Here is a 48,473-nt window from a genome sequence, read left to right as displayed (position 1 = left end):
TCGGCACGCCCGAAGGGGAAAGAGCGCCGCAATAAGAAAAGAAAAAATCGCGGCGCTTTTTCCGAGCCGATCCGGGGCCGGGACGGCTCGCGGGCCGAGGTTGCCGTAGCGATAAGGAGCGGACTGCGCAGGCGTAGTTCAGCTACGTCAAGCAGGCCGAGACGAAATCGATGCGGTAAGATCGGCACGCCCGAAGGGGAAAGAGCGCCGCAATAAGAAAAGAAAAAATCGCGGCGCTTTTTCCGAGCCGATCCGGGGGGGTTAGTATTTGACGGTGCACCCGTAGGGCTGCGTCACCCCCGTCTCAACGGGCCGCCCGGCTTCCATGTCGGCCAGCGCCTTTCGGATGTAGCATGTCGCCTTAGCGATATCGTCGACGTTGGCCGAACGAATGGAGTCGATCGCGCCGTTGTAGACGAGAATGCCGTCGGGATCGATGATGAACATATGGGGCGTCGTCTTGGAGTCGTAGAGCCGGCCGATCGTTCCTTCGGGATCCAGGATGACGGCGGCGGGCGCCGCATTTTTCTCCGCGGTCAGCGCATCGGCTTCCTCACCGGTGACATGGCCCTGCTTGCCGGGCGCCGAGGAAATCACGGACAGCCAGACAATGTCTTTCTCGGCGGCCATTTTCTGCAGTTCCTGCATGTTGCCGCTCTTGTAATGCTTGACGACGAACGGACAATCGTGGTTCAGCCATTCCAGAATGACGATTTTCCCCTGGAATCCGGAAAGGGTGTGGGCGATTCCCTTGGAATCCGTGCCCGTGAATTCGGGAGCTTTCTCTCCCACAGTGACCTCGGCGGCCGCGGGAACGAAAAACACAAACAGGCCGAACAGCAGTCCGGCGGCGGCGATACGATGTCGTGTCATGTCTTGACCTCCATATATAAAAATTGATTGACCAAACCGTTCAGTTTACCGGCTTCTCTTCGCCGGATCCGAACCCGGTTCGGAAATCGGAAGCTCTTTCCGGGTGAGCGGCACATCGACAAGGACGGCCGAACCTTGTTCCTCAAGCCTCCAGCCGTTTGAAGACGCGAGAACTCCCCGAAGCCGGGCAGGCGGAGCGGCGGCAAAAGGCGAAGGGCTCATGACAAGAACATAGCCGTCGTCCTCTTCCCGGAAAATCTGCGGGGCGCCGTGATCGATGACACCCTCGTTTTCAGGGAAAAAGACGACCTGTTCTGGCGCAGCCTGCGGCTTCGTCGGAAGACCGATGGAGAGAACGATCCGGTCCGGTTCCGCGGCGGCGGACACTTGCCAGTTCCGGGCAATCCGGGGCATGTCTCCGCGCACCCTGTTGAAATAAGCCTCATGACGGGAATCGCGCAGGGACTCATGGTCCGTGACGGGGATCACAAGGTCCACCTCGGAACTTCCGGGAATGCAGCCATCGCGGCAGGCCAGCCATTCCACGCGAGCCCCGATGTTCAGAAACGGTTCGGCAGGGAAACCGCAAAACACCTCGACTTCGACAAGAAGATCCACCGAACTTTCATAACCGAAAGTCACGGCCGCATCTTCGTCGAACTTGCGGGGCGCGGGCCAGGACATCCCGGAGGCGCCCACGCCGTCGGGAAGAATCCATTCGACGCGGGTCGGCAGGCCCGAATCACCCGGGTTTTTCCAATAGATATGCCAGCCCTCGGCGACTTCCAGCCGGAGCGCGATAGTGACAACGGAACCGGGACGGACAGAAAGAGCTTCCGAAATGAGCTCCGCGCGGACAAGCCCGTTTTCCGCGGCACCCGCGGCGAATCCGGCGCTGAAATGCAAAACACAGACGGCCATTGCGATTTTTCCCGCTGTTTTCATACTTTATATATATCATAGGATTAATATAGTATCAAGAGGATTGACAGAACACCCCATTCCGTGAAAAATGGCCGCATGACAAGTCCTGACAAGCTCTTCGGAATGAACCCCCGCTCCGGCCGCTGGGTCTTCATCGCCCTCGGCCTCGGCGTCAGTATCTGCCTCGGCGCGGTGTACGCCTACAGCGTGTTCAAGACGCCGCTCGAGGATCTTTTCGGTGCGAGCGCGACCCAAAGCAACCTTCCCTTTATGGTTTTTCTGGCCGTGTTCGCCCTGTTCACGTTTATCGCCGGCCGGTTTGTCGAGGTTTTCGGGCCGCGCCGCGTCATGGCCGTCGGCGGCCTTGTCGTCGGATCCGGATGGATCCTGACCATGTTCGCCCCGTCCATGACTTCGGTCGTCCTGACTTACGGCATCATCGGCGGCGCCGGAGTCGGTATTGTCTACGGCTGCCCGATCGCCGTCGCCACCCGCTGGTTTCCGGACCGCAAGGGTTTCGCCGTCGGCTTGACCATTCTCGGTTTCGGGATATCAGCGGTCGTCACGGCCCCTCTGGCCCGGGCACTCATCGCCTCACTCGGTCCCCTCAAAACCTTCGGCATCATGGGCGCGGGCATCATTCTCGTCATCGTTCTCCTTTCCCAACCCATGCGGTTTCCCACGCCCGGATGGAAGCCCGAAGGATGGATTCCACCCGAATCCCCGACGAAGAGCCCCACCCCGGCCGTAACTCCTTCACAAATGATCCGGACCCCGGCTTTTAAAGGCCTCTACCTCTGTTTCACCATCGGGACGACGGCCGGCCTCATGGCCATCGGCATCTCGGCCTCGGTCGGACGGGAAGTCATCGGACTCGGCGACGGAGCGGCGGCGGGGTTCGTTTCGTTTTTCGCCCTCTTCAACGGCGGCGGGCGTCCGCTTTTCGGTTGGCTGACGGACAGAATCGGTCCGAGGAAAACCGCCGTCCTGTCATTCGCCCTGATTTTCCTGGCTTCCCTGGGGATGCTCGCATCCGGCCCGGGAAAGACCGTGCTTTACGCCGCATGCTTCGCCTGTTTCTGGCTCTGTCTCGGCGGCTGGCTGGCGCTTTCTCCGGCGGCCACGGCGGCTTATTTCGGGGTCATGAACCACGCCAAAAATTACGGCCTGATGTTCAGCGCCTACGGAGTCGGAGCCATCCTCGGCGGCCTCATCTCCGGAAACGCCCGGGACGTTTTCGGAAGCTACCGCATGGCCTTCGGTCCGACGGCCGCCCTGGCCGTCGTAGGCATCATCCTGGCCCTGACTCTCCTCAAGCCCCCGAGCCAACGCAACCGATAAGGTCTCAAGGGGGCTGCTGGGATTTGAAAATCGGCCCGCCCTGTGCTATTTTTGAGCAACCTTCGGACACAGGCATATTGAAAATGAAACACACCGAATCGCGACGCAGATACGACTTCAAGGCCATCGAGGAGAAATGGCAGGAGCGATGGGAGACCTTCGGGCTCTTCCAGGCTCCGGATGTCCCGCGCCCCGACGCCAAGTTCTATATGCTGGTCATGTTCGCCTATCCCTCGGGCGACATCCACATGGGCCATTTCCGGAATTACATCATCGGCGACGCCGTGGCCCGGCAACAAATGATGCTCGGCAAGGACGTCCTCCACCCCTTCGGCTGGGATGCCTTCGGTCTTCCGGCCGAACGGGCGGCCATCCAGCGCGGCATCCATCCCCGGGAGTGGACTCAGGGAAACATCGAAGTCTCCCGCAAAACCCTGAAACGGGCCGGCATCTCCTTCGACTGGTCGCGCGAGGTCAACTCCTGTCTTCCCGACTACTACAAGTGGACGCAGTGGATGTTTCTCCGCCTGTTCGAGAAAGGTCTGGCCTTCCGGAAGCGCGGCTTCGTCAACTGGTGCCCCGAGGACAAAACCGTGCTGGCCAACGAGCAGGTCAAGGAGGGCCGCTGCGAACGCTGCGAAACGGTCATTGAGAAACGCGATCAGGTCCAGTGGTACTTCCGGATCACCGATTACGCCGACCGCCTCCTGGAAGGGCTCGACCGGCTGCCCGGCTGGCCCGATAACCTCAAGACCATGCAACGGGAGTGGATCGGCCGTTCCCAGGGCGTCGAGGTCGATTTCATCGTCGAGGAGACGGGAGAAAAGCTGCCGATCTTCACCACACGGCCGGACACGATCTACGGCGTCACCTTCATGGCTCTTTCTCCCGAAGCCGAGATCGTCGACCGCCTGAACCTCGAATCGCCTTACCGGGAGCAGGTCTCCGAATACCGGAAAAAAGCCTTTGCCCGAAGCGAGATCGAACGGACGGCGGGCGGAGACAAGGACGGCGTCTTCACCGGGAAATATGCCGTCAACCCGTTCAACAACGAACGGATCCCGCTCTGGGTCGCCGATTACGTTCTCGGCGGCTACGGCACCGGGGCGGTCATGGCCGTGCCCGGACACGACAGCCGTGACTTCGCCTTCGCCCGGAAATACGGTCTCCCGATCCGCATCGTCATCCATCCGGACGCGGCCACGGCACTCGATCCGGACGACATGGACGACGCCTTCACCGCTCTCGGCGTCATGGTCCGATCGGGGCCCTTCGACGGAAAGATCGGCGAGGACGGAATCGAAGCCGTTTGCTCCTGGGCCGAAGAGAAGGGCCTCGGCCGCCGCCGGGTCAACTACAAGCTCAAGGACTGGCTGATTTCCCGTCAGCGCTATTGGGGCGCGCCCATCCCCATCATCCACTGCCCGAAGTGCGGGCCGGTCGCCGTTCCGGATGCGGATCTGCCCGTTCTCCTGCCCGATGTCGAAAACTTCATGCCCGCAGGCCGATCGCCCCTGGAGGATGTCCCCGAATTCATGGACGTTTCCTGCCCCGCCTGCGGTGTGGCTGCCAGGCGCGACGCCGACACCATGGACACGTTCGTCTGCTCGTCATGGTACTTTCTCCGTTATTGCGACGCCCACAACATGGACGCGCCTTATGACACGGCCAAGGCCGACGCCTGGATGCCCATCGACCTCTATATCGGTGGGATCACCCACGCCACAGGCCACCTGCTCTATTTCCGTTTCTTTACGAAATTTCTCCACGACATCGATCGGCTGGCCTGCGACGAGCCCGACCTCCGGATGTTCAACCACGGCATGGTCCTCGACGCCAAGGGAGAGGTCATGTCCAAGTCCAAGGGGAATGTGGTCTCGCCGACCGATCTCATGGACGAGAGGGGCGTCGACGTCGCCCGCCTGGCCATGTTCTTCACGGCGCCGTCGGAAAAAGAGGTTCTCTGGTCGGAAGAGGGCACGACGGGCGTCGAAAAATTCGTCATGAACAAGTTCCTGCCGCTCATCCGTTCGCTTCGGGGGGCACGGCCCGACCTGACACGGACATTCGTCCCCGAAGACCTGACGCCTGAAGAACGGGCCGCCTATGTTCGGCTCAATCAGACGGTGAAAAAGGCCGGGGAATCCTTCGCCGCCCTTCATTTCAATACGGCGATCGCCGCCGTCATGGAGCTTGTCCGTGACTACGAACCGTCAAAGATCGAAAACGACGTCCTCAACGATCAGATCATTCTTAAAACCGTCCAGCTCTTGGCTCCTCTCGCACCCCACCTGGCCGAGGAGATGTGGGAACAAGCCGGATTCACGGAATCCGTCTTCAAATCGGCCTGGCCGGTTCACGACACCCGGGCCGTCGTCGGAGACAGGATTGCCGTCCCGATCCAGGTGAACGGAAAACTCCGAGACACCGTCGAGGTCGCCTCCAGCGCCTCGCAGGTTGAAATCGAAGAGGCGGCCCTGGCCAGCCCCCGGGTGCGCCAGCATACCGACAACCGGGAAATCGTGAAGAAAATCTATATTCCCGGACGGCTCCTCAATATTGTCGTCAAAGGATAAAACTCATGCGGAAGACAGCAAATCCTTTTTTCGCCGTCGCTCTCGGCGCTCTGGCGGTTGCCGGCTTCTTTTCCTGTTCCCACAGTGAAAAGATCGGCTCACGGGCCGAAGAACCGGTTTCAGCGTCCGGCGTCGAAATCGGACTCTCGACCCAGGCCACCACCATCAGGAATCTCACGCAGGATCCCATCGAATACGGAATCCGTCACGATGGGACGGACGGCGTCTGGGAAACGCGCGTCACCCAGCCCGGCTCGATCGACCGTATCGAGGCCGAATCGAATTTGGAAATCAGTTATACCAGCGGCGACGATCCGGTCTTCAACTCCTTGGAGACCGGCGTGCCTTATACGTTCCGCTATGTCAACGGCGACCGGGTGCAGATCTACTTGGGCTCCCACGGTCTCGAAGACGCCGAGGATCTTGCGCCCTTTGTCCCGACACCGATGCCCGTCGTCCGGCGGATGCTGGAAATGGCCGGGGTCGGGGCGGAGGACATCGTCTATGACATCGGTTGCGGCGACGGCCGCATCGTCATCGAGGCGGCCAAGACGTTCGGGGCCCGCGGCGTGGGCATCGACATCGATCCTGAAATGGTCGCAAAATCCAAGGCCAATGTCGAAGAGGCCGGCCTGAATGATCGGGTCGAAATCCTTCACATGGACGCCACGCGGGCGGATATTTCCGCAGCGACGGTCGTCACGCTCTACCTTCTTCCCGAATCGAACGAACTCCTGAGGCCGATCTTCGAGGCCCAGCTCAAGCCCGGAACGGCGGTTGTTTCCCATAATTATTCAATCGCCGGATGGGAAGACCGCAAAATCGACTTCGACACGGTCCTCGACGAGCACGGTGGAGAGCACTACATTTACCTCTACAGGCGGTGATTCCGGAATGCCCGCCGTACCGATCCCCATCGTCATCGGCGCCGCGGCCGGTGCGGTCATCGGATATTTTTTCCACAAATTCATCGGCTGCCGGACGGGCGGCTGCGTCATCGCCGGAAACCGGTATCTGTCCATCCTTTACTGGGCGATCATCGGCGCCCTGGCCGCCAATATCCTGGCGAAATTATTGAGCTGACCAGAACTTTCGACCCCACGTCGATCGAATCGTCGCCGCCGTGGCCCTCGTCTTTTCCGCCCGCATCCTTTCAGAATCGGGAAAATCATGGGATTCCGGGAACCGCTCACCGGCAAAACCTGATTCCAGTTTCTGCGTATGAAATAAAGATTGCGTGATAGCTCTATTGGAAGATCGAAGGAGTCGCCCATGAGCACGGTTCTTCGCGTCGAAGGTTTGAAGAAAACCTACGGCAAGCTGGAAGCCCTGAAGGGTATCGATTTCGAGGTTCGGGCAGGCGAGGTCTTCGCTCTGATCGGGCCTAACGGGGCGGGTAAAACGACCGCCCTGAGGATCTGCGCCACGCTCCTGACGGTGACGGACGGCCGGGTCACTTTCCTGGACTTTGACCTTCGTAAACAGCCGGACATGGTCAGGGAAAAGATCTCCTACCTGCCCGAGGAGGCCGGCGCCTACAAGAATATGAAAGGGCTGGATTATCTCAGGTTCATGGCCGGTTTTTATGCCGCCGGCGCGGGTGAGGAGAAGGAGATCGTGGACCGCGCCGTCAGGATCACGGACTTGGGTCCGCGGCTTCAGGACAAGGTCGGGACCTACAGCAAAGGCATGACCCGGAAAATCCTCCTGGCCCGGGCCCTGATGACAAAACCCGTCCTGGCCATCCTCGACGAGCCCACCTCGGGTCTTGACGTCCTGAACGCCCTCGAGGTGCGTGAGATGATCCGCCGCTACGTGAAGGAGGGCACGTCGGTTCTTCTGTCCTCGCATAACATGCTGGAAATCGAGTTTCTCTCCGACCGCGTCTCGCTGATCGATAAGGGGCGTATCCTCGACTCGGGTACGCCTGCGGAATTGAAGAACAAACATCGGGCCGAAAACCTGGAAGAGGTCTTCAGGAGCACCGTCCAATGAAAAAGTTCGCCAACCTGCTGAAAAAAGAAATGCGCGAGCTGGTGACCGCACAGCTCATCATCTCCCTTGCCGCCATGGTGTTTCTCTTCAACTTCATCGGCCGGGTCAGCCGCAAGGAGGTCGAGAAAGCCATGGGCGTCCAGACGATCGCCGTCCTGGATCTCGACCGAAGCCCGTCCTCCCGGGGGATTCTTACGGGGCTCGAAACCGCCCGCTTCAAAATCGAGTCTATGGAAGGCAAAACCCATGACGAGGCCGTCGAAGCCGCGGGACAAAGCGAGGCCAAGCTCCTCCTGGTCATCCCCGAGGGATTCGGAGATTCGCTGCAGAGCCTCGTGCCCCGGGAAGTCGAGACCTACTCCTTCATGAGAAGTTTTTCCCTGATCGGGGCCCGCGGCCAAGTCATCGTCCGGGCGGTCATCTCCGCCCTCAACGACGCCGCCTCCGACAGCTTTCTCAGGGAAAAGCTCCCGGACCACGATCCGGACGGTCTCAAGAATCCGATCCGCACCCGGGACTTCGTCATCGTCAAGGATCGAATGGCCGAGGGCTCGGCCAACGAGGTCGCCGGCCTGGTCACCTCCCAGTCGCTCCTGATTCCGGTCATCCTGATGATGATCGTCATTTACTCGTCGCAGATGGTCATTTCCGCCGTGGCCATGGAAAAACAGAACAAGACTCTGGAAACCCTGCTCACCGTGCCCATCCGACGGACCTCGATCATTACGGCCAAGATGCTGTCGGCCGGGCTGGTGGGATTGATCTCGGCTTTCGTCTACATGATCGGTTTCCGGAGCTTCATGGGGGGAATGGGAACGGACGATATCCGGGCCGCCGCCGGGGCCGCGGGCGAAGGAATCATGCGGCAGCTCGGCCTCTACTTCGATGCGGGAGGCTACGTGGTCCTCGGAGCGTCCCTGTTTCTGGCCATCCTGGTCGCCCTGGCCATGGCCATGATCCTGGGCGTCCTGGCCGAGGATTTCCGAAGCGCCCAGACCATGATCATGCCTCTCATGTTCATGGTCCTCATCCCCTATTTCATCTCCCTTTTCGCGGATATCATGACCGTCTCCCTGCCCGTTAAAATCCTGATTTGGGCCATCCCCTTCTCTCACCCGTTTCTTGTGTCCCAACACCTCTATCTCGGCAACTCGGGCATGATCGTCGGCGGTCTCGCCTACATGCTGGTCTGGTTCGTGTTCCTGGTCGGATTCGCAGCCAAAATCTTTTCGACCGACCGCATCCTGACCATGAAACTGCGTTTCGGGAAAAAGAAGGCGCAGACGGTCTGACACTCGGGCTTCCCCACGAAGCGAACCCATCGATGCGGGAGCGGGATTCGGATCAGCGCATGAATATCGCGAGGCAGCCATAAGGGCCATGAACCCGATCAACCGGGAAAGCAACCGGGACGGAGATAGCCGACGCCGGTGATTCCTAGACAATTGTCTCCAGGTTCAGTAAAATCGGGACGATTCCCGCCATGACAAAGTGGATACTTTTTCTTTGTGTCGCCGCCCTGGCCGCGGCCGCATGCTCGTCGGTCGATGCACCCGAACCCGCGCCGTTCGGGGCCGTGCCCACCGAACGCCAGATGATCTGGCACGGCATGGAGATGCACGCCTTCATCCATTTCGGGCCGAATACGTTCTCGGGCGTTGAATGGGGTGACGGGCGGGAGTCACCCGATCTTTTCCATCCGACGGAGCTCGACTGTCGCCAATGGGTCAAAGTTCTGAAGGACGCCGGGATGGAGGGCGTCGTCATCACCGCCAAGCACCACGACGGATTCTGCCTCTGGCCTTCGCAATACTCAACCCACACCGTTCGGGAGAGTTCCTGGCGAAACGGACAGGGCGACGTGCTTCGGGAACTCTCCGAGGCCTGCCGGGAATTCGGCCTCAAGTTCGGCGTCTACGTGTCACCTTGGGATCGTAACCACCCGGCGTATTTCACGGACGAATACAACACCGTCTTCAAGAACATGCTGGAAGAGGTCATGACCGGGTACGGCGACGTCTATTACCTGTTTCTCGACGGGGCCTTCAGCGTTGGCCCTGACGGGCGGAGGCAGGAGTACGACTGGGACGGCTTCGTCGAGGTCGTCCGGCGGCTGCAGCCCGACTGCGTCATCTTCAGCGACGCCGGTCCCGACGTCCGTTGGGTCGGAAACGAAGACGGGCATGCGGCCGAGACGAACTGGTCGACTGTCCATTCGGGCGTCTTCTATCCGGGCATTCCCGGCGTGTCCGACCAGTTGCTGACCGGCCACGAGGACGGCGACCTGTGGATCCCGACCGAGGTCGATGTCTCGATCCGGCCGGGCTGGTTCTACCGCGAAAGCGAGGATGCGGCCGTCAAATCCGTCGGGCATCTGATCGACATCTGGTACCGCTCGGTCGGGATGAACGGGAATCTCCTTCTGAACGTCCCGCCGGACCGGCGCGGCATCATTCACGAAAACGACATCCGGGCGCTCATGGGTTTGAGGGCACATCTCGACGCGGCTTTCGCCGAAAATTTGGCTCTCGGCGGCAAGGCGGAAGCGACGAATGTTCGTTCCAATTCCCGGAAATACGACGCTTCTCAGGCCGTCGACGGCGATCCCGAAACCTACTGGGCGACGGACGACGGCGTCACATCCGCATCTCTGGAAATCGATTTGGCCGAACCCGCCACCGTCGGGACGGTTCTTCTCCGGGAATATATCCGCCTGGGTCAGCGCGTCCGCGCCTTTGCGGTCGAGGCGCATGTCGACGGAGACTATCTCGAGGTTGCCCGGGGAACGACGATCGGCAACCGCCGGATCCTGCGGATCCCGCCCTTGGAAACCCGCAAGCTCCGGATCCACTTTGACGCCAAGGCCGCCCCCCTCATCTCGACCGTCGCGGTTTACCGCTGAGCGTCAAGCCAGCTTGGCCAGAACTTTGAAGCGCTTGTCCTCCCAAACGGGTTCGAAATCCCTGTCATTCTGAGCCAGAACGGCCAGGAATTTGTCTTTCTGGATCGCCTTTTTCAAGTGCTCGAGGCAATCGTCATCGTTCCCCGTCAGGCAGGAGACCTGGGCCAGGAGGTAGTGAACCCGTCCCTCGTCCGTTTTGAAATCCAGGGCCTTGTTCAGGATTTTCGCGGCCTCGTCGTAGTTTTCCTGCTGGATGCGGTAGATACCGCACATCACGTGATCTTCGTAAGTCTTCAGCGAGACGGTTTCCTTTTTCGGCCGCCGGCGGGCGATTTCGAGATACATCCGGGCCCGGTCAACAAGTTCCAATTCCACGGCATATTTTTCAAGAAACGCTTCCAACTGGGCGGAGGCTTTGTCCATGTCCCCCTTGCGGAAGTCCTTCATGGCCTGACCGAATGCGGCCAGGGCTTTCTGGTATTCGTCTTTTTTGGCCTTCTTTTCGCTCATATGAATGCTCCTGGGAAATCTTGGGTTGTTTTTGGACGCTATTCTACAGCAGACCGGCGGTTTTGACAAGAACCCGGCCTATACGAACACCGCAAGAGACGAATCGTCACGGAGGGCCCGGACCATCCGGAGATGCAGGGCATGTCCCGCCCGAACGGCGGCGAAACGTCCCAAAACGGGGCAGCCGAGAAGAAAAAGGTCGCCGATCATATCCGCAATTTTGTGGCGGACGCATTCGTCGGGAAAGCGGAGGGGGCCGTTCATGACCCCGGTTTCGTCGAAGACGACGGCATTGTCCAGGGACCCGCCGAGAGCCAGGCCGCGGCGGCGAAGATCGTCGACATCCTTGAAAAACCCGAACGTTCTGGCCGGGGCGATCTCCCGAAGAAAGGTGTCCTCGGATACGGCCAGTTCCAGTCGCTGCCGGCCCACGGCCGGATGATCGAAATGGATGTCATAGGAAATTCGGAAAAACTCATCGGGTTCGACGGAGAAGGACGCCTCTCCATCCTCGATGGTGAAAGGCCGGATGATTTTCAGTTTCTTTCTTTCGACCGGAACGGGCGACGTCCCGGCGTCGGAAATGGCCCGGGCATAAGGAAGAGCGCTTCCGTCCAGAATCGGGGGCTCTTCAGCGTCGAGTTCGATTCTCAGGCTGTCCACACCGCAGGCCGAAAGCGCGGCCATCAAATGCTCGATGGTCAGGACGCGGACGCCCCCGGATGACAGCGCCGTGAAGCGGCCCGACTCAACGTCGGCTTCGACCGGCCGGATTTCACCGTCGATGTCCGTTCTCACGAAAACCAAATCCCCCCTCTCGGAGGGCATGAGCATCATCGTCACCGGTTTGCCCGTGTGGACGCCGACCCCGGAAAAACGGAGAGGAGCGGCCAAGGTTCTTTTGTATTCCATTTCGCTTAGTATAGCTCCAGGAACGGGCTCGCCGCAAATATGAATTCGATCCTCGCGGGCTGTGATATAATGGCCGGGTGAAAAACCGAATCGAAGACATCCTGAAGCAGGTCCGCGACGGAGTCCTGACCCCCGAGGCCGCCCTCGAAGAACTGAAGGATTTTCCCTGCCGCGATCTCGGGTTCGCCCAGATCGACCACCACCGGGAACTCCGGAAAGGCCATCCCGAGATCATTTACGGGCTGGGCAAAACGCCCGATCAGATTATGAAAATCTCCGCCGAAATCCTGGAGAAAGGCAGCAACCTCCTGGTCACCAAGGTCAAGCCCAAGACCTGGGATATCATCCGCGAAGGCATTCCCGGAGCGGTCTACAATGAACTCGGCCGGACGGTCAGCCTGATGACCTCCCCGCCTCCTCCCGGGAAAGGACGGATCGCGGTCATCACCGCCGGGACGTCGGACATCCCCATCGCCGAAGAAGCCTGCGCGACTTCTGAAATCCTCGGCAACGAGACCGAACGCATCTACGATGTCGGCGTGGCCGGGCTTCATCGGATCCTCGGCCAGTACGAAAGAATCCGGAAAGCCCGGGTTCTCATCGTCGTGGCCGGCATGGAAGGAGCCCTGCCCAGCGTCGTGGCCGGCCTCACGGCCGTGCCCATCGTGGCCGTTCCGACAAGTGTGGGATACGGGGCGAGTTTCGGCGGGCTGGCCGCTCTCCTGGCCATGCTGAATTCCTGCCCGGGCGGAGTCGGCGTGGTCAACATCGACAACGGCTTCGGCGCAGCCTACCTGGCCAGCCTGATCAACCACCTCTGAAAAAGGACACGGTTCGCTTGACAATCATCCTTACCGTCCCTATATTGTATTGGATTCTCCGACAGATATTTTAATATGGAAGTTATAGAAAAGATTAGAGAAATCTCTTCTATCGTCGAGATCGCCTCCCAATACACGACGCTGAGGAAACGGGGGCGGACGTTCGTCGGTCTGTGCCCTTTTCATTCGGAAAAAGGCCCGTCTTTCCACGTGGACGACGAAAAACAGCTCTACCACTGCTTCGGCTGCGGAGCGGGAGGCGATGTGTTTTCCCTGGTCATGGAAAAAGAACGCCTCACGTTTCCCGAAGCCCTCCGCTACCTGGCCGAGAAATACCGCATCCCTCTTCCCGCAACGCGAGCCGAATCGGCCGCCTCGCGGCAGGAGGATGCCATTCTCCGCGTCAACGAACAAGCCCTGACCTTCTTCCAAAAGAGCCTGTCCGGCGGCGGAGAAGGTGCGGCGGCGCGTGAATACCTGAAGAAACGCGGGCTGACCGACGATCTTGTCCGCAACTTGAAGATCGGTTACGCCCCGAACGTCTGGGACGGACTCCTCAGGTACGGCCGGAAAAACAATATCCCCGCAGCCCTCCTGGAAAAAGCGGGCCTCGTTCTTCAGGGCCGCAAGCCCGGAGAGCATTACGATCGCTTCCGCGGTCGGATCATCTTTCCCATCTTCAGCCTCTCCGGCAAGGTCGTGGCCTTCGGAGGACGGACGCTTTTCGACGCCGATCCCAAATACCTGAACTCGCCCGAAACTCCCGTCTATACCAAGGGCCGGCATCTCTACGGTCTCCATCTCGGCAAGGAGGCCGTTCGCAAGGCCGGAGAACTCATTCTGGTCGAGGGGTACACGGACCTCATCGGCCTCTTTCAGGCCGGTTTCGAAAACGCTGCAGCCTCCCTGGGAACAAGCCTGACCTCCCATCAGGCGGCCCAGGCGGCCCGGTTCGCCCCCCGGCTCGTTCTCGCCTACGACGGCGACGAGGCCGGGAAGACGGCCGCCCTCCGGGCCGTTCCCATCTGTTTTGAAAGAGGTCTGCACGTCCGTGTCTGTCTTTTTCCCGAAAAGCTCGACCCGGACGCCTTTCTTCGCAAATACGGCCGGGATCGTTTTTCCTCCCTTCTGGAGAAAGCCGTTTCCGGAATCCGGTTTCTGGTCGATCACCATGCCGGAAACGGCCGCATGGACGTTCCGGAGGAAAAAGCCAAGGCCGTCCGCGCCGTCCTCAGGGACCTCGAAAGGATCCCCGACGCGCTGGTTCAGAGCGAGTATTTCCGGCAGGCCGGCGAACTCCTCGGCGTCGGGGAAGCCGTCCTCCGCTCGCTGGCCGAACACCGGTCCGAACGGGCCGCGGCCGACCCCGGAGACCGGTTGTCCCCGGCCGAGCAGCGTCTCTTCCGGGTTCTCATGGAGGATCCGACCGCCGCGCCGGAAGTTTTTGCCGATGTCCGGGACGACGACTTCAAGGGACTGCCGTCCGAACCGGTGTTCGCCTTCATCCAGGATTGCTTTCGTGAAAACCGGCCTTGGAGTCTGTCCGAAATGAAAGACCGCATCCGGCCGGAGCTGTTCAACCTCCTGTCCCGGGCGCTCATGGAAAAAAACACCGGCGCCACCATCGAAGAAGCCAGGGACTGTCTGCATTGTCTGCGAAAAGTCCGGCTCCATGCCCGGCTCGCGGAAATTCAAAAGGACATCATTCAATCGGAACGGAAAGGGGAAAAGGAACGGGTGGCTTCGCTCATGTACCTGAAACAGGACGTGACGAAGCAAATCCTTTCCCTGTGACGCCCATGGCGGAGAAGCAACCCAGTCGAGGAGAGTGACGTGTCGGCGGAAAGCAAATTTCAAAAAAACGAAATCCACCAGCTGATTTCAAAAGGGCGGAAGCAGGGCTACCTGCTGTTCGAGGAAATCGACAAGACCTTCACGGACGAAATGGACGCCGGGCGGGACTTCGACGATTTTCTCTCCTCGATGGACGACTACGGCATCAAGATCCTGGACTCGCGCCAGAAGGAGATTCTCCCCCGGCGGCGCAAGAGTGACCTGATTTCCTCGCACGGGCTGGAACGGACGACGGACCCGGTCAAGCTCTACCTTCGGGAAATGGGCAACATCGCCCTTCTGACCCGTGAGGGCGAGATCGCCATCGCCCGGGAAATCGAACGGGGAGAAAAGGCCATCGTCAAGGCCCTGTCCCGGACCCGTCTGGTTCTGAACGAAGTTCTGCAGATCGAAGACCGGCTCATGGAAAACGCGACCGTCATCCAGGAAATGTTCGACTACACCGAAGACGACATCGCCGAAGGAAAGATCGAGGAGAAAAAGAAGCAGATCCTGGCCAAAATCAAAAAAATCCGTGACCTGAGCGACAAGCTGGACAAGATTCCCGTCGTCCGCAAGAAAACGGTCAGCCGCGGCCGGGTCATCGTCCGGATCAGCCGCATCATCCGGGATCTCAATCTCCGAAGCTCCCACAAGGAACGCATCATCGAGGAACTCCGGGACCGGCTGCGCATCGTCAACGAGCTCGAAGACCAGAAGGACGACATCGCGGCGGCCCTGGCTTCCAAACGAAAAAAGGATGTGGCCGCCCTGAAACAGAAGCAGCGGGAAATCGGCCGGATCATCCGCCGCCACCAGACTGATATCGGACTGAACCCCCAGTCCCTCCGCAAAGCCGTGCGGGCCATCACCACGGGAAAGAAGATCAGCGACCAGGCCAAAAAAGAACTGGTCGCGGCCAATCTGAGGCTGGTGGTCTCCATCGCCAAAAAATACAGCAATCGCGGGCTCCAGTTTCTGGATCTCATCCAGGAAGGCAATATGGGCCTCATGAAGGCCGTGGAAAAGTTCGAATACCGGCGCGGCTACAAATTCTCGACCTATGCCACCTGGTGGATCCGCCAGGCCATCACCCGGGCCATCGCCGACCAGGCCCGGACGATCCGCATCCCCGTCCACATGATCGAGACGATCAACAAGCTCATCCGCGTGTCGCGATCGCTCGTTCAGGAGATCGGCCGGGAACCGACCTGCGAGGAGATCGCCCGCAAGATGGACCTGCCGGTGAGCAAGGTCCGCAAGATCATCAAGATCGCCCAGGAACCGATCTCTCTGGAAACGCCCATCGGCGAGGAGGAAGACAGCCATCTCGGCGACTTCATCGAGGACAAGCTCATCCCCTCGCCCCCCGACACCGTGATTCACATCAATCTCCGCGAGCAGATCGAAGAGGCCCTGAAATCCCTGACCGACAGGGAGGCTCGGGTCCTGAAGATGCGTTTCGGACTCGGCGACGGCAACGAACATACTCTGGAGGAAGTCGGGCAGCAGTTCAAGGTCACCCGGGAACGCATCCGCCAGATCGAGGCCAAGGCCCTTCGCAAACTCAAGCATCCCAGCCGGAGCCGGAAGCTCAAGTCCTTCACCAGCAACACCTGAACGCCGGGCCGAACACGACGAAACCGCCTCACCGGAACTCCCCGCCTTGTTTGACTTGGCCGGGCGATTTTGTTATAACAGCGGCCAGGGGCCTATAGCTCAGCGGTAGAGCTTCCGGCTCATAACCGGCAGGTCCCAGGTTCGAATCCTGGTAGGCCCATCTGACCGTGAGGATCATAATGTGGATATTGCGTTCGAACCGTTAATCAAACTCCAGGAGATCGATTCAGAGATCCACACCGCCTCGCTTTACCTCGAAAGCCTTCCCCGCCTCATCAAGGATATCGAAGACAAGATCGCGGCCGGATCGCGGGCCGTGGCCGAATCCCGGGAGAACCTCGCCCGGAATCAGAAGAACCGCCGTGACCTCGAAACCCGGGTCAAGGATATCAAGGTCCAGATCGGCAAGTACAAGCGCCAGTTGAACGAGGTCAAATCCAACCGGGATTACCAAACCCTTCTCAAGGAAATCGAAGATTCTCAGAAGAAGGTCGATGAAATCGAGGAAACCATCATCAGCGAGATGCTGGCCGCCGACGACATCGAAGACGCCATCCGCGACGCCCAGATGCGCCACAAGAAGGACGAGGAAACCTTAACGGCCGACATCCAAGTGCTACGGGCCAAGCAGGCCGAAATGGAAGCCTGGATGAATCAGCTCGAACAAGAGCGGTCCGCCCTTGTGCCTCAAATTCCGGCCGATCAAACGGAACTCTATGCCTCCATCTTCAAGAAGCGGGGCGGAAATGCGCTCTCGCCGGTCAAGGGTGATTTCTGTTCGCTGTGCCACATGCGCATCCGTCCCCAGATGCTGAACGAGATCCGGGAACGGGCGTCGCTCATCTTCTGCGAAAACTGCGGCCGGATCCTCTACTGGCCCGAAAAGCCCGAGTGACCGCCCCGGCGTTGCCGAGATCCGACAGTTAATCCACCCGAACGATTCCGGAAGCGGGGAAACCCATAAGATAAGAAAAAGGCGGGCCTGCAAAAGATCCGCGGGACTTGTGACCCGGCTTACCCGATGGGGGCGTCGCCGGTCTCGTCCGTGTACATGGCCTCGATGAGCTCGCCGTATTTCTTTTCGATGGCCTTCCGCCGGACCTTGAGCGTCGGCGTGATTTCCCCCTCCCCGATTTCGAAATCCTTCTCGAGCAGCGTGATCTTCTTGATTCTCTCGTAGGGAGCGAGAACGGATACGGCCCGTTCGATCTCGGACATGACGTGGGACACAACCTTTTCGTTTTTCACGAGATCGGCCCGATCCTTGAAAACGATGCCGCCGGCCTGGGCGAAGGCCTCGAGCTTCTCATAATCGGGAACGATCAGCGCGGAGACGAATCGTTTCCGATCGCCGATCATCACGGCGCCGGTGACGAGCGGGAGCGTTTTCAGGAGGTTTTCAATCGGCTGCGGCGCGATGTTCTTTCCGCCCGAGGTGACGATCAGGTCTTTCTTGCGGTCGGTGATGACGAGATAACCGTCGGGATCGATATGCCCGATGTCTCCGGTTTTGAACCACTCGCCGTCGAAGACCTCCCGGGTTTCGGCTTCCTTCTTGTAATAGCCCTTCATGATGTTCGGGCCCTTGGTCAGGATTTCGCCGTCCGGGGCGATTTTGACCTCGACACCCGGGATCGGGTGTCCGACCGTGCCGAACCGCAGGCGCTCGAAGGTGTTGCAGGAAACGACGGGCGAGGTTTCGGTCAGCCCGTAGCCTTCCATGATGTAGAGGCCGATGGCATGGAAAAACTCCGCAATGTCCTTCGACAGCGGAGCGCCTCCGGAAACGAAGAAGCGAACCCGGCCGCCGGTCCGGGCGACGACCTTGGCGAACACCAGCTTGTGGGCCAGTTTTCTCTTGAACTTCAGGGGTCCCGAAACGGGTCGGCCGGCCAGCGTCCGGGCGCTGTGGGCTTTTCCGGTTTTAATCGCCCAGAAGAAGATTTTTCTTTTCACGCCGGAGCCGGCCAGGACCGCGTCCATGACCCGGGCGTAGATTTTTTCGAAAACCCGGGGCACGCTGACCATGATGTTCGGTCGGACTTCCAGAAGGTTCTGGGCGACCGCCTCGACGCTTTCGGCATAGGCGATGGAACAGCCCCGGTAGACATAAGCGAAGGTGACCATCCGTTCGAGCACATGGGAGAGCGGCAGGAATGAGAGAACCACATCGCGGTTGGAGAATTCGAGGAGCGTCGCGGCCGTCGTGACATTGCTCAGGAAATTGCCGTGAGTGAGGATAACGCCTTTGGGAACGCCGGTCGTCCCCGACGTGTAGATCAGCGAGGCTTCGTCTTCGCCCTTGACGGCGAGCGCCATCTCCTTGAACAAACCCGGTTCGGCCGCGTCGATCCGGCGCCCTTCGGCCATGACGGCCTCCAGAGTCAGCACACCGTCCGGTGCTTTATCGGCGAACGTGATGAAGTGCTTGACTTTGTCGAGCCGGGCGCGGATGGCTTCGATTTTGGCCCACTGAACGGCGTCGGAGACCACGACGATTTTGGCGTCGGAATCGTCGATGATGTAGGCGATTTGGTCCGGAACGAGCGTCGTATAGATCGGAACCGTCAACGCGCCGTTGCAAAGGGTCGCGAAGTCCGAAATCGTCCATTCCGGCCGGTTTTCGGCAAGGATGACCAGCTTGTCCTCCTTGCCGAGACCGAGATTCCTCAGTCCCAGAGCCATGTGCCGGACGCGTGTCCCGAATGTTTCCGTGGACAGGGGCGCATAGGCACCGTCTTTCTTGTAGAGCATGAAGTCGTCCTTGGGATAGGACGCCAGCGTGTTGAGCAGGAGACCCGCCAGAGATTGCATCACTTTTCCTCCACCATAAAAGTGGGTGTATTTTATGTTTCGTGTCGGGAGTTGTCAAGGCGGTCTTGAACGGCATGCGCCGGCCTTCCTCGACCGCCTGAGGAAGAGAGTTTCGGGCCGGGCTCAGCCGGACCGGCGATTCAATTCTCGCCGGCCTTGGCGATGGAGCAGATGCGGTCGCTTTCCTCGAGGTTGATGATGCGGACCCCCTGGGTGGCCCGGCTCAACGGCCGGATGGCCGTGGTCTGGATGCGGATGACCTTCCCGGCTTCTGTGATGACGAGAAGATCGTCCTCGTGGATTCCGACCATCCCCAGGGCGTTCCCGACCTTGGGGGTGATTTTGAGGTTCAAGACACCCTGCCCGCCGCGGCCCTTGGGGGGATATTGGTCAACGGCCGTCTTTTTGCCGTAGCCGCGCTCCGTGGCCGTGAAGACGAATTTCTCGTTTTCGCCGACCACGATCATGCCGATGACCATGTCCTTCGGGCGCAGGCGGATGGCCTTGACGCCGGAGGCGGTCCGGCCCATCGCCCGGATCAGGCTTTCCTTGAAGCGGATGGCCCGGCCGAGCATGGTGCCGATGATGATGTCATTTTTTCCGTTGGTCATCTGGGCGGAAAAGAGATCGCTCTTCGGACGGAGCGTGATAGCCGCAATACCGCCCCGGCGGACATTCCGGTATTCGCTGAGCCGGGTTTTCTTGATGATCCCGTCCGTCGTCAGCATGACGATGTAGCGATCCTCGGAGAATTCCTTGACGGCCAGAACGGAGCGGGCCTTCTCACCCGGAGCGAACTCGATGAGGTTGGCGATGGATTTGCCCCGTCCCGATACGCCGACATCGGGAATCTCCAGGGCTTTGAGCCAGTACATCCGGCCCGTATTGGTAAAAAAGAGAAGATAGCTGTGCGTGGAGCAGACAAACAGGTCTTCGACCACGTCCTCGGGCTTCATCTCGATGCCCTTCCTCCCTTTGCCGCCCCGGATCTGAAAGTGGTAGGAGCTGAGCGACGTTCTCTTGATATAGCCCGACGACGTGATGACGATAGCCACGTCCTCTTCCTTGACGAGATCCTCCCTCGTGAGCTCGGAGATCGCCTCGTCGCGGATCTCGGTCCTGCGGGCGTCGCGGTACTCCTCCTTGACCTGCTTGAGCTCATCGACAATGATTTCCTGGATGAGATTGTCCGAAGACAGGATCTTTCGCAGGCGGGCGATGAGCTTCTTCAGCTCTTCGTACTCCTTCTGGATCTTTTCCCGTTCGAGCTGGGTCAATCGCTGCAGGGGAAGATCGAGAATGGCCTGAGCCTGGATCTGGGTCAAACGGAAGCGGGCGATCAGCTCGCGCCGCGCCTCGTCGGGCGTCTTCGAAGCCCGGATGAGCTTGATGATGGCATCGAGGTTGTCGATGCAGATGACCAGTCCTTCGATGATGTGGGCCCGCGCCTCGGCCTTTTTCAGCTCGAAGCGTGTCCTCCGGCGGACAACATCCTGCCGGTGGGAAACGAAATACTTCATGACATCGACGATATTGAGGATCTTCGGCTGTTTGTCGACGATGGCCAGCATGATGATGCCGAAGGAGGTCTGAAGAGCCGTGTGTTTGTAGAGATTGTTGAGGATGATTTCGGGGAGCTCCCCTTTTTTAATCTCGACAACGATCCTCATGCCTTCCCGGTCGGACTCGTCCCGGATGTCGGCGACTCCCTCGATCTTCTTGTCGTTGACGAGTTGGGCGATGTTTTCGAGCAAGCGGGACTTGTTGACCTGGTAGGGAATCTCGGAGACGATGATTTTGTCCTTTTCCCCTTTGGCGCCTCTCTCGAAGGCCGTCTTGGCCCGGACGTGGATGATGCCCCGCCCTTCCCGGTAGGCGTCGATGATGCCCTGCCGTCCGTAGATGATGCCTCCCGTCGGAAAATCCGGTCCCGGAACGAATTTCATGATCTGGTCCACGGTCGCCTTGGGATTCCGGATGAGGTGGATGACGCCGTCCACAACCTCTTCCAGGTTGTGCGGCGGGATATTTGTGGCCATGCCGACGGCGATGCCGTTGCCTCCATTGACCAGAAGGTTGGGAAACCGGGCCGGCAGAACCTCGGGCATATCGAGACTTTCGTCGTAGTTGGGGACGAAATTCACCGTATCCTTTTCGATGTCGGCCATGAGCTCCTGGGCGATCTTGCGCATGCGGACTTCGGTGTAACGCATGGCCGCCGGCGGATCTCCGTCGATGGATCCGAAATTGCCCTGGCCGTCGACCAGGGTGTAGCGGAGACTGAAGCTCTGGGCCATTCGGACCAGGGTGTCGTAGACGGCCTGGTCGCCGTGGGGATGGTACTTCCCGATGACGTCGCCGACGATGCGGGCCGATTTTTTATAGGGCTTGTTCCAGTTTGTGCCGGTTTCATGCAGGGCGTAAAGCACCCGCCGGTGAACGGGCTTGAGGCCGTCCTTGATGTCGGGGATGGCCCGCCCGATGATGACGCTCATCGCGTAGTCCATGTAGGACCGCTTCATTTCTTCTTCGAGACTGACCAGATTGTGTTCGCCGTCCATGGGGGACTCCTTGTCAGGTTGTCTTCGGGATCATCGCGGCGTCAGATGTCGAGATTCTGCGCCTCCAAGGCGTTCGATGCGATAAATTGCCGCCGGGTTTCGACGACGTCGCCCATCAGGATGGAAAAGATCTTGTCGGCTTCGACGGCATCGGTGATCGAGACCTTGAGCAGCGATCTTTGTTCGGGATTCATGGTCGTTTCCCAAAGCTGTTCCGGCGTCATTTCGCCGAGACCTTTGTAGCGTTGGATGTTCAGGCCTTTTCGGCCGTGATCGAACAGAAAGTCCAGAAGCTTGTTCTCGTTCTCGATGGGCGTCTTGTCCTCCCCGCCGTTGTTCATGATGACGAAGGGCGGTTGCAGGTTTTCGAGCTCCTTGTGGATTTTGAACAGGTTCCGGTATTCGGCCGAAGTGACGAGATCCAGGTTGATGCGAGTGGACAAGGCCATGCCGTTGATCTGGTAGACGACATCGAGCTCGTAGCAATCGTGTTCCTCGTCCTTGACCAACTTGGCGCCGAATCCCCTGTCAGCGAGCGGCTTCAGGAGCTTCTCCATGTTCTTCTTGGAGCGAAGGTAATCCCGATCCTCCATGCCCGAATGGAGAAGGATTTCGACAAGGCGGTAGGGGGCATTCTTGCGTTCCAGGATCTGGATGTAGCTTTTCTTGGCCAGGACGGCGCGGAAGAAACGGCGGAACTTTTCTCCCTCGAGGATGTCCTTTCGGCCGCTGACTTTGACCTTGATCTCATCGGAGATCTTGCGCACCATGAATTTTTCGAATTCGCGCTCTTCCTTGAGGTACTGGACGTCCTTGCCTCGGGAGATCTTGTAGAGGGGCGGCCGAGCGATGTAGAGATGCCCGCGCTCGATGAGTTGGGGCATCTGCCTGTAGAAGAACGTCATGAGCAGGGTGCGGATATGGGATCCGTCGACATCGGCGTCGGTCATGACGATAACCCGGTGATAGCGGAGCTTGTCCAGATTGAAATCCGACTGCTCAACGCCCGTTCCCAGCGCGGCGATCATGAATCCGATCTCCTCGCTCTTGAGGACCTTGTCGAAGCGGGCCTTTTCGACGTTCAGGATCTTGCCTTTGAGAGGCAGGACGGCTTGGAACCGCCTGTCGCGGGCCTGCTTGGCCGAACCGCCGGCCGAATCGCCTTCGACGAGATAGATTTCGCTCGTGGCCGGATTGCGATCCTGGCAGTCGGCCAGTTTTCCCGGCAGGGAGGTCGACTCCAGAATGCCTTTTCTCCGGGCCAGTTCCCGGGCCTTGCGGGCCGCTTCCCGGGTGCGGGCGGCGTCGACGACCTTGAGGACGATCTTTTTGGCCAGCGACGGATTCTCTTCGAAAAACTGCGACAGACGCTCGTTGACGATGGACTCGACGATCCCCTTGACCTCGGAATTGCCGAGCTTGGTTTTGGTCTGGCCCTCGAACTGGGGGTTCTGGAGCTTGACGCTGAGAACGGCGCAGAGGCCTTCCCGGGTGTCGTCGCCGCTCATGGAGACATCCTTGAGCATGTTGTGCGAGCCGGCGTAGGCATTGATCGACCGTGTCAGGGCGGCCTTGAAGCCGATGAGATGCGTCCCGCCCTCGGTCGTGTTGATGTTGTTGACGAAGGAAAAAATCGTCTCGGAGTAACCGGAGTTGTACTGGATGGCCATCTCAACCATGATGTCGTCCCGGGTGCCTTCGAAACAGATCGGCTTGGGGTTGATGACGTCCTTGTTCTGGTTCAGGTATTGGACGAACTCATAGATACCGCCCTTGTAATGGAACTCGTGGGACTTGCTCGTCCGTTCGTCGACGATGGAGATTTTCAGGCCTTTGTTCAGAAAGGAAAGCTCGCGCATCCTCTGGGTGAGGACCTCGAAGCTGAATTCCGGCGTCTCGAACACGGTGTCGTCGGGCCAGAAGGTGATCTTGGTGCCCGTCCTCTTGGTTTTCCCGATCTGTTGGAGCGGCGCCTGAGGGACGCCTCTCTCGTAGCTCTGGGTGAAAACTCCGCCGTCCCGCTTGATTTCGAGATCAAGCCGCCGGGACAGGGCATTGACTACGGACACGCCGACGCCGTGCAGGCCGCCCGAAACCTTGTAGGATTTGGAGTCGAACTTTCCCCCGGCGTGAAGGACGGTCATGACGACTTCGGCCGCCGACCGTTTTTCTTTCTTATGCTTTTCGACGGGGATGCCGCGGCCGTTGTCGATGACGGTCACGGAATTGTCGACATGAATGATGACTTCGATCTGAGAGCAATATCCGCCCATGGCCTCGTCGACACTGTTGTCGACGACTTCATAGACGAGGTGATGCAGGCCTTCCACTCCCGTGCTGCCGATATACATGGCCGGCCGTTTTCGTACGGCTTCGAGGCCCTTCAGAACCTTGATGCTGTCCGCCGAATACATGTCTTTTTTCATGGTCAACCGTATCCAGTAATCCTGTGTAATTCCCGATAGGAATTATACTCCAAAATGAACTCGGAGTAAAGATTTTTTTGTTTTTTTTGGTCCGGCGAATCATGTCTATGACGTTTATTATAAGTAACTTAATGAGACTTTACGGAGCGCCGGGCGCGGCCCTGGAGGACTTGGCCCAAAAACACCCCGAAAAACTCCCCGAATCGACCTCCCGGTCATGGTTTGCGGGGCGATCCCGGACCCGTCCCGAAGATCCGATCGAACCTCGCCGCGGGACAGTTCCATATGGATAAACGCGCCGCCCTGGGGTATAATCTCACCGCACGGAGGTGTTCATGCCGGCCAATCTGCCCCCCGAATATTTCGAAGTCGAACGCACACTCCGCACGGCAAAAACTCCCCGGGAAAAGATCGAAATCTACGAAAAGCTTCTGTCCATCATCCCCAAACACAAGGGAACGGAAAAGCTGCTCGCGCTCTATAAAACCAAAGCCGCCAAGCTCCGCGATGAAATGCAGAGACGCCCGGCGGCCGCCCGCCGCGGCCCGAGCCACCGGGTCGAAAAATCCGGCGCCGGACAGATCGTCTTCGCCGGCCCTCCCAATGCAGGCAAATCGAAAATCATCCGGGAACTGACGGGAGCCGATGTCGAAACCGCGGATTATCCGTTCACGACGCGGGCCGCATCGCCCTTCATGATGCCGTATCTCAACATCCGCATCCAGCTTGTCGACTCACCGCCGGTCTCCGCCGAATACATGGAAACCTGGTTTCCGGAGACCGTCAAGGCGGCCGACGCCGTCTGCCTGACGGCCGACTTGGGCGACCCGGACGGAGCGGCCGTTATGGACGGCATCATCCGCAAACTGGGCGAAAAACGGATCGAATTCGCCGCGCCCGATGCCGACATCCCCCCGGAAAAAATCCCGTTTGTCAAAAAAACCCTTCTGGTCGCCAACAAGATCGATCTTCCCGGGGCGACCGAACGGTTCGAGGAGATGTCCCTTCTTCTCGAAGGGGCCTTCACTCGACATCGCGTTTCAGCGCTTTCAGGGGAGGGCCTGGAAGATCTGAGGCGGAGTCTTTTCGACCTTCTCGGGATCGTCCGTGTCTACAGCAAAATTCCGGGGAAAAAACCGGATACCGACTCCCCCTTCACTCTCCGGAAAGGAAGCACCGTGATGGACATGGCCCGGGCCGTCCATAAGGACTTCAAGGAAAAGTTGAATTACGCCCGCGTCTGGAACGCCAAAGGATTGGACGGTCTCCGGGTCACCCGGGATTATCCTCTGGAGGACGAGGACACCGTCGAGCTGCACATCTGACGCCGGGCCAGTTCATCTTTCGCCGGCCGATCCGGACTCCGCTTCATCAAGACGCTTTTTCGGAAACCGCATCCTTTTTGCACAGGGCTTCATAAAGGACGGGCACCATGATCAGCCGGAGGAAGATGGCGAAGAAAAATCCCCCGATATAGACGACGGCCAGCGGGCGATGGAGTTCGGCGCCCGTCGTCACGCTCAGGGCAAGGGGCAACACCCCGACGATCATGACCAAATCGGTCATGAGAATGGGCCGGAATTTCGTCAAAGCGCCCTTGACGACGGCGTCTCTCAACCGGAGACCGCGCCGGCGGAAATCATTGATCTTGGCCACCATGATGACGTCGTTCTGGACGCAGATTCCGAAAAGGGCGATCAACCCGATGGTGGAGGAGACGTTGATGGACTGTCCGGCGATCAGAAGCCCCAGAATGCCGCCGATCAGAGTGGACGGAATGTTGAGGATGATCAGCAGGGATTGGCGGACGGATCCGAGCGAGGTAAAGAGGATGACGAAGATGACCAGGACGACCAGGATCATGAGCAGCGTCAGGTGCCGGAGAGCGCTTTGCTGGCTTTCATACTGGCCGCCGAAGGTGACGTAATACCCCGGCGGCAGATCGACCTCTTCGGTGATCCGGATCCGGGCCTCATCGACAAAGCCGCCGATGTCGCGTCCGACGACATTGCAGAGGGCGATTTTCCGGCGCATCAGATTCTCCCGGAATATGGTCTGGGGGCCTTCGTCGCGGTAGATGTCGGCCAGTTCGGCGAGCGGGATCCTTTCTCCGCCGGGAGCCGCGATCAAGAGGTTGCGGATGGCGTTTTCATCGTTGCGATAGGCCTCGTCGAGACGGACGAGAACCGAGGTCACGCGGTCGGTCTCGAAAACATCCGTGGCCTCGAGGCCGTTGAGCGCCGTTTCGACCGTATCCGCGACCTGGGCGACCGGGATGCCGAAGCGGGCCAGCTTTTCCCGGTTCAGGCGGATGACAAGCTGGGGAACTCCGGCCGTCTGTTCGATCTGGAGATCGGCCACGCCCCGGATTTCCGCAAGCACATGGCGGATGTCCTCGATCTTGTCATTCATGATCTCGAGATCGGTTCCGAAGAGCTTGACGGAAAGCTCGCCTTCGGTTCCGGTCAGCATTTCGGCCAGCTTGTTGGAAATGGGCTGCTCGAAGATATAGGCGATGCCGGGAATCTTGTCGAGCTCGAGACGCATGGCCGCGGTGATCTCCTCGAATCCGCGCTTGCGTTTTTCCCGGGGCAGAAGCTGGATGTTGTAGTGGCTGTGATTCACCGGGTGGAGGTGTTCGGAGGCCTCGGCCGTGCCCGTCGTCCGGGCCACGGCGACGACCTCGGGAAATTCCATAAAGAGGCGTTCGATGCGCCGTCCCATGCGGACGGATTCCTCCAGGGAGGTTTCGGGAAGCATGACCGTCGAGGCCATGATGGCTCCTTCGTCAAGCGGCGGCACAAACTCCTTGCCCAGGAAATTGTATGTGACGCCGGCACCGAGGATCAACACGACGAAGATCGCAATCAAAATATTTTTCCGGGGCAGAGCGGCGGCGAGAACCCGAACGTAAAACCGTTCCAGGACCTCGTTCAGCCGGCTTCGTCGGATCTTCAGGTTTTTTCCGCCCAGAAAGACCGCGGCCAGAATCGGCTGAAGCGTCAGGTTGAGGATCATGGCGCCGAAAAGCGCCGCAGCCACGGCGAAGGCCGTCGGCCGGAACATGGCCCCCTCGAGACCTTGGAGCGTGAGAAGCGGCAGAAAGACGAGAATGATGATGACGCTGGCCGAGAAGAGATAGCGGCCCACGTCCTTGGCGGCTTCGGAAACGATATCGGAGACTGTGGCCTGTCCCTCTTTTTCCTTGAGAAGACGGACGATGTTTTCCACCATGATGATCGATCCGTTGGCCATCTTTCCAATCCCGATGGCCAGACCTCCGATCGACATGACGGTCAGGGCCACACCGAAGAAATCCATGAAAACGATCGCCACCAGAATGGACAGCGGGATGGTCAGGGAGGCGATGAGAGAGCTTCTGAGATTCCCCATGAAAATCATCATGACGACGACAATGAGCAGGGCGCCCTGGAATATGGAAACCTCGACGTGCTGAATGGATTTCAGAATCAGCACGGACTGGTCGTAAAACGGTCGGATCGAAATGCCGGGAGGGAGGTCCCGTGCGATTCCGGCCAGAGCCTCCTTCATGTTGGCGATGGCCTTCAGCGTGTCCCCGCCGTATTGCTTCTCGACGGTGACATAGACGGCTTCCCGTCCGTTGTACCCGCCCGACTCCCTCCGGAATTTAGTCCCTTCCCGAACGTCGGCGACATCGCGGACACGCACCGGGACGTTCCCCCGCACGCTGATCACGGAGTCCCCGATATCCTCAAGGACCTCGATCCGGCCGAGCCCCTTGATCAGAATTTCCTGGGGTCCGCGGGTGATGACGCCGCCGGAAAAATTCCGGTTGGATTGCTCGAGGGCTTCCCGGACCTCGTCCACGGTGATGCCGTAGTTGCTCAGCCGTTCGGGCTTCAGGAGAACCTGGAACTGCCGGATGTAGCCCCCGAGGTTGATGACGAAGGAGACGCCGGGGACGCCCTGGAGCCTGTGGCGGACGGTCCAGTCGGCGACGGAGCGGAGTTCGACAGGGTCGACGGAATCGTCCTCGCCGACGACGGCAAATTCAAAGACCTCGCCCATCCGGGATGAGACCGGACCGAGAATGGGGACGCTTGTTCCCTGCGGCAAACGGCCGGAAATGAGTTCCAGCTTGCTGGAGACGATCTGGCGGGCCAGGTAAATGTCCGTTCCCCAGTCGAATTCCACCGTGATGACGGAGTCGCCGGTCGTCGATTCGGAGCGGACCCGCGTGACATACGGCGCCCCCGAAAGAAGACTTTCCAGGGGATAGGAAATGAGCCGTTCCACATCCTCCGAAGCCATGCCGGGATTTTCCGTGATGACATTCACCAGCGGGGCGTTCAGGTCGGGATAAATGTCCTTGGGCATCCGGATGTAGGCCGCGGCCGCCCAGAGGCCGACGAGACCCAGGAGAAGAACCGTCAGCAACCTGTGTTTGAGGGCAAAATCGATAAGCCTGTCGATCATGTCGCTCTCGCTCTTCCGGTTCTCAATGGGTATGGCCCGACGACATCAGAACATCGTCGAGAAGCTTCGACTTCAACTGGAAATGACCGCGGGTGACGACGACATCTCCCGGTTCCAGCCCGTCCAGAACTTCCAGAAAGCCGTCTTCCTTGATGCCGGTTCGGATCACACGGGGGGCGAACTCGCCCTCCCGTTTGACGAAAACGACCCGCGCATCTCCTTCCTCGAGAACGGCCTCGGCGGGAACGGCCAGGACTTGTCCATCGCCGTTCAATTGGATCCTGACGGAGGCGAACATCCCGGGTTTGAGCTTGTGTTCGGGATTGGCCACCTCTGTCCGGATGGTGATCGTCCGCGTCTCTTCGTTCATGATGTCTCCGACATGGCAGAGATTGCCCTCGAAAACTTCGCCCGGGTAGGCGGGAACCGAGACGCGGACGATCTGTCCCTGCCGAACGCGGGCGATGTCTTTCTCGAAGATCTCGGCATCCACACCGAGAACGCCGGGGTCGATCAGAACAAGGATCTCCGTCGCCTGATCGACCATGGCTCCGAGGACCGCGTTGCTGATCGCCACACGACCCTCCAGAGGCGCGTGAAGTGTGATCGAAGGGCTTATCTGATGGGTTTCCGCAATGACTCGGACCTGTTCCTCCGTGAAGCCCAGGACATGCAGCTTCTTTTCGGCGCCATTGAGCTCGGCCCGGGCGCTCTTCAGTTCCGCCTCGGCGACCATCAGGTTCTTCTGGGCCCCGACGCCCCGATCGAAGAGCCTCTTTTCTCGCTCATGGTTGCTCTGCGCGAGTTCGAAATCGGCCGCGGCCTTGTAAAACGCCGACTTCGCCGTTCCGACTTCTTCGCTCTGGAGGGAGACCAGGGGACGTCCGGCCAGGACCCAATCGCCGACCCGGACATGGATGTCCGAGATCCGGGCCGGGAAGGCATAGCTGACAATCGCCTTGCCCATGGGATGAGCCAGGACTTTGCCCATGGCTTCCAATGTGTCCCGCATGGGCCGGAGGACGGCCGGAGCGGTCGTCAATTCCAGGAATTCCTTTTCCTCTTCCGTCAGGATGACGCGATCGGAAAACGCCCAGGCCGGGCCGAACCTCCGGCCCGGAGCCCGGCCCCTCTCCCCTCGACCGGGTGGGAGACGATCCGAGCGTCCGGGAGAATCCGGATCCATTTGGGACAGATCCGCAACCTCCGGGCCGGATTCGGGTGAGCGCGCACATCCGCCGGCCGCGATCATCCAAAAAACGGCCATTCCCAATATCACAAGGGTTTTTCTAGTCATTGTTGTCTCCGATCGAATCCGTCAGCAGTCCTGCGGCTCTCTCTAGGAGAGACAGCGTCAGGCCGTAATTGTGCAGCGCCTCGGCATAGGATTGTCTCACATCGATCAGGGTGCGGCGGGCGTCGATAAGCTCCATGCCGCCGATCTCCCCCTCCTGATAGCTGAAAAGAAACATGTGATAGGCCTCCTCCGCCTCGGCCAGAATATCCTCCTCGAAAAGCCGGATCTGATCGACGGCCGTCGCGGCCCGGGAGTAGGCCTCTTCCAACTCAAGACCGACGATCATTTCCGTATAGCCCATTTCTTTTTGCAGCGAACGGACCAGAGCCTCGGCCTCGGCAATTTCCCCCCGGCGGGGCTGCCAGAAAAACAGGGGAATGGGCAGCGACAGCGTAAAGTCCCAGGTCGTCTTCTCGCCCGTGATTCTGTGCCGGGAAAGGCCTATTTCAAAATCCGGAAGATACTCCATATAACCCTGGGTTTTTTTCATGGACTCCCTATCCATGGCCAGCCGGAGCCTGAAGATCTCGGGACGCAAAGACATGGCCCGATCCAGGAAGGCCTCCAGAGGCGGAAGATCCGTCCCGTTCGGACGATGTCCCTCCTGAATGTCCAAAGGGGCATTCCGGTCCCGGGACAGAATGACGTTCAGGGCGGCCCGGGCCAGACGGACTTCGTTTTCGGCCGTTTTGACGTCATTCGCCGCTTTGAGATCCTCGACCCGGGCTCTTAAAACATCGACACGCGCCACAGCGCCTTCCGCATGCTTCCATTCGGTTTTTTCCAAAAAATCCCGGGTGAGCTCAAGATTCTGCCGGGCCAGCCGCAGGTTTTCCGAGGCCAGAAGAAGCCCGTAAAAAGCCTCTTTGACCTGGAGAGCCACGTCGAGCTTCAACAGATCGATATCGGCCCGGACTTCCTGGGCTTCCCGGACGGCGATCGTCCTTCGGAGACGTCTTTTTCCCGGAAATTCGATAAGCTGGCTGACGCCGTAATAGGATTCACCCGAACCCCGAAAATCGAAAAGCTTCGGCTGAAGATCAAAATCGAAATCCAGGCCGGGCTGTGGAAGCGCGCCCGCCTGATTGACTCGGGCCAGTGCGGCCTCGTGCTGATCGATTGAAGAAAGAATGAGAGGATTCCGGGCGAGCGCTTCTTCGACACAGCGTTTCAGCGTCCAGGCGGATTTTTCCGCATGTCCGTCCGACACGATCAGGACGGCTGCGGCAGCGACGGCCGACAGAATGATTTTTCTTTTCCCGGTCATGCCTCCTCCTCGGTCCAAGAACGAAGAATTTCAAAAAAGACCCGAGTGACGACACTCAGGCCGGAGGAGGAGACCGGGACAGCCGTGAGATCAGGAAGAGATCCCGCGTCGCAACAATATCCGCCGATTCCGAAAAGCCGACACAGCACATGTGCGGAAAATAGGAGAACAGGGCGGGACCTTCCGTCAGTGAGCTGTTAAGGAAATGACAAGCGGGACAGGGAGATCCCCCGGGATGACCCGTATCCGTATGAAAAAAATTGATGAACAGGCTGAGAGACGTAAAGACCAGCAGAATTCCCAGGATTTCCACACGGAAAAAAGCTCGAACCGGATTTCGGGGTCTATCCTGAGAATTCTGAAACGCCTTCATGTCTTTATGTATTATACAGAATCTGATGTTTCAATCATAGGGCTTCTTGTCCGCCATTCCGACCTGTGGTATTTTGTTGCGGGAGGAAAACATGTCGGGAAAAACGATTCTTGCAACCTGTCTTTGCGGCGCGGCGGCTCTGGCCATGACATTCACCCAAACCACCCAAGCCAATCCCAAGGTCGTTCTATCCACAACCCTGGGCGAAATCGTGATCGAACTCCAAGCCGACAAGGCGCCCGGAACGGTCAAGAACTTTCTGGCCTATGTCGACGAGACGTTTTACGACGGAACGATTTTTCACCGGGTGATCCCCGGTTTCATGATCCAGGCCGGCGGCCACACCGCGGACATGTCCGAGAAGCCGGGCCGGGATCCGATCCGAAATGAGGCCGCCAACGGACTGAAGAACAGCCGGGGGACTCTGGCCATGGCCCGGACGGCGGAAGATGTCCATAGCGCGACATCACAATTTTTCATCAATCTCGCGGACAATCATTCGCTGAATCACAAAAACCGCCCCCTTGAAGGCTACGGTTACTGTGTCTTCGGCACGGTCGTCTCCGGAATGGATGTCGTCGACGCCATCGCCGCCGTAAAGACCGGAACCCGGCGGGGCCACCAGGACGTTCCCCGGGAGCCCATCGTCATCACCTCGGCGCGGCGGGCCGACTGATCCGTCCAAAAAGTGTTCGATTGGATTTTCGCCTTCGTTCATCTTCTGGGCCTTGCGGCCGCTCTCATCTATACCGTCCTGTCTCTTGTCAGAGGCGAGACATCCCGGGGCCTTCTGCTCCTGGGCATTCTGGCCGTTTACTACTTCCTTGTCCTGCACAAGCCGGTCATGAAGGAAATCCGGCGCAAACGTCGCTCCGGATGACGATTGCACTCTTCCCCGTCCGTGGAGTATGATAATTTCCGGTATGAGGAAAGACATGATCATCGCCAAAGAAGGTTGGACCTTCATTTTGCCGGCTATTCTTCTCGTCGTCCTGATGGGAGTGATCGGCTGGAGGGTCCCGGCCGTTGTTTTTCTCCTGCTCGGACTGGCTCTGCTCTTTTTCTTCCGTGACCCGGTCCGGACATCCCCCCCCGGCGATCACTTGATCGTCGCACCCGCCGACGGGAAAGTCGTCAAGATCGAGGATGAGGTCTCGCCCGGAGATGAACGTCCGCCCATCAAGCGCATCAGCATTTTTCTCTCTCTCCTGGATGTCCACGTCACGCGCTCGCCCGTCGCCGGCAGGGTGGAACATGTCGATTACCATCCCGGCAAGTTTCTGCCCGCCTACCGGGACGAAGCCGCGGTGAGCAACGAATCCAACACCATCGTTCTCAAAGGGCCCGCGGGAGATCTTCTGATCCGCCAGATCGTCGGCGTCGCGGCCCGCCGCATCAAGTGTTTCGTCCGCGCCGGCGACACCGTCACCAAGGGCCAGCGCATCGGTTTGATGTACTTCGGTTCCCGCGTGGAACTCCATCTGCCCCCCGAAGCGGACATCCGGGTCACCGAAGGACAAAAGGTCAAGGCCGGCATCAGCGTGATTGCGGAGATTTCCCAATGAAAGTCAGGAAAGCCTACGGAGAGATTTTTCTTCTCCCCAGCCTCTTTACGCTCTCCAACCTGTTTTGCGGGTTTCTGAGCATCCTGATGACCTTTCACGGCCGGTACCGCTTGGCGGCCTTTTTGATCATCATCGCCGCGATCTTCGATGCCATGGACGGCATCGTCGCCCGAATGACGGACGCCGGATCCGACTTCGGCATCCAGCTCGACTCCCTCTCCGACACCGTGTCTTTCGGTGCGGCCGCCTCGTTTCTTCTCTACTTCTGGGGCCTGAAAAACCTTCAAACTCTGGGACTCGTTGTGAGTTTTCTTTTTCTGGCCGCCGCCGTCATCCGCCTCGCCCGCTACAACATCCGGACGAAGGCCCAGCCGGACCGGAGGACTTACCAGGGTTTGACCGTTCCCTCCGCATCTCTTTTCCTGGCGTCGGTCGTGATTTTTTTGCCGGCCAGCCTTTCGAGCCTCTGGGAAGCCCTGCCCATGGCCGGATTGACTCTCTTCCTGGCGCTCTGCATGGTCAGCGCCATCCCCTATAAAAACTACCTCAACATCAATTTCCGGCGGAAAATCAGCGCACGGACCGTTCTTTTCATGGCCGTCATCCTGGGCGGTTTGGTTTTTTATCACAAGATCTTTTTGCTCGTCTTTTTCGGAATGAATGCTCTTTCCGGACCGTTTCAGGCCTTAATCAGAATGCTGAAAAAAAAACAAAAGTCTGAGGATCCGGTCGCCGTCAAGCCCGTCGAATAACGGATGCCGATGACGGAGATCAAAAAGAAGACCCTTCGCATCCGGATTCGAAGACCAAAGACGGCATTCCGAAGAATTTTTCGTTTCCTTCCGGTTCTCATTCTCCTCGCCGCGGCCGTCCTGTCCGGAGCATTCCTGATACGAAGCACCAAGCATCCCGCCGCTCTTCCGGATTCATGGCCGCCGATTCCCGCGGAAGAGGCCGCCGCGCCGCTTCGGGAACACAGGGAAACGATCGGCCGCGGCCGAACCCTGGCCGCCATCCTTCAGGATCAGGGATTCTCAGCCGCCGACGTCCATCGCATCCGGGAAGCCTCGCGTCCGGCTTATGATCTTTCCAGAATCCGGACGGGACACGAATTCCGTCTTTTCTTTTCCGAAGATGACTGGGACTGTCTGGAATATGATATCGACGGGAAAACGTATCTTGTGGTCTCAAAAGCCGCCGATGACATCTCGGCCGAAATCCGGGAATTTCCCTTCGAAGACCATTTGGCCGTCGTCTGGGGGGAAATCCGGGACAGCCTCATCCTCGCCGTCAACCGGGCCGGCGAAAGCGACATCCTCGCCCTCAGTCTGGCCGAAGATATCTTCGGCTGGGACATCGATTTTCACACGGATATCCAACCCGGCGACGCCTTCCGGATTCTGTTTGAGAAGAGATTCCTCGAAGGCGATTTCGCCGGATACAGGAATATTCTGGCCGCCGAGTTCACCAACCGGGGAAAAACCTTCCGCGCCTTCCGCTTCACCGATCCGGAGACGGGGAAGGCGGATTATTACGATGCGGACGGCAATTCCCTGAAGCGTGAATTTCTTCGCACCCCCATCAAGTTCGCCCGCATCACATCACGCTTCAGTCACAGCCGTCTGCACCCGATCCGCAAGGTCTATCGGCCACATTACGGTGTCGATTATGCGGCGCCTGTCGGGACAACGGTCCAGGCCACAGGCGATGGAACCGTGGTCTTTGCCGGATGGAGCGGAGCTGCGGGCCGCATGATCCGGATCCGCCACAAGAACGGGTACGAGACAAGCTACCTTCATCTCCGGGGATATGCGAAAGGCATCCGGCAGGGAGTTCGTGTCCAGGCCGGGCAGACGATCGGCTATGTCGGATCGTCGGGCGAGTCGACGGGACCTCACCTGGATTATCGGATTTCCCAATACGGCCGCTTCATCAATCCCCTGAGCAGCCGTTTCGAACCGGCCGCCCCCCTGAGAGAGGAACTCCGCGCGGCGTTCCGGGAGGAAGCCGCGCGGTTCCTCTATGCCCTCAACATTCCGGCACCCGCGATCTTCAGCGCCGGGAGCGTCAGTTCGTTTTGATCTCCTTTTTTTCAGCGCCGGCCTTCTCTCTTGAGCCGGCCATACAAAATTGAGCCGGAAATCTGGCGTGACGTCGACAAGAACCCTGATAGGGTTGACAAGGAGGGTTCCGGTTCCTATCTTGAGGGTATCAACCATTCAGCCAGGGAGGTCTTTATGCGTATCACTCTTTCCATTCTCAAGGCCGATATCGGCAGTATCGGAGGGCATATCATGCCGAGCAAGGTCGTGATGGAATCCGTCCGGGACCATGTTCGGGAAAACGGAAAGGACATCCTGATCGATTCATTCATCGGGTCGACCGGCGACGATATCGCTATCCTCTGCACCCACAAAGGCGGCCCGGTCAACGCCGACGTGCACCGCCTGGCTTGGGACGCTTTCAAGACCGGAACGGAAGCTGCCAAAGGACAGGGCCTCTACGGCGCGGGGCAGGATCTTCTCAAGGACGCCTTCAGCGGCAACATCAAGGGCATGGGCCCTGCAGTGGCCGAAATGGAATTTGACGAGCGGCCCAACGAGCCCTTCGTCATGTTTGCGGCCGACAAGACCGACCCCGGGGCTTACAATCTTCCTCTCTATCTCGGTTTCGCCGACCCGATGTACTGCGCCGGGCTCATTCTCAGCCCCAAAATGAGCCAAGGTTATACCTTCCGGATCATCGACGTCGGTTACACGGAAAAGGACAAGGTCATCGACCTGAACACACCGGAAGATCTCTACAATATCGCCGCCCTTCTCCGCGACAACGAGCGCTACGTCGTCGAAGGGATCTATTCCCGGGCCACGGGCAACCAGGCGGCGGCCGTGTCGACGACGCGCCTCCACAACATCGCCGGAAAATACACGGGCAAGGACGATCCCGTCGCCCTGGTCCGCGTCCAGGGCGAATTCCCGGCGACGGGCGAGGTCCTGGCGCCCTTCTCCATCGGGCACTACGTGGCCGGTTTCATGCGCGGAAGCCACATCGGCCCTCTCATGCCCTGCAAGCTCAATGCCACGGTCTCCTACTTCGACGGCCCTCCGGTCGTCACCGGCGCCGCTTTTTGTGTCCACAACGGAAAACTGACCGAACCGGCCGACGTCTTCGACCACCCCTACTGGGACGCCGTCCGGCTTCAGGTCTCGGCCAAAGCCGATGCCATTCGCAGACAGGGATTCTCGGGGGCGGCCATGCTGCCCTACAGCGAACTCGAATACGGCGGCGTCGTCGAAAAACTGGCCGAGCTCGAAAAACGCTTCACGCTGCGGGATTGACGCCGATCACGAGCCCTGTTGACGCGCGGATGAAGTTCCGCCTTGCAAAAACTGCGGAGAGGTGGACGATGAGACATCGCCTGGCAATTTTTGCGGCCGTTGTGCTGGTTGCGGGGGCCGGATGCGCGGACCGGGAAACCGCCGCCGGCGCATGGAAGGGTCGGATCGATCATGAAGACGGAGTTACGATCGTCCGGAATCCCATGGAACCGGTTCATCCCGGGCCCGCGCTCGCTCTCACGGAGGATTGGACGATCGGCGGAGCGGGCGCTTCGGACGAATCGATTCTGGTGATTCCTCGGTCCCTGGCGGTCGATGAGAACGGAAACGTGTTCGTTCTTGATAACCGCGAACCTTTTGTCAAGGTCTTCGATGCCGAAGGCCGGTATCTGCGATCATTCGGCCGCCAAGGCCAGGGCCCCGGAGAGCTCGATTTCGCCGGAAACATTTGTCTTCCACCCGAAAGCGACAAGGTGGCGGTTTTTGGAGGACACTATCTGCACTGGTTCGACTTGGCGGGAGGACACCTCGATTCGGCGAGAATTCCATCCTGGGCAGTAACGTGGTCCGCCACAGCTGATTCACAAGACCGGTTCACCCTGTCGGAAATGTCCCCTCTGGACCGCATGGAGCGGTTGGTTCGCATCGAATCTCAGACCGGAGCGAGAACCGAGATCTTCTCCCGGCCGGCCCCCCGCGATCCCAATCCCTTCAGTTCCCGGCTGAGATGGGCACAGGCCGGCCGGAACTTTCTGATCGTCGGAGACCCGAGGGAATATGAACTCCTGGTCCTCGATGCCGAAGGCTCTCTCGTCCGCAGAATTCTTCGTGATCATAAGCCTGTTCCTGTGAGCCGGGAAGACATCGACGAATTCGAGTCCCGGCGCACGCCGCCCGGCATCAGCCACGCCGGAAATGTCTATTCGAAAAATCATGCGGCCTTCCGGAGCCTCATTGTCGACGATCTCGGACAGATTTTCGTTCAGACATGGGAGCAGACGTCCGATCGCAAAGAGGATATTCATGACATTTTCGACGCCGAAGGCCGTTTCATCGGCCGTGCACCGCTGCCCCGGCATGCGGATCTGATCAATCCCAAGACCCGAATCCTCAAAAAGGGAAAGCTTTACGCGATCGAACCCGACGATGAGGGATACGATGTCGTCAAACAATACTCCGTAACTTGGCTGATTGAATAACGAGTTTTGAGCCCGCGCTGCGACCACAGGGGTATGCCCCTTTTGATCCCCCGACACCCGGCTCACCGCGGCAAAGCGCGGGGCTTGTCCGCCGGTCATCAAGTCGCCGGAGAAACCTCGGGAGTATCCGCGGCGCCGGGCCGGTCCGAGTCGTCCAGCCGGACGATAACCATCGGGCCGGCTTTCCGTATGAATAATCGCATGTTTTGAGATTTCCAAACGAGGGGGGGCCATGCTCAGAGACATCATCCGAAAAGAAATCCTGGACAACATCACCAGCCCGAAGTTCGTTTTCACCTTCCTGCTCTGCACAATTCTCATCCTGCTCTCGGTTTACACGGGAGTGACCAACTTTGCGGCGGAGCGCAAGGAGTACACGGCGGCGCTGGCTCTCAACAAGAAGAATCTGGAGAGCCAGCCGAACTATAACTCCCTGGCGGGTATCGGGGTCAAAATCAACAAGCCGCCGCAGGTGCTGGGGACGATCGTCAACGGCATCGAGGAAGCCGTCGGCCGGGTCGCGCCGGTCAACATCGCCGCAGATCCCAATCTGATCGATTCCAAGTACAGCAGCAATCCGGTCTTCGCCGTCTTCGGACCGCTGGACCTGATGTTCATCGTCAAGATCGTCCTCAGCCTGTTCGCCATCCTCTTCACCTACGACGCCATCGTCGGCGAGAAGGAGCGGGGAACTCTGAAACTGGCCCTGTCGAACGATGTGCCGCGGGACCGCCTGATACTGGGCAAGGCCATCGGCGGCTATATCAGTCTGCTCATCCCCCTTCTGATCCCGCTCATCATGAGCCTGCTCATCCTGCTGATCGCCCCCAACATCCACCTTGGAGGGGGGGACTGGATCCGGCTCCTGCTCATCTTTCTGATGTTTTTCCTCTACCTGTCGGTCTTCTTCAGCCTCGGCCTATTCGTCTCGGCCCGGACCAGCCGGTCCTCGACAAGCTTCCTGGTTCTCCTTTTCGCCTGGGTGGTTATCGTCATGGTTATTCCCAAGGCGGCGGTCATCACCGCCGGGCAGGTCCGGCCCATCCCCTCGGTCCACGAGGTTACAGCCAAGAAGGACGCCTTCCTTCAGCAGATCCAGCAGGAAGGCCAGAAGACGGCCCGGGAGTGGGTCCAACAGAACAAGGCCGACGCGGACAAGGACCCCAAGGGCTTCCAGGAACGGTTCCGAAGTTACATCGAGGCCTATCAACAGGAACTGACCGATAGGATCGACGCCAACAATGTGGCCATCGAGAGGGATTATCAGTTGAAAAAAAGCGTCCAGCAGAACCTGGCCGTCAACCTGTCCCGAATCTCGCCGGCCTCGGCCCTGACCTTCGGCTCCATGACCCTGGCCAGGACGGGGATCGACGAGTACGACCGGTTCCTGGCCTCAGTTCGGGCCTTCAAACCCATCTACACGAAGTGGATCAACTCCAAGATGGGGGAAAGCATCAACTTCCAGACGGGGGAACTGGCCGCCATCTCGATTGAAGATATGCCCCGGCATGTGCTCGAACCGGAGGGGCTGACCCAATCGCTTGTCAGGACGCTTCCCGATTTCGTCCTGATGTTCGTCATGATCATGATCTTTTTCGTCGGAGCCTACGTGTCGTTCCTCCGATACGACGTCCGCTGAGGAGTGCCGCCATGCTCGAAACCATCAACCTGACAAAACGCTATGAAGACGGAATGCTGGCCCTGGACTCGCTGAACCTGAAGGTCGAGCCGGGAGAGATCTTCTGCATGTTCGGGGCCAATGGAGCCGGGAAGACGACGACCATCAACCTGTTCCTCGGGTTCATCCCCCCGACATCGGGGACGGTCCTTATCGAGGACATCGATGTTCACAAAGATCCCCTGCGGGCCAAGCGGCACGTTTCCTTCGTCTCCGAGAACGTCATGCTCTACGGCAACTTTACGGCGATCCAGAATCTGGACTACTTCAGCCGCCTGGCCGGAAAGAGGACCCTGGCCAAGTCCGATTACGCCGATGTCCTCGGGCGCGTCGGTCTCCAGAAAGAGGCCTTCGACCGACGGGTCAAAAATTTCTCGAAAGGCATGCGCCAGAAGCTGGGCATCGCCATCGCCTTGGTCAAGGACGCACCGAACGTCCTGCTCGACGAGCCGACCTCCGGCCTCGATCCCCAGTCGGGTCGGGAGTTTCTCGAGATTCTCCTTCAAATGCGCGACCGGGGGAAGTCCGTGTTCATGTCCACCCACGATATCTTCCGGGCCAAGCTCATCGCCGACCGTGTCGGTTTCATGCGAAAGGGGCGGCTGGTGATGCTGAAAACCGCCAAGGATCTGGAGGGGGCGGACCTGACCGACCTCTATATCCAGTACATGGAGGAGCAGCCGGCGCAGGCCGGGACATCGGTCTTCGGCTGATGTCCCGGGTCCTCCCGTTCTCGCGCGGGTTAGAATCCCGTGCTGCGACCAAGAGGGCATACCCCCTTGGGTTCCCCGACACCCGGCTCCCCGCGGTGAGCCGCGGGGTTATTCCGCCAGGCGTCAAGCTCGCTGGGAAACCGCGTTTCGACAGTCCCCGTTCGGCCGGATGGCCAAGGCAAAATCGTAAGACGTTGATTTATGACGGCCAGCGGATGTCGAGCGCCGTCATTTTGTTGAACAGGGTCTTGCGGCTCACACCCAGAATCCGGGCCGCCCGGGTTCGGTTTCCGCCTGCTTGGCGAAGAGCCTCAAGGATGAGATCTCTTTCGGTCCGGGCGGCGGCTCGCTGCGATTCCTCTTTCATGGATGCGGGAGGAGCGGCGGCGGGATCCCGGGATGCCGGAACGAATCCTCCGGTCCGGATCCTGGCCGGAAGAGCCGCCTCGTCCACCCATTCGCCTTCGGACATGACCAGGGCTTCGTAGACGACATTCTCGAGTTCGCGGACATTCCCCGGCCAGGCGTAGGAGATCAGACGGGCCAGGGCGCCGGATGTGAACCCCGCGAAGGTTTTGCCGAGTTCTCCGGAATATTTCCGGACAAAGTGATCGACCAGCGGGGGGATGTCATCGACTCTCTCCCTCAACGGCGGAAGACGGAGGGACAGGACGGCCAGCCGGAAATAGAGGTCCTCCCGAAAGCTTCCCTTGCGGACTTCCTCTTCGAGGTTCTTGTTCGTCGCCGCGATGACGCGCACGTCCACCGGAACGGTCTGCGTCCCGCCGATCCGGATGATCTCCCTTTCGCCGAGAGCCCGCAGGAGTTTGACCTGGGCTTCCTGGGAGAGTTCGCCGACCTCATCGAGAAAAATTGTTCCCGTGTGGGCCAGTTCGAATTTGCCGATCTTGTCGGCCCGGGCATCCGTGAAGGCGCCTTTGACATGGCCGAAGAATTCCGACTCGATGAGGTCGCGGGGCACGGCGCCGCAGTTGACGACGACGAACGGCCCGTCCCGGCGCGGCCCGGCGAAATGGACGGCCCGGGCCGCAAGTTCCTTGCCCGTGCCGCTTTCACCCGTGATCAGGACCGTCCCGTCGACCCGGCTGATCTTTTCCATGAGCTGGAAAACCGAATTCATACGTCCCGATGTCCCGACGATGTTCGAAAACCGGAAGCGGGAAGACAATTCCGAACGAAGAGTTTCAACTTGATGTCTGAGATTTCGGATCTCGAGAATGCGCGAGATGTTGAGCATGAGTTCTTCGTTGTCGACGGGTTTTTCCAGGTAGGCGTAAGCGCCGAGTTTGACGGCCTCGACGGCGTTCCGGATGTTGCCGAAGGCCGTGATGATGATGATTTCGGCGGGAGGCCGGATCTCCCGGAGTCCGGCCAGGACATCGAGCCCGGACATATCGGGAAGATTCATGTCGAGAAGGACGACGTCGGGTTCGAAGAGACGGGTTTTCTCAATGCCGCTCCGGCCGTCCCCGGCCGTTTCCACCTCGAAACCGTGGTCACCGAGCAGGATCGGGAAGACCTCCCGGATGCTCTTCTCGTCGTCGATGATCAGAATGCGTTCATTCATGGCTTCCTCCCGCTCGGCGACGGCAATGTGATAAGGGCCGTCGTCCCCTCTCCGGGACGGCTGAAAAATTCGATCTCTCCTCCATGCGCCTTGACGATCGTATAGCAGATCGAAAGCCCCAGCCCCGTTCCGCCCTTTTTGGTCGTGAAAAAGGGATCGAAAATTTTTTCGAGATCCACTTCGGAAATTCCCGGCCCCGTATCGGAAACCCGGACCCGGATCCGTCCTTCTCCAAGCCGAGTGATCTCGACCGAAAGCGTTCCGCCGGTCTCCATGGCTTGAACGGCGTTGAGAAACACATTCAGGAAGAGCTGCTTGATCTGGGACTTGTCGGCCGCGACGATGACGGGGGAAGGCGGGAAAACGGTCCGGATGTCCACCTGCCGGGTTCGGGCCTGGATGGAAATGAGGGCCACGCTTTCTTCGAGCAGCGCCGCGATGTCGCAAGCCTCCTTTGTGATCATGGACGGCCTGGAGAAAGAGAGAAGCGCGACCAGGATCTCATCGATCCGGTCGGTCTCTCTGAGGGCGACGCCGAGAAGCTTCCTCTCGGTCTCTTCGCGGCAACGGGTCTCCAGGTACTGGAGAGAGGATTTGATGGACGTCAGAGGGTTGCGGATTTCGTGGGCGGCCCCGGCGGCCAGTTCGCCGATCGTGGCCAGCCGGTCGGCCCGCAACATGCGCCGGACGCGTTCCCGCTGTTCCTTATAGAGAAGGGCGTTTTCGAGGGCGATGCCGGCCTGGGGCATGACGGCCTCGATGAATGAGATCTCCTGCCCGGAAAATCCAATTTTCGATTTACCGGATCCGACACAGAGAACCCCGATCAGCCGATTCATGGACAGGATCGGGAAGCAGAACGCGAGGTCAAGCCTGCCGATGACCTCCTTGTCTTTATCCTCCAAATACCCGAAGACCCCGGCTTGACGCCCGATATCGAGATGTGCCCTGTTGACCTTGAGCCACTTGACAAGTTTATCCTGACCCGACAGGGTCAGGCCCTTGAGATGATCGGCATCATATCCGGATGCGGCGCCGACCCGGAACAACCCGAGGTCGCCGTCATAAATAAACAGAACCAGGCGATCCCAGGCAACGGCTTCCTTGATCGTGCCCAGCATGTTCCGGGCGATGAGGTCGAAATCCTCGATGAGATTGAGACTCTCCGTGAAATCGCGGAATACGGTCTTTGCGGGAACGGCCGGGCGTTTCCGGCTCCCGAGAAAACCGCGGATCCTGCGCAACACACTCGTCATGATGCTGACTCCTGAATCAAGAGGATACCCCAAACCCCAACGAAAGTAAAAAGCGGGAAAACGGGGAAAATGGGTAACGGCTTTCCCGGTCTTGGGTAACCGTAGTGACGCATGATGCCGAGTTTGCTCTGCATTCTTGCTGCGAATTCATCCTAATGCAAAAACCGGGCCTTTATGAGCGTTTCAATCCCTCCGTTGATCCCCAAGAAAGACTCCGTTGACGGCATTTTTAATTCCGGTCTCGCGAAAAGCGGAGATTTGGCACCGCGTTTGCATTATTCTAAGCGAACGAATGGAGATGCCATATGAAAATCCTTAAATATTTCGTGATCCTCATCACGGTTCTCATCCTCGGGTTCATGCTGTTCGCACAATCGCAGGAATCCCAGTCTCTGAAACTGCTGAGACTGAAAAGCTCGCAACTGCAGCTCGAGCAGAAAAAGGGCGATTTCGACAGGGCGCTCAGCATGAAGGAATCGGGACTGATCTCGGAGGCGGAATTCTCCCTGACGCGGACCTACTACCTCCAGGCCCAGGTCGACTACCAGCAAGCCCTCATCAGTTTCATGGGAAGCGAGGCCCGCATCTCGGTGGCCGGCGCGGTTAAGTTCCAGGACCGGTCCGGCAGGAAATTCGTCCGGGTCGCGCTCCGCTATTCGTCCAAGGAACTCAAGGAACTGGCCAACCTGAATATCAGCGCTGAGGACCTGTTTCCGCTCGACTTCATGAAGGAGATCAAGGACGTCCATGTCTCGCTTCTCTCGGAGGGCAAGATCATCTCCGACCCGTACGAGAAGACGATCGCCTCGATGCCGCTTGAAACGGAGCGGGACGCGACGTTCGGCCTCCTCCGCGACGTCGAGAATCTGGATATCAGTGTCGCCTACTCCGGCAAGACGGAGGTCACCTCGGTCTACCTCCAGAAGGGCGTCAGCGCCAATCTCGTGACCATCAACTCACCCCAGTTCTCCCAGGAAGCGGACCTCGAAAGCACGGCGACCTACGACCTGTCGCTCGAAAAGTTCAGCGGCGAAGCCAACGTCTTCAAGCTCGAAGCCGTCAACCTGCCGCCCCAGCTCACCCACGAGTTCTCGGATCCGCGGACGGGGGCAAGGCTGTCGCAGATCATGTTCAGCGAAGGGGTGACCAGCCTGAACCTGGCCCTGAAGTTGTTTCTGCCCAAAAACCCGGACAGCCGGGTCGTACTCGATAAGCCCCTCGAGTTCCACGTCCTGGCGCTCGACAATGAGCAGACCCTGGCGCTCCGCGAGATCCAGGCCCGCGACGGCGGTGGATTCGTGACCGATGAGGAGATCGAGAGCCTGAAATCGGGAGGCGCCAAGCTCGAGATCATTCCCCGCGGCGTGCCCCGGGTCGAGGTCCAGGCTTTGAATCTCTACCACGAGATCAAGGTCGGGGAGACCGTGGACATGGACGTCACCATCAAGAACACGGGAACCCGCACGCTCAACAACGTGCGCGTGTTCTGCGACCTGCCGCTCAACTGGCGGGCGGAAATCGTTCCCGACCTCATCCCGGTTCTCGAACAAAACAAGGACGAGGTCGTCCGGATCCGGTTCGTCCCGCCCGCGGACGTCTCTGTCGGCGATTACGAACCCAAGATCCGGACCGATTCCATCGCCGACAACCGGAGGGTGGAATCCCTCGACAAGATCGTCCGCATCCATCTCGGTTCGAAGACGAACGTTCTCGGCATCGGGGCCCTGGTTCTTCTTCTTGTGGGCCTGCTCGTCGGCATCGTCGTCTTCGGCATCAAGCTGACGCGAAGATAATGAGGAGAACATCATGACCGATCGACAGCCTATCCTGAAGGCCGATGACCTGTCCAAGCGTTACGAGGACGGCGTTCTGGCCCTGAATCATCTGAACCTGGAAGTCCGTCCGGGGGAACTCTACTGCCTGCTCGGGGCCAACGGTGCAGGAAAGACGACGACCATTAATCTGTTTCTGAACTTCATCCCGCCGACGACCGGGACATGTTTCATCAATGGAATCGACGTCACCAGGGATCCGCTCGAGGCCAAGAAATTCGTGGCCTTCGTTTCCGAGAACGTCATGCTATACGGCAACTTCACGGCCCGCCAGAACCTCGACTTCTTCGCCAAACTCGGCGGTAAGACCGGCCTGGCGAAAGAAGACTACGACCGGGTCATGCGCCGGGTCTCTCTCCAGGAGAAGGCCTTCACCCAGCGGGTCAAGACCTTCTCCAAGGGCATGCGGCAGAAGCTGGGCATTTCCATCGCCATCATCAAGGACGCCCCGGCCGTTTTGCTGGATGAGCCGACCTCGGGCCTCGATCCCAAAGCGGCCGAAGAGTTTCTCGAGATCATGACCGAGCTCAAAAATGAGGGCAAGTCCATTCTGATGTCGACCCATGACATTTTCAGGGCCAAGGAGATCGGCGATCGGGTCGGGATCATGAAGGAAGGCCGCCTGGTCATGGAGCGGACCCGGGAGGAGCTCCAGTACGAGGACCTCGTCAAGATCTACATCGACTACATGAAGTCCGAGCCGCCGGCTTTATCATGAAGGTCCGACCATGATCAGCGCCGTTATCAAGAAAGAAATTCTCTCGAACCTTCTGAGCTATAAATTCTACGTCGTCATCCTGCTAACGGCCGTCCTGGTCGTGACGAGTTTTTTCGTCATGGCCCGGGATTACAAGGAGCGGCTGGCCGACTACAGCCTTATCCGGCCAAAGCCCGGAGAGCCCATCGCCGTCAATCCACCCAATCCTCTGTCGATCTTTGCCAAGGGCCTGGACGAAGCCATGGCCCGGTCCTTCGAGGTCAGCATTATCGGTATCCATGTCCGATCCGGTCAGAAATCGGGCAACGCCGTCTTCGCCTTCTTCCCGGCCCCCGATTTCCTTTATATCGTCCGGGTCATCCTCTCGCTCGTCGCCCTCCTCTTCGGTTTCGACCAGGTTAGCCGGGAAAAAGAAGCCGGCACGCTGCGCCTGATGCTGGCCAACCCGGCTTCGAGGGGCGGGATCCTGGCCGGGAAATGGCTCGGCAATTTCCTGACCTTGGCCATCCCATTTTTCCTGGTGACAATGCTCGGCACAGCCGTGGTCAATCTCGATCCGGCCATCCGCCTGTCCGCGGACCAGGCCCTGCGACTGGGCCTCATTCTTATTCTGACCCTCTTCTACATTGCCTTTTTCCTGAGTCTGGGGATCCTCGTCTCGACATTGACCCGGCGGGCTTCGAGCTCCCTCGTCATTCTGCTCTTCATCTGGGCCCTCCTCGTCTTCATTCTGCCGAACCTGGGAACGCTTATCGCGCGTCAGGCGGTTGAAGTGCCGTCGGTCCGGGCGCTGAGCGAAAAGCGCAGCCAAATCTGGACCCGGGAAATTCTCCTCCTCACCCGGGACGTAGGCGATCGGGCCTCGCACATCAAGGCCATCAGCGCCGAGAACGACGCGATCGAGGCGGACTACAGGATCAGGTTCGACCGACTGGTCGAACTGGCCAGGACCATCAATCGCATCTCTCCCGTGGCCGGTTTCATCTACGCGGCGACCGAGATCGCCGGGACGGGCGTCGGCGAGGAAGGAGCATTCAAGAACGAGGTCGTCCGCTATAAGAACAGCCTGCTCGACCGGACGCTCGCCTCGCCGGATTCGGGGATGGCGGACCATCCGGCTTTTCGCTACACATACCGGCCGCTTGACCGTATTCTGACCGGAGGAGCGCTCTTCGACGCAGCCTGGCTGATCGTTTTCAACATCCTCTTTTTCGCCCTGAGCCATACGGCCTTCGTAAGATATGACGTCCGCTGAAGCCCCCATGGAGAAATCATGATGACAACGCTCGTCAAGAAAGAGATTCTGGCCAACATCCTGTCGTTTCGTTTTGTCGTATCGACGCTCCTTCTTCTGATCGTCATTCCGGCTACGACATTCATCCTGACCAACGATTATCTCAGGCGGGTCGACGACGCATCCCTGCGCCGGGCCGAGATCGAAACCTACATGCGGAACTACGCCCATTTCAACCGGATCGGCGGCATCCTGCAGCCCGAGGAGGCGCCCATCCCCTTTCACGCTCTCATCCGCGGACTGTCGGCGGATGCGAACCTCGGGGAGTTCGACAACGATCCTCTTCCGGTCATGTTCCCTCTCATCGACCTTGTCTTCATCGTCACCATCGTCATGAGCCTGACGGCCCTGATCTTCGCCTACGACGCCGTCAGCGGCGAGAAGGAGGACGGCACGTTGAAGCTCATGCTGGCCAACGCCTTGGCCCGGCCCGGAATCATCCTGGCCAAGATCGCTGGAGGCGGGCTGACTCTCCTCATGCCCTTCCTCTTGTCCCTTGTCGTCAGCCTCCTTGTCATTCTGATCCGCCCGGGCATCGCCTGGAAAGGGCAAGACTGGGGTGCATTGGCCATGGTCACTCTGGGGGCGGTTTTCTATGTGATGTTATTCTACAGCCTCGGCGTCTTCATCTCGACGCGCCATCAATCGAGTTCATCCTCGATCATGACTTCGCTTCTCGTTTGGGTCCTGCTTGTTCTCGTCATTCCCAATCTGAGTCCTTATGCGGCATCATTCCTGGCCCCGACGCCGTCCCGGATCCAAGTCGAGAGGGAAGCCGCGCGGCTGGGCGACACGGAGCGTGACAAGCTCGGGCGGAAGCTCCAGGCCGAACGTTTAAGCGGGCTTGTCGCCCGGTATCCGATTCTGGCTGAGCGCTTGTCGGAAAATGAAAAGAAGCGTCTCATGGAACAGGATCCGGCGGCGAGGGAGGCTTTCGCGGCGGCGACCAAGGCAAGCCAGGAAGCCTGGGACGAGGCCAACCGGATCCAAAGCGAGAAGATGGCCGCCGTCAGGAGAGAGGCGGACCTCAAGGAGGAGGCCCAAACCCGGCTGGCCCGAACGATTTCCTTGGCTTCTCCTCTCGCGGTCTTCACTTTTACGGCCACAGATCTGACCTCGACGGGCCTGCGGAACCAGGCTCATTTCAGCAGGCTGAGCCGTCTCTGGGGGGAGGATTTCGGCAACTATGTAAGGAAAAGGGTGGCTGAACTCCAGGCCAAGGACCCGACCGCGGACTGGTGGAACACGGCCGTGGACATGAGCGACCGGCCCCGATTCGAATACCGCGAGGAGGCGCTCAGCGGGCGGGTGAGCGCGGCGCTGCCCGGTCTGGGACTGCTCTTCGGATATGGGCTCATCTTTTTCGCTCTCGCCTACGTTTCGTTTCTCCGCTACGACCCCCGTTGACAAACGAAGACGTTTCGACTAATATACACATGATATTACACATATAGAGAGCCGCCATGAAAAGGACAAATATTTTGCTCACGGAAAGTCAGCATAAGGCCGTCAAGGCCTATGCCAGGAGGGAAGGCAAAACTCTCGGCCACATGGTCCGAGAGGCCCTGGATCTGGCCTACAAAAAAAAAGATCCCCTCGAACAGAGGAGAGATACCGCCGTCGCCGCATTCCGGGAGGGATTAATCAGCCTTGGGAAAACCGCGGAAGTGCTGGGCCTCGATCCGGTGACTGCCAGGATTTACTTGAGAGATGCCGGAGTCCCGCTCAACAGTCCGCAAAGTCGTGAAACCGCCGGCGACGCGGAACATGCCTGAAATCGTATTCGACA

The 48,473-nt window shown here is 59.1% G+C and carries 39 protein-coding genes and 1 tRNA gene (1 of these 40 cut by a window edge); 28 read left to right on the top strand and 12 right to left on the bottom strand.

The features are described from left to right. Positions 1–261 precede the first annotated feature (261 nt). Both SCM96_08085 and SCM96_08080 read right to left on the bottom strand, forming a co-directional pair. Positions 262–873 (bottom strand): redoxin domain-containing protein, encoded by a 612-nt coding sequence (locus SCM96_08085; protein ID MDW7760582.1) that lies wholly within the window; start codon positions 871–873, stop codon positions 262–264. A 45-nt stretch (positions 874–918) separates the two neighbouring features. After that, positions 919–1,818, bottom strand: coding sequence for a protein-disulfide reductase DsbD family protein (locus SCM96_08080; protein ID MDW7760581.1), 900 nt, complete (start codon positions 1,816–1,818; stop codon positions 919–921). A gap of 75 nt (positions 1,819–1,893) precedes the next feature. On the opposite strand from SCM96_08080, the gene SCM96_08075 reads away from it, so the two are divergent. The 7 genes from SCM96_08075 to SCM96_08045 all read left to right on the top strand — a co-directional run bounded on the left by SCM96_08075 (position 1,894) and on the right by SCM96_08045 (position 10,611). After that, on the top strand, positions 1,894–3,138 hold the full coding sequence (locus SCM96_08075) for an OFA family MFS transporter (protein MDW7760580.1): 1,245 nt from the start codon (positions 1,894–1,896) through the stop codon (positions 3,136–3,138). A gap of 83 nt (positions 3,139–3,221) precedes the next feature. After that, on the top strand, positions 3,222–5,714 hold the full coding sequence (gene leuS / locus SCM96_08070) for a leucine--tRNA ligase (protein ID MDW7760579.1): 2,493 nt from the start codon (positions 3,222–3,224) through the stop codon (positions 5,712–5,714). Positions 5,715–5,719: 5 nt separating this feature from the next. Then, on the top strand, positions 5,720–6,601 hold the full coding sequence (locus SCM96_08065) for a class I SAM-dependent methyltransferase (GenBank protein ID MDW7760578.1): 882 nt from the start codon (positions 5,720–5,722) through the stop codon (positions 6,599–6,601). A 7-nt stretch (positions 6,602–6,608) separates the two neighbouring features. After that, positions 6,609–6,797, top strand: coding sequence for a DUF6132 family protein (locus SCM96_08060; protein ID MDW7760577.1), 189 nt, complete (start codon positions 6,609–6,611; stop codon positions 6,795–6,797). Between the two features lie 189 nt (positions 6,798–6,986). Then, complete coding sequence (locus tag SCM96_08055) at positions 6,987–7,709, top strand: ABC transporter ATP-binding protein (protein MDW7760576.1); 723 nt, start codon at positions 6,987–6,989, stop codon at positions 7,707–7,709. Further along, positions 7,706–9,001: an ABC transporter permease gene (locus SCM96_08050; GenBank protein MDW7760575.1), complete on the top strand. Its 1,296-nt coding sequence runs from the start codon at positions 7,706–7,708 to the stop codon at positions 8,999–9,001. Before SCM96_08055 ends, SCM96_08050 begins: the two co-directional genes overlap by 4 nt. 191 nt (positions 9,002–9,192) lie before the next feature. Further along, complete coding sequence (locus SCM96_08045; GenBank protein MDW7760574.1) at positions 9,193–10,611, top strand: alpha-L-fucosidase; 1,419 nt, start codon at positions 9,193–9,195, stop codon at positions 10,609–10,611. 3 nt (positions 10,612–10,614) lie between these two features. Here the strand turns inward: SCM96_08045 and SCM96_08040 are convergent, their stop codons facing one another. Both SCM96_08040 and lpxC read right to left on the bottom strand, forming a co-directional pair. Beyond that, complete coding sequence (locus SCM96_08040) at positions 10,615–11,121, bottom strand: tetratricopeptide repeat protein (GenBank protein MDW7760573.1); 507 nt, start codon at positions 11,119–11,121, stop codon at positions 10,615–10,617. Between the two features lie 78 nt (positions 11,122–11,199). Continuing rightward, positions 11,200–12,033, bottom strand: coding sequence for a UDP-3-O-acyl-N-acetylglucosamine deacetylase (lpxC, locus tag SCM96_08035; GenBank protein ID MDW7760572.1), 834 nt, complete (start codon positions 12,031–12,033; stop codon positions 11,200–11,202). A gap of 77 nt (positions 12,034–12,110) precedes the next feature. Here lpxC and larB point away from each other — a divergent pair, with 77 nt between their 5' ends. The 5 genes from larB (at position 12,111) to SCM96_08010 (ending at position 17,202) form a co-directional block, all read left to right on the top strand. Continuing rightward, a complete protein-coding gene (gene larB, locus SCM96_08030; protein MDW7760571.1) occupies positions 12,111–12,854 on the top strand; it encodes a nickel pincer cofactor biosynthesis protein LarB in 744 nt (247 codons plus the stop codon). A gap of 75 nt (positions 12,855–12,929) precedes the next feature. Further along, complete coding sequence (dnaG, locus tag SCM96_08025; protein ID MDW7760570.1) at positions 12,930–14,648, top strand: DNA primase; 1,719 nt, start codon at positions 12,930–12,932, stop codon at positions 14,646–14,648. 39 nt (positions 14,649–14,687) lie between these two features. Further along, complete coding sequence (gene rpoD / locus SCM96_08020; protein MDW7760569.1) at positions 14,688–16,307, top strand: RNA polymerase sigma factor RpoD; 1,620 nt, start codon at positions 14,688–14,690, stop codon at positions 16,305–16,307. An 88-nt stretch (positions 16,308–16,395) separates the two neighbouring features. Further along, positions 16,396–16,467: transfer RNA gene (locus SCM96_08015), tRNA-Ile, on the top strand. Between the two features lie 21 nt (positions 16,468–16,488). Beyond that, entirely contained in the window at positions 16,489–17,202 is a 714-nt protein-coding gene (locus SCM96_08010) for a C4-type zinc ribbon domain-containing protein (protein MDW7760568.1), read from the top strand. 119 nt (positions 17,203–17,321) lie between these two features. Here SCM96_08010 and SCM96_08005 read toward each other — a convergent pair whose 3' ends face one another. The 3 genes from SCM96_08005 to gyrB all read right to left on the bottom strand — a co-directional run bounded on the left by SCM96_08005 (position 17,322) and on the right by gyrB (position 24,108). Then, a complete protein-coding gene (locus tag SCM96_08005) occupies positions 17,322–19,121 on the bottom strand; it encodes a long-chain fatty acid--CoA ligase (protein MDW7760567.1) in 1,800 nt (599 codons plus the stop codon). 140 nt (positions 19,122–19,261) lie between these two features. Continuing rightward, entirely contained in the window at positions 19,262–21,682 is a 2,421-nt protein-coding gene (gyrA, locus tag SCM96_08000) for a DNA gyrase subunit A (GenBank protein MDW7760566.1), read from the bottom strand. 41 nt (positions 21,683–21,723) lie between these two features. Then, positions 21,724–24,108: a DNA topoisomerase (ATP-hydrolyzing) subunit B gene (gene gyrB / locus SCM96_07995; GenBank protein MDW7760565.1), complete on the bottom strand. Its 2,385-nt coding sequence runs from the start codon at positions 24,106–24,108 to the stop codon at positions 21,724–21,726. Positions 24,109–24,443: 335 nt separating this feature from the next. Here gyrB and SCM96_07990 point away from each other — a divergent pair, with 335 nt between their 5' ends. Continuing rightward, positions 24,444–25,433 (top strand): TGS domain-containing protein, encoded by a 990-nt coding sequence (locus tag SCM96_07990; GenBank protein MDW7760564.1) that lies wholly within the window; start codon positions 24,444–24,446, stop codon positions 25,431–25,433. Positions 25,434–25,479: 46 nt separating this feature from the next. On the opposite strand, the gene SCM96_07985 is transcribed toward SCM96_07990, so the two are convergent. From SCM96_07985 to SCM96_07975, 3 genes are read right to left on the bottom strand one after another with little or no spacing between them, the layout of a single operon-like run. Further along, positions 25,480–28,566, bottom strand: coding sequence for a CusA/CzcA family heavy metal efflux RND transporter (locus SCM96_07985; protein ID MDW7760563.1), 3,087 nt, complete (start codon positions 28,564–28,566; stop codon positions 25,480–25,482). Between the two features lie 22 nt (positions 28,567–28,588). Next, positions 28,589–29,863, bottom strand: coding sequence for an efflux RND transporter periplasmic adaptor subunit (locus SCM96_07980; protein ID MDW7760562.1), 1,275 nt, complete (start codon positions 29,861–29,863; stop codon positions 28,589–28,591). Beyond that, positions 29,856–31,130 (bottom strand): TolC family protein, encoded by a 1,275-nt coding sequence (locus SCM96_07975; protein ID MDW7760561.1) that lies wholly within the window; start codon positions 31,128–31,130, stop codon positions 29,856–29,858. The genes SCM96_07980 and SCM96_07975 overlap by 8 nt, the downstream gene beginning before the upstream one ends. Before the next feature lie 518 nt (positions 31,131–31,648). Between SCM96_07975 and SCM96_07970 the strand changes: the two genes are divergently transcribed. From SCM96_07970 to SCM96_07930, 9 genes are all read left to right on the top strand, one after another. Further along, positions 31,649–32,179 carry a peptidylprolyl isomerase gene (locus SCM96_07970; GenBank protein MDW7760560.1) on the top strand — a complete coding sequence of 177 codons (531 nt, stop codon included), beginning with the start codon at positions 31,649–31,651 and terminating at the stop codon, positions 32,177–32,179. 12 nt (positions 32,180–32,191) lie between these two features. Next, positions 32,192–32,383 (top strand): hypothetical protein, encoded by a 192-nt coding sequence (locus SCM96_07965; GenBank protein ID MDW7760559.1) that lies wholly within the window; start codon positions 32,192–32,194, stop codon positions 32,381–32,383. Between the two features lie 55 nt (positions 32,384–32,438). Beyond that, entirely contained in the window at positions 32,439–33,068 is a 630-nt protein-coding gene (locus tag SCM96_07960) for a phosphatidylserine decarboxylase (protein ID MDW7760558.1), read from the top strand. Then, positions 33,065–33,820, top strand: a complete 756-nt coding sequence (gene pssA / locus SCM96_07955) for a CDP-diacylglycerol--serine O-phosphatidyltransferase (GenBank protein ID MDW7760557.1) — start codon at positions 33,065–33,067, stop codon at positions 33,818–33,820. The genes SCM96_07960 and pssA overlap by 4 nt, the downstream gene beginning before the upstream one ends. A 9-nt stretch (positions 33,821–33,829) precedes the next feature. Continuing rightward, positions 33,830–35,149 (top strand): peptidoglycan DD-metalloendopeptidase family protein, encoded by a 1,320-nt coding sequence (locus tag SCM96_07950; protein ID MDW7760556.1) that lies wholly within the window; start codon positions 33,830–33,832, stop codon positions 35,147–35,149. Positions 35,150–35,305: 156 nt separating this feature from the next. Then, entirely contained in the window at positions 35,306–36,406 is a 1,101-nt protein-coding gene (gene fbp, locus SCM96_07945) for a fructose-1,6-bisphosphate aldolase/phosphatase (GenBank protein ID MDW7760555.1), read from the top strand. A gap of 68 nt (positions 36,407–36,474) precedes the next feature. Then, complete coding sequence (locus tag SCM96_07940; GenBank protein ID MDW7760554.1) at positions 36,475–37,605, top strand: 6-bladed beta-propeller; 1,131 nt, start codon at positions 36,475–36,477, stop codon at positions 37,603–37,605. 232 nt (positions 37,606–37,837) lie between these two features. Continuing rightward, entirely contained in the window at positions 37,838–39,244 is a 1,407-nt protein-coding gene (locus tag SCM96_07935) for an ABC transporter permease subunit (protein MDW7760553.1), read from the top strand. A gap of 11 nt (positions 39,245–39,255) precedes the next feature. Beyond that, positions 39,256–39,996, top strand: a complete 741-nt coding sequence (locus SCM96_07930) for an ABC transporter ATP-binding protein (protein ID MDW7760552.1) — start codon at positions 39,256–39,258, stop codon at positions 39,994–39,996. 199 nt (positions 39,997–40,195) lie between these two features. On the opposite strand, the gene SCM96_07925 is transcribed toward SCM96_07930, so the two are convergent. Then, a complete protein-coding gene (locus tag SCM96_07925; GenBank protein MDW7760551.1) occupies positions 40,196–41,584 on the bottom strand; it encodes a sigma-54 dependent transcriptional regulator in 1,389 nt (462 codons plus the stop codon). Beyond that, positions 41,581–42,840, bottom strand: coding sequence for an ATP-binding protein (locus tag SCM96_07920; GenBank protein ID MDW7760550.1), 1,260 nt, complete (start codon positions 42,838–42,840; stop codon positions 41,581–41,583). The genes SCM96_07925 and SCM96_07920 overlap by 4 nt, the downstream gene beginning before the upstream one ends. Positions 42,841–43,145: 305 nt before the next feature. Here SCM96_07920 and SCM96_07915 point away from each other — a divergent pair, with 305 nt between their 5' ends. The 6 genes in view from SCM96_07915 to SCM96_07890 are tightly spaced (at most 56 nt apart) and all read left to right on the top strand, a layout consistent with a single transcriptional unit that may run on beyond the window. Next, the gene (locus tag SCM96_07915) at positions 43,146–44,633 is read left to right on the top strand and encodes an NEW3 domain-containing protein (GenBank protein ID MDW7760549.1); all 1,488 of its coding nucleotides are present in this window, start codon (positions 43,146–43,148) and stop codon (positions 44,631–44,633) included. A gap of 31 nt (positions 44,634–44,664) precedes the next feature. After that, a complete protein-coding gene (locus SCM96_07910) occupies positions 44,665–45,390 on the top strand; it encodes an ABC transporter ATP-binding protein (GenBank protein ID MDW7760548.1) in 726 nt (241 codons plus the stop codon). Between the two features lie 10 nt (positions 45,391–45,400). Then, positions 45,401–46,645, top strand: coding sequence for an ABC transporter permease subunit (locus tag SCM96_07905; protein ID MDW7760547.1), 1,245 nt, complete (start codon positions 45,401–45,403; stop codon positions 46,643–46,645). Positions 46,646–46,663: 18 nt separating this feature from the next. After that, positions 46,664–48,091: an ABC transporter permease gene (locus SCM96_07900; GenBank protein ID MDW7760546.1), complete on the top strand. Its 1,428-nt coding sequence runs from the start codon at positions 46,664–46,666 to the stop codon at positions 48,089–48,091. A gap of 56 nt (positions 48,092–48,147) precedes the next feature. Beyond that, complete coding sequence (locus SCM96_07895; protein MDW7760545.1) at positions 48,148–48,459, top strand: UPF0175 family protein; 312 nt, start codon at positions 48,148–48,150, stop codon at positions 48,457–48,459. Further along, positions 48,452–48,473 carry the beginning of a hypothetical protein gene (locus SCM96_07890; protein MDW7760544.1) on the top strand. The gene runs 476 nt beyond the window's last position, so the window shows 22 of its 498 coding nt (coding positions 1–22); the start codon lies at positions 48,452–48,454; its stop codon lies beyond the right edge, outside the window. Before SCM96_07895 ends, SCM96_07890 begins: the two co-directional genes overlap by 8 nt.

This window comes from Acidobacteriota bacterium, assembly GCA_033549365.1.
Lineage (GTDB): Bacteria > Acidobacteriota > Aminicenantia > Aminicenantales > Saccharicenantaceae > JAWSUF01.
This window is presented reverse-complemented; position numbering and strand designations above follow the sequence as displayed.

What these genes read in the sequence shown, in the direction of transcription:
- SCM96_08085 (MDW7760582.1), bottom strand. Translation starts at nt 873, where the DNA reads ATGACACGACATCGTATCGCCGCCGCCGGACTGCTGTTCGGCCTGTTT.
- SCM96_08080 (MDW7760581.1), bottom strand. Translation starts at nt 1,818, where the DNA reads ATGAAAACAGCGGGAAAAATCGCAATGGCCGTCTGTGTTTTGCATTTC.
- SCM96_08075 (MDW7760580.1), top strand. Translation starts at nt 1,894, where the DNA reads ATGACAAGTCCTGACAAGCTCTTCGGAATGAACCCCCGCTCCGGCCGC.
- leuS (MDW7760579.1), top strand. Translation starts at nt 3,222, where the DNA reads ATGAAACACACCGAATCGCGACGCAGATACGACTTCAAGGCCATCGAG.
- SCM96_08065 (MDW7760578.1), top strand. Translation starts at nt 5,720, where the DNA reads ATGCGGAAGACAGCAAATCCTTTTTTCGCCGTCGCTCTCGGCGCTCTG.
- SCM96_08060 (MDW7760577.1), top strand. Translation starts at nt 6,609, where the DNA reads ATGCCCGCCGTACCGATCCCCATCGTCATCGGCGCCGCGGCCGGTGCG.
- SCM96_08055 (MDW7760576.1), top strand. Translation starts at nt 6,987, where the DNA reads ATGAGCACGGTTCTTCGCGTCGAAGGTTTGAAGAAAACCTACGGCAAG.
- SCM96_08050 (MDW7760575.1), top strand. Translation starts at nt 7,706, where the DNA reads ATGAAAAAGTTCGCCAACCTGCTGAAAAAAGAAATGCGCGAGCTGGTG.
- SCM96_08045 (MDW7760574.1), top strand. Translation starts at nt 9,193, where the DNA reads ATGACAAAGTGGATACTTTTTCTTTGTGTCGCCGCCCTGGCCGCGGCC.
- SCM96_08040 (MDW7760573.1), bottom strand. Translation starts at nt 11,121, where the DNA reads ATGAGCGAAAAGAAGGCCAAAAAAGACGAATACCAGAAAGCCCTGGCC.
- lpxC (MDW7760572.1), bottom strand. Translation starts at nt 12,033, where the DNA reads ATGGAATACAAAAGAACCTTGGCCGCTCCTCTCCGTTTTTCCGGGGTC.
- dnaG (MDW7760570.1), top strand. Translation starts at nt 12,930, where the DNA reads ATGGAAGTTATAGAAAAGATTAGAGAAATCTCTTCTATCGTCGAGATC.
- SCM96_08005 (MDW7760567.1), bottom strand. Translation starts at nt 19,121, where the DNA reads ATGCAATCTCTGGCGGGTCTCCTGCTCAACACGCTGGCGTCCTATCCC.
- gyrA (MDW7760566.1), bottom strand. Translation starts at nt 21,682, where the DNA reads ATGGACGGCGAACACAATCTGGTCAGTCTCGAAGAAGAAATGAAGCGG.
- gyrB (MDW7760565.1), bottom strand. Translation starts at nt 24,108, where the DNA reads ATGAAAAAAGACATGTATTCGGCGGACAGCATCAAGGTTCTGAAGGGC.
- SCM96_07990 (MDW7760564.1), top strand. Translation starts at nt 24,444, where the DNA reads ATGCCGGCCAATCTGCCCCCCGAATATTTCGAAGTCGAACGCACACTC.
- SCM96_07985 (MDW7760563.1), bottom strand. Translation starts at nt 28,566, where the DNA reads ATGATCGACAGGCTTATCGATTTTGCCCTCAAACACAGGTTGCTGACG.
- SCM96_07980 (MDW7760562.1), bottom strand. Translation starts at nt 29,863, where the DNA reads ATGACTAGAAAAACCCTTGTGATATTGGGAATGGCCGTTTTTTGGATG.
- SCM96_07975 (MDW7760561.1), bottom strand. Translation starts at nt 31,130, where the DNA reads ATGACCGGGAAAAGAAAAATCATTCTGTCGGCCGTCGCTGCCGCAGCC.
- SCM96_07970 (MDW7760560.1), top strand. Translation starts at nt 31,649, where the DNA reads ATGACATTCACCCAAACCACCCAAGCCAATCCCAAGGTCGTTCTATCC.
- SCM96_07960 (MDW7760558.1), top strand. Translation starts at nt 32,439, where the DNA reads ATGATCATCGCCAAAGAAGGTTGGACCTTCATTTTGCCGGCTATTCTT.
- pssA (MDW7760557.1), top strand. Translation starts at nt 33,065, where the DNA reads ATGAAAGTCAGGAAAGCCTACGGAGAGATTTTTCTTCTCCCCAGCCTC.
- SCM96_07950 (MDW7760556.1), top strand. Translation starts at nt 33,830, where the DNA reads ATGACGGAGATCAAAAAGAAGACCCTTCGCATCCGGATTCGAAGACCA.
- fbp (MDW7760555.1), top strand. Translation starts at nt 35,306, where the DNA reads ATGCGTATCACTCTTTCCATTCTCAAGGCCGATATCGGCAGTATCGGA.
- SCM96_07940 (MDW7760554.1), top strand. Translation starts at nt 36,475, where the DNA reads ATGAGACATCGCCTGGCAATTTTTGCGGCCGTTGTGCTGGTTGCGGGG.
- SCM96_07935 (MDW7760553.1), top strand. Translation starts at nt 37,838, where the DNA reads ATGCTCAGAGACATCATCCGAAAAGAAATCCTGGACAACATCACCAGC.
- SCM96_07930 (MDW7760552.1), top strand. Translation starts at nt 39,256, where the DNA reads ATGCTCGAAACCATCAACCTGACAAAACGCTATGAAGACGGAATGCTG.
- SCM96_07925 (MDW7760551.1), bottom strand. Translation starts at nt 41,584, where the DNA reads ATGAATGAACGCATTCTGATCATCGACGACGAGAAGAGCATCCGGGAG.
- SCM96_07920 (MDW7760550.1), bottom strand. Translation starts at nt 42,840, where the DNA reads ATGACGAGTGTGTTGCGCAGGATCCGCGGTTTTCTCGGGAGCCGGAAA.
- SCM96_07915 (MDW7760549.1), top strand. Translation starts at nt 43,146, where the DNA reads ATGAAAATCCTTAAATATTTCGTGATCCTCATCACGGTTCTCATCCTC.
- SCM96_07905 (MDW7760547.1), top strand. Translation starts at nt 45,401, where the DNA reads ATGATCAGCGCCGTTATCAAGAAAGAAATTCTCTCGAACCTTCTGAGC.
- SCM96_07900 (MDW7760546.1), top strand. Translation starts at nt 46,664, where the DNA reads ATGATGACAACGCTCGTCAAGAAAGAGATTCTGGCCAACATCCTGTCG.
- SCM96_07895 (MDW7760545.1), top strand. Translation starts at nt 48,148, where the DNA reads ATGAAAAGGACAAATATTTTGCTCACGGAAAGTCAGCATAAGGCCGTC.